The sequence below is a fragment of the Nitrosophilus labii genome, from assembly GCF_014466985.1.
Taxonomy (GTDB): domain Bacteria; phylum Campylobacterota; class Campylobacteria; order Campylobacterales; family Nitratiruptoraceae; genus Nitrosophilus_A; species Nitrosophilus_A labii.
Genome location: NZ_AP022826.1, coordinates 1,499,458 through 1,557,128 on the forward strand (window position 1 = coordinate 1,499,458; position 57,671 = coordinate 1,557,128).

General features: G+C 35.0%; 49 protein-coding genes, 2 tRNA genes, 3 rRNA genes and 7 pseudogenes (2 of these 61 only partly in view). 18 read left to right on the forward strand and 43 right to left on the reverse strand.

Translation table 11 applies throughout. From position 1 onward, the window contains the following. Positions 1 to 508 (forward strand): annotated as a pseudogene (locus tag NIL_RS07485) (IS3 family transposase) (it extends 665 nt beyond the left edge of the window). Between the two features lie 278 nt (positions 509 to 786). Here the strand turns inward: NIL_RS07485 and NIL_RS07490 are convergent. Further along, complete coding sequence (locus tag NIL_RS07490) at positions 787 to 1,953, reverse strand: IS256 family transposase (protein WP_187647175.1); 1,167 nt, start codon at positions 1,951 to 1,953, stop codon at positions 787 to 789. Positions 1,954 to 2,223: 270 nt separating this feature from the next. Between NIL_RS07490 and nspC the strand changes: the two genes are divergently transcribed. The 4 genes from nspC (at position 2,224) to NIL_RS07510 (ending at position 4,973) form a co-directional block, all read left to right on the forward strand. Further along, positions 2,224 to 3,384, forward strand: coding sequence for a carboxynorspermidine decarboxylase (nspC, locus tag NIL_RS07495; RefSeq protein WP_246434423.1), 1,161 nt, complete (start codon positions 2,224 to 2,226; stop codon positions 3,382 to 3,384). A 9-nt stretch (positions 3,385 to 3,393) separates the two neighbouring features. Then, positions 3,394 to 4,179: an alpha/beta hydrolase gene (locus NIL_RS07500; protein WP_187647176.1), complete on the forward strand. Its 786-nt coding sequence runs from the start codon at positions 3,394 to 3,396 to the stop codon at positions 4,177 to 4,179. Then, complete coding sequence (locus tag NIL_RS07505) at positions 4,176 to 4,487, forward strand: hypothetical protein (protein ID WP_187647177.1); 312 nt, start codon at positions 4,176 to 4,178, stop codon at positions 4,485 to 4,487. The genes NIL_RS07500 and NIL_RS07505 overlap by 4 nt, the downstream gene beginning before the upstream one ends. A 123-nt stretch (positions 4,488 to 4,610) precedes the next feature. Then, a complete protein-coding gene (locus tag NIL_RS07510) occupies positions 4,611 to 4,973 on the forward strand; it encodes a hypothetical protein (RefSeq protein ID WP_187647178.1) in 363 nt (120 codons plus the stop codon). Between the two features lie 55 nt (positions 4,974 to 5,028). On the opposite strand, the gene NIL_RS07515 is transcribed toward NIL_RS07510, so the two are convergent. Genes NIL_RS07515 through NIL_RS07525 form a run of 3 tightly spaced genes read right to left on the reverse strand, consistent with a single transcriptional unit; the run spans position 5,029 to position 8,383 of the window. Further along, entirely contained in the window at positions 5,029 to 6,357 is a 1,329-nt protein-coding gene (locus tag NIL_RS07515) for a sodium ion-translocating decarboxylase subunit beta (RefSeq protein ID WP_216629255.1), read from the reverse strand. Between the two features lie 4 nt (positions 6,358 to 6,361). After that, a complete protein-coding gene (locus tag NIL_RS07520) occupies positions 6,362 to 8,158 on the reverse strand; it encodes a biotin/lipoyl-containing protein (protein ID WP_187647179.1) in 1,797 nt (598 codons plus the stop codon). A gap of 12 nt (positions 8,159 to 8,170) precedes the next feature. Next, positions 8,171 to 8,383: an OadG family protein gene (locus tag NIL_RS07525; protein WP_187647180.1), complete on the reverse strand. Its 213-nt coding sequence runs from the start codon at positions 8,381 to 8,383 to the stop codon at positions 8,171 to 8,173. 135 nt (positions 8,384 to 8,518) lie between these two features. On the opposite strand from NIL_RS07525, the gene NIL_RS07530 reads away from it, so the two are divergent. Beyond that, positions 8,519 to 8,749 carry a hypothetical protein gene (locus tag NIL_RS07530; protein WP_187647181.1) on the forward strand — a complete coding sequence of 77 codons (231 nt, stop codon included), beginning with the start codon at positions 8,519 to 8,521 and terminating at the stop codon, positions 8,747 to 8,749. Between the two features lie 82 nt (positions 8,750 to 8,831). After that, positions 8,832 to 10,577 carry a putative bifunctional diguanylate cyclase/phosphodiesterase gene (locus tag NIL_RS07535; RefSeq protein ID WP_187647182.1) on the forward strand — a complete coding sequence of 582 codons (1,746 nt, stop codon included), beginning with the start codon at positions 8,832 to 8,834 and terminating at the stop codon, positions 10,575 to 10,577. A 19-nt stretch (positions 10,578 to 10,596) separates the two neighbouring features. Here the strand turns inward: NIL_RS07535 and serB are convergent, their stop codons facing one another. Continuing rightward, a complete protein-coding gene (serB, locus tag NIL_RS07540; RefSeq protein ID WP_187647183.1) occupies positions 10,597 to 11,217 on the reverse strand; it encodes a phosphoserine phosphatase SerB in 621 nt (206 codons plus the stop codon). A gap of 405 nt (positions 11,218 to 11,622) precedes the next feature. Between serB and NIL_RS07545 the strand changes: the two genes are divergently transcribed. Continuing rightward, the gene (locus tag NIL_RS07545) at positions 11,623 to 12,534 is read left to right on the forward strand and encodes a methylenetetrahydrofolate reductase (RefSeq protein ID WP_187647184.1); all 912 of its coding nucleotides are present in this window, start codon (positions 11,623 to 11,625) and stop codon (positions 12,532 to 12,534) included. On the opposite strand, the gene NIL_RS07550 is transcribed toward NIL_RS07545, so the two are convergent. Continuing rightward, a complete protein-coding gene (locus tag NIL_RS07550) occupies positions 12,526 to 12,699 on the reverse strand; it encodes a hypothetical protein (protein ID WP_187647185.1) in 174 nt (57 codons plus the stop codon). The genes NIL_RS07545 and NIL_RS07550 overlap by 9 nt on opposite strands. 112 nt (positions 12,700 to 12,811) lie before the next feature. Continuing rightward, positions 12,812 to 14,436: pseudogene (locus NIL_RS11210) on the reverse strand (IS1634 family transposase). Between the two features lie 119 nt (positions 14,437 to 14,555). On the opposite strand from NIL_RS11210, the pseudogene NIL_RS07565 reads away from it, so the two are divergent. Further along, positions 14,556 to 14,837: pseudogene (locus NIL_RS07565) on the forward strand (prephenate dehydrogenase dimerization domain-containing protein); the annotation flags it as partial. On the opposite strand, the pseudogene NIL_RS07570 reads toward NIL_RS07565, so the two are convergent. The 7 genes and pseudogenes from NIL_RS07570 to NIL_RS07600 form a co-directional block, all read right to left on the reverse strand. Beyond that, positions 14,832 to 16,065 (reverse strand): annotated as a pseudogene (locus tag NIL_RS07570) (IS256 family transposase). The pseudogenes NIL_RS07565 and NIL_RS07570 overlap by 6 nt on opposite strands. Positions 16,066 to 16,150: 85 nt before the next feature. Continuing rightward, the gene (locus NIL_RS07575; protein ID WP_187647187.1) at positions 16,151 to 17,341 is read right to left on the reverse strand and encodes a BatD family protein; all 1,191 of its coding nucleotides are present in this window, start codon (positions 17,339 to 17,341) and stop codon (positions 16,151 to 16,153) included. Next, positions 17,325 to 18,980 carry a VWA domain-containing protein gene (locus NIL_RS07580; RefSeq protein WP_187647188.1) on the reverse strand — a complete coding sequence of 552 codons (1,656 nt, stop codon included), beginning with the start codon at positions 18,978 to 18,980 and terminating at the stop codon, positions 17,325 to 17,327. Before NIL_RS07580 ends, NIL_RS07575 begins: the two co-directional genes overlap by 17 nt. After that, a complete protein-coding gene (locus NIL_RS07585) occupies positions 18,981 to 19,898 on the reverse strand; it encodes a vWA domain-containing protein (RefSeq protein ID WP_187647189.1) in 918 nt (305 codons plus the stop codon). Next, on the reverse strand, positions 19,891 to 20,271 hold the full coding sequence (locus tag NIL_RS07590; protein WP_187647190.1) for a hypothetical protein: 381 nt from the start codon (positions 20,269 to 20,271) through the stop codon (positions 19,891 to 19,893). Before NIL_RS07590 ends, NIL_RS07585 begins: the two co-directional genes overlap by 8 nt. Then, complete coding sequence (locus NIL_RS07595) at positions 20,264 to 21,100, reverse strand: DUF58 domain-containing protein (protein WP_197972067.1); 837 nt, start codon at positions 21,098 to 21,100, stop codon at positions 20,264 to 20,266. The genes NIL_RS07590 and NIL_RS07595 overlap by 8 nt, the downstream gene beginning before the upstream one ends. Before the next feature lie 160 nt (positions 21,101 to 21,260). Further along, positions 21,261 to 22,208, reverse strand: coding sequence for an AAA family ATPase (locus tag NIL_RS07600; RefSeq protein WP_187647192.1), 948 nt, complete (start codon positions 22,206 to 22,208; stop codon positions 21,261 to 21,263). Positions 22,209 to 22,600: 392 nt separating this feature from the next. On the opposite strand from NIL_RS07600, the pseudogene NIL_RS07605 reads away from it, so the two are divergent. From NIL_RS07605 to NIL_RS07625, 5 genes and pseudogenes are all read left to right on the forward strand, one after another. Next, positions 22,601 to 23,773 (forward strand): annotated as a pseudogene (locus tag NIL_RS07605) (IS3 family transposase). A gap of 152 nt (positions 23,774 to 23,925) precedes the next feature. Continuing rightward, positions 23,926 to 24,246, forward strand: coding sequence for a transposase (locus NIL_RS07610; RefSeq protein ID WP_187647193.1), 321 nt, complete (start codon positions 23,926 to 23,928; stop codon positions 24,244 to 24,246). After that, positions 24,243 to 24,542, forward strand: a complete 300-nt coding sequence (locus tag NIL_RS07615; protein ID WP_187647194.1) for a hypothetical protein — start codon at positions 24,243 to 24,245, stop codon at positions 24,540 to 24,542. Before NIL_RS07610 ends, NIL_RS07615 begins: the two co-directional genes overlap by 4 nt. Further along, on the forward strand, positions 24,539 to 25,060 hold the full coding sequence (locus tag NIL_RS07620; RefSeq protein ID WP_187647195.1) for an integrase core domain-containing protein: 522 nt from the start codon (positions 24,539 to 24,541) through the stop codon (positions 25,058 to 25,060). The genes NIL_RS07615 and NIL_RS07620 overlap by 4 nt, the downstream gene beginning before the upstream one ends. Before the next feature lie 174 nt (positions 25,061 to 25,234). After that, positions 25,235 to 26,287: pseudogene (locus NIL_RS07625) on the forward strand (DDE-type integrase/transposase/recombinase). Here the strand turns inward: NIL_RS07625 and istB are convergent. The 14 genes from istB to metK all read right to left on the reverse strand — a co-directional run bounded on the left by istB (position 26,284) and on the right by metK (position 40,056). After that, positions 26,284 to 27,099, reverse strand: a complete 816-nt coding sequence (gene istB, locus NIL_RS07630; RefSeq protein ID WP_246434416.1) for an IS21-like element helper ATPase IstB — start codon at positions 27,097 to 27,099, stop codon at positions 26,284 to 26,286. The pseudogene NIL_RS07625 and the gene istB overlap by 4 nt on opposite strands. Beyond that, positions 27,092 to 28,228 carry an IS21 family transposase gene (istA, locus tag NIL_RS07635; protein WP_246434482.1) on the reverse strand — a complete coding sequence of 379 codons (1,137 nt, stop codon included), beginning with the start codon at positions 28,226 to 28,228 and terminating at the stop codon, positions 27,092 to 27,094. Before istA ends, istB begins: the two co-directional genes overlap by 8 nt. Positions 28,229 to 28,696: 468 nt before the next feature. Then, positions 28,697 to 28,812: ribosomal RNA gene (gene rrf / locus NIL_RS07640) — 5S ribosomal RNA — on the reverse strand. A gap of 206 nt (positions 28,813 to 29,018) precedes the next feature. Beyond that, positions 29,019 to 31,994: ribosomal RNA gene (locus NIL_RS07645) — 23S ribosomal RNA — on the reverse strand. A 600-nt stretch (positions 31,995 to 32,594) separates the two neighbouring features. After that, positions 32,595 to 32,670: transfer RNA gene (locus NIL_RS07650), tRNA-Ala, on the reverse strand. Between the two features lie 99 nt (positions 32,671 to 32,769). Next, a tRNA-Ile gene (locus tag NIL_RS07655) sits at positions 32,770 to 32,846 on the reverse strand. A gap of 284 nt (positions 32,847 to 33,130) precedes the next feature. Continuing rightward, positions 33,131 to 34,936: ribosomal RNA gene (locus NIL_RS07660) — 16S ribosomal RNA — on the reverse strand. Together the 16S, 23S and 5S rRNA genes with 2 tRNA genes alongside form the textbook arrangement of a ribosomal RNA operon. Positions 34,937 to 35,457: 521 nt before the next feature. Then, positions 35,458 to 36,453 (reverse strand): beta-ketoacyl-ACP synthase III, encoded by a 996-nt coding sequence (locus tag NIL_RS07665; RefSeq protein ID WP_187647196.1) that lies wholly within the window; start codon positions 36,451 to 36,453, stop codon positions 35,458 to 35,460. Between the two features lie 10 nt (positions 36,454 to 36,463). Continuing rightward, positions 36,464 to 37,450, reverse strand: a complete 987-nt coding sequence (gene plsX, locus NIL_RS07670) for a phosphate acyltransferase PlsX (protein ID WP_187647197.1) — start codon at positions 37,448 to 37,450, stop codon at positions 36,464 to 36,466. Positions 37,451 to 37,452: 2 nt separating this feature from the next. Next, positions 37,453 to 37,605: a 50S ribosomal protein L32 gene (gene rpmF / locus NIL_RS07675; RefSeq protein ID WP_187647198.1), complete on the reverse strand. Its 153-nt coding sequence runs from the start codon at positions 37,603 to 37,605 to the stop codon at positions 37,453 to 37,455. A 20-nt stretch (positions 37,606 to 37,625) separates the two neighbouring features. Further along, complete coding sequence (locus NIL_RS07680; RefSeq protein ID WP_187647199.1) at positions 37,626 to 37,997, reverse strand: DUF177 domain-containing protein; 372 nt, start codon at positions 37,995 to 37,997, stop codon at positions 37,626 to 37,628. Continuing rightward, positions 37,998 to 38,411, reverse strand: coding sequence for a nucleoside-diphosphate kinase (gene ndk / locus NIL_RS07685; RefSeq protein WP_187647200.1), 414 nt, complete (start codon positions 38,409 to 38,411; stop codon positions 37,998 to 38,000). Positions 38,412 to 38,533: 122 nt separating this feature from the next. Next, positions 38,534 to 38,818: a 4Fe-4S dicluster domain-containing protein gene (locus tag NIL_RS07690; protein WP_187647201.1), complete on the reverse strand. Its 285-nt coding sequence runs from the start codon at positions 38,816 to 38,818 to the stop codon at positions 38,534 to 38,536. Positions 38,819 to 38,898: 80 nt separating this feature from the next. Continuing rightward, positions 38,899 to 40,056, reverse strand: coding sequence for a methionine adenosyltransferase (gene metK / locus NIL_RS07695; protein WP_187647202.1), 1,158 nt, complete (start codon positions 40,054 to 40,056; stop codon positions 38,899 to 38,901). Positions 40,057 to 40,231: 175 nt separating this feature from the next. Here metK and NIL_RS07700 point away from each other — a divergent pair, with 175 nt between their 5' ends. Further along, entirely contained in the window at positions 40,232 to 40,831 is a 600-nt protein-coding gene (locus NIL_RS07700; RefSeq protein ID WP_187647203.1) for a peroxiredoxin, read from the forward strand. A 15-nt stretch (positions 40,832 to 40,846) separates the two neighbouring features. Here the strand turns inward: NIL_RS07700 and NIL_RS07705 are convergent, their stop codons facing one another. The 14 genes and pseudogenes from NIL_RS07705 to clpS all read right to left on the reverse strand — a co-directional run bounded on the left by NIL_RS07705 (position 40,847) and on the right by clpS (position 54,954). Continuing rightward, a complete protein-coding gene (locus NIL_RS07705) occupies positions 40,847 to 41,257 on the reverse strand; it encodes a Fur family transcriptional regulator (RefSeq protein ID WP_187647204.1) in 411 nt (136 codons plus the stop codon). 2 nt (positions 41,258 to 41,259) lie between these two features. After that, positions 41,260 to 43,080: a 1-deoxy-D-xylulose-5-phosphate synthase gene (gene dxs / locus NIL_RS07710; RefSeq protein WP_187647205.1), complete on the reverse strand. Its 1,821-nt coding sequence runs from the start codon at positions 43,078 to 43,080 to the stop codon at positions 41,260 to 41,262. Then, positions 43,070 to 44,170, reverse strand: coding sequence for a histidinol-phosphate transaminase (hisC, locus tag NIL_RS07715; RefSeq protein WP_187647206.1), 1,101 nt, complete (start codon positions 44,168 to 44,170; stop codon positions 43,070 to 43,072). Before hisC ends, dxs begins: the two co-directional genes overlap by 11 nt. Before the next feature lies 1 nt (position 44,171). Continuing rightward, entirely contained in the window at positions 44,172 to 45,242 is a 1,071-nt protein-coding gene (pheA, locus tag NIL_RS07720; protein ID WP_187647207.1) for a prephenate dehydratase, read from the reverse strand. Further along, entirely contained in the window at positions 45,239 to 46,030 is a 792-nt protein-coding gene (locus NIL_RS07725) for an HAD-IIA family hydrolase (RefSeq protein ID WP_197972070.1), read from the reverse strand. The genes pheA and NIL_RS07725 overlap by 4 nt, the downstream gene beginning before the upstream one ends. Continuing rightward, positions 46,027 to 47,238: pseudogene (gene lysA / locus NIL_RS07730) on the reverse strand (diaminopimelate decarboxylase); the annotation flags it as partial. The pseudogene lysA and the gene NIL_RS07725, both read right to left, overlap by 4 nt. Positions 47,239 to 47,324: 86 nt before the next feature. Then, positions 47,325 to 48,368, reverse strand: a complete 1,044-nt coding sequence (locus NIL_RS07735; RefSeq protein ID WP_187647209.1) for an LptF/LptG family permease — start codon at positions 48,366 to 48,368, stop codon at positions 47,325 to 47,327. After that, a complete protein-coding gene (pth, locus tag NIL_RS07740) occupies positions 48,362 to 48,940 on the reverse strand; it encodes an aminoacyl-tRNA hydrolase (protein WP_187647210.1) in 579 nt (192 codons plus the stop codon). The genes NIL_RS07735 and pth overlap by 7 nt, the downstream gene beginning before the upstream one ends. After that, the gene (locus NIL_RS07745; protein ID WP_187647211.1) at positions 48,940 to 49,476 is read right to left on the reverse strand and encodes a 50S ribosomal protein L25/general stress protein Ctc; all 537 of its coding nucleotides are present in this window, start codon (positions 49,474 to 49,476) and stop codon (positions 48,940 to 48,942) included. The genes pth and NIL_RS07745 overlap by 1 nt, the downstream gene beginning before the upstream one ends. A gap of 59 nt (positions 49,477 to 49,535) precedes the next feature. Beyond that, complete coding sequence (locus NIL_RS07750) at positions 49,536 to 50,708, reverse strand: type IV pilus twitching motility protein PilT (RefSeq protein WP_187647212.1); 1,173 nt, start codon at positions 50,706 to 50,708, stop codon at positions 49,536 to 49,538. A gap of 2 nt (positions 50,709 to 50,710) precedes the next feature. Then, positions 50,711 to 51,694, reverse strand: a complete 984-nt coding sequence (locus NIL_RS07755) for a transaldolase (protein WP_187647213.1) — start codon at positions 51,692 to 51,694, stop codon at positions 50,711 to 50,713. 70 nt (positions 51,695 to 51,764) lie between these two features. Beyond that, entirely contained in the window at positions 51,765 to 52,469 is a 705-nt protein-coding gene (gene aat, locus NIL_RS07760; protein WP_187647214.1) for a leucyl/phenylalanyl-tRNA--protein transferase, read from the reverse strand. Then, positions 52,466 to 54,655: an ATP-dependent Clp protease ATP-binding subunit ClpA gene (clpA, locus tag NIL_RS07765; RefSeq protein ID WP_187648624.1), complete on the reverse strand. Its 2,190-nt coding sequence runs from the start codon at positions 54,653 to 54,655 to the stop codon at positions 52,466 to 52,468. Before clpA ends, aat begins: the two co-directional genes overlap by 4 nt. Beyond that, positions 54,655 to 54,954 carry an ATP-dependent Clp protease adapter ClpS gene (gene clpS / locus NIL_RS07770; protein WP_187647215.1) on the reverse strand — a complete coding sequence of 100 codons (300 nt, stop codon included), beginning with the start codon at positions 54,952 to 54,954 and terminating at the stop codon, positions 54,655 to 54,657. The genes clpA and clpS overlap by 1 nt, the downstream gene beginning before the upstream one ends. 138 nt (positions 54,955 to 55,092) lie before the next feature. Here clpS and bioD point away from each other — a divergent pair, with 138 nt between their 5' ends. Continuing rightward, positions 55,093 to 55,737 (forward strand): dethiobiotin synthase, encoded by a 645-nt coding sequence (gene bioD, locus NIL_RS07775; RefSeq protein WP_187647216.1) that lies wholly within the window; start codon positions 55,093 to 55,095, stop codon positions 55,735 to 55,737. Between the two features lie 26 nt (positions 55,738 to 55,763). On the opposite strand, the gene NIL_RS07780 is transcribed toward bioD, so the two are convergent. Next, the gene (locus NIL_RS07780; protein WP_187647217.1) at positions 55,764 to 56,255 is read right to left on the reverse strand and encodes a glycine zipper 2TM domain-containing protein; all 492 of its coding nucleotides are present in this window, start codon (positions 56,253 to 56,255) and stop codon (positions 55,764 to 55,766) included. A gap of 113 nt (positions 56,256 to 56,368) precedes the next feature. Here NIL_RS07780 and NIL_RS07785 point away from each other — a divergent pair, with 113 nt between their 5' ends. Beyond that, positions 56,369 to 57,247, forward strand: coding sequence for an aspartate carbamoyltransferase catalytic subunit (locus tag NIL_RS07785; RefSeq protein WP_187648625.1), 879 nt, complete (start codon positions 56,369 to 56,371; stop codon positions 57,245 to 57,247). Next, positions 57,240 to 57,671: the 5' portion of an aminodeoxychorismate synthase component I gene (locus NIL_RS07790; protein ID WP_187647218.1), read on the forward strand. The gene runs 525 nt beyond the window's last position; 432 of the gene's 957 nt are visible here — the first part of the coding sequence; it begins with the start codon at positions 57,240 to 57,242; its stop codon lies beyond the right edge, outside the window. Before NIL_RS07785 ends, NIL_RS07790 begins: the two co-directional genes overlap by 8 nt.

The window sequence follows — 57,671 nt, forward strand, 5'->3', positions numbered from 1 at the left end:
GGTCAAGTAGTTGTGGATAGACCAAATAGAGTGTGGAGTGGTATATTACCTATATCCCAGTCAAGGGTGGCTTTATGTATCTATGCGCCATTATCGATTGGCACTCTAAAGCCTTGCTATCGTGGAGGCTTTCCAACACACTATAGATGTATCATTAGTGACACAGACACTTCAAGATGCTATCGATATACATGGAGTACCCCAAATCTTCAATTCAGATTAAGGAAGTCAATATACAAGTGATAATCATACCAAACTTTTAAAAAAGTATGGCATCACAATCTCTATGAACTCTAAAGGAAGAAGTATCGATAACATTGCAATAGAGCGCTTCTTTAGAACACTCAAATATGAAGAGATCTATCTCAGGGAATATAGCAACGTTAAGGAACTCAGAACAGGCATACGAAACTACATCAAATTTTACAATTTCAATCGAATGCATTCATCTTTAAACTATAACAGACCGATGAATGTCTATCAGACATCAAAAGAAAAAGCAGCTTGAAAAGCTGAAAGATGAATGCTAAAAAAGTTGTCTTGACAAATGGGACAGTTTAAGATTTAGAACAAATTATCTATTTTTTAAGAACTCATACTAAAAAACAGTTAGGTTTTATGTGCGAAAGTTGAGTTATTAAATTGTAACTGTTTAAATTAAAGAAGAATTATGTTAAATACTCGATATATTATCTTAATTGAAATTTTATTAATAAATTGAGTGTTGCGATACTGTCAAGTTTTGTTCGCAATTTTACTTTCCAGCAAGTTGTATTTCATTGGATATCAAGCAGCTTTAAGCTGCACCTCATAGATTTCCATCACCTCTTGAAGCTTTTGTGGATGAATATAGCTTCTCTCAATCTCCCAGTCTTCAGTGTACTCCATCAAGTATGTGGTAATGAGTCTAATATAGGACTCTCTTGATGGAAAAACAGATACTACTTTAGAGCGTCTTCTAATCTCCTTGTTGATTCTTTCTAACACATTTGTCGAACTTATCCTCCTTTTATCAATTTGCGGGAAGTGATAAAACTGCAAAGAGTCTTCCAATCCATTTTGAAGCACTTGGGTAGCTTCAGGGAATTTTTTGCCATATTCATCGATAATAGCTTGGGCTATAAGATAAGCTTCCTTTTTGCTGTTTTGCAGCCAGATTTGTTTGAGTTTGGCTGCAAATTTCTCTTTTGCTTTAGGTGGAACATGAGCCAGGATATTACGCATAAAATGGACTTTACACCGTTGCCATGATGCGCCAATAAAACTCTCTTTGAAAGCCTTTTGAATCCCTAAATGTGCATCACTGACAAGAAGGGCAATCTTTTCTATGCCTCTTTGTTTGAGTTTATCAAAAAAACTCTTCCAGCTCTCTACGCTTTCATTGACAAAAGGCTCGATCGCCAATACTTCTCTTTTTCCTTCCAATGTCACACCATAGGCTATCATAATAGCGGTAGATACCACTCTTCCTTCATAGTCTCTCACTTTCTCATACAAAGCATCAACCCTTGCGTTGGGATACTCTTTTTGCAGTGGTCTGTTTCGAAACTCTTCTACTTGTTCATCTAGCCCTTTGTTGATTTGTGATACCTGTGATGCACTGATATTCTCGATTCCAAGCTCTTTTGCCAAACGTTCTATCTTTCTTGTTGATATTCCATTGACGTATGCCTCTTTCACCATCGAAATCAGAGCCTGTTCACTTCTTCTCTTTTCGGTGATGAAAAAGGGAATGTAGCCACCTTTTCTTATCTTTGGAATCATAAGATAAACTGTCCCTAGTCTCGTATCGAACCTTCTTGGTCTATAACCACTGAAATAGCTTTTTCTCTCACTATTATGCTCACCTTTTTTAGCTCCAACTTTCATCTCGGACTCTATCTTCATCAACTGTTCCATCATCCATTTCATCATTGATAAAAGTGGATCTTCATCAACTACAAACTGTGTCATTATCTCTTTGAATATTTTTGTTTCATCTATTTTTTTGCTATTATTTCTTTTAGATTGGTTTCCTCCTGCTTGCTTTATTCCTCACTGGGAAGTCTATCCAACTCTTTTGAAGATTTCAAAATCTAAAAAAGAGTCTTCAAGTGAAATTGCGAACTTTAGTGTACACTATCAGTGTTGCTTAAAGTTCTTGTAGTTTATTCTGTTAAAGATATTTTTTTTCTATACTACTTAAATTTTATGATAACATTTCCAAAAAAATTGGAGTTTTTAGTGCAGATTAAAAGAGTAAGTAAAATAGAGGCATTTTTGGATAAAATTGATACGCCATGCTATATATGTGAAGAACATCTGTTAGAAGAGAATCTAAAATTATTGCGTTATATAAAAGAGCAAAGCGGAGCCAAAATACTTTTGGCTCTTAAAGGCTTTGCTATGTGGAGCACTTTTGATCTTGTAAAAAAATATCTTGACGGAGCAACTGCCAGCGGACTTTGGGAAGCAAAACTCTCTTATGAAGAACTAGGTAAAGAGACTCATACCTATTCGCCTGCTTTTAAAGATGACGAAATTGAAGAGATTGCTAAAATCTCGAACCATATAGTTTTTAACTCATTTAACCAACTAAAAAGATATAAAAAGATAGTCAAAAAGATAAACCCCAATATTTCAATAGGCATAAGAGTAAATCCAGAATTTTCTGCAGCCCCGGTTGATCTTTATAATCCATGTGGAGTTTTTAGCCGGCTTGGAGTTGTAAAAAGCGAATTTGAGAAAGAGAAGTTTGAAGAGATCGAAGGGCTTCATTTTCACGCATTATGCGAGGAGAGTGCCGAAGCTTTAGAAGGAGTTTTAAACGCTTTTGAGGAGAGATTTGGTAAATACATTCCAAAATGCAAATGGGTAAATTTCGGAGGTGGACACCATATCACAAAAGATGGATATGATGTTGAAAAACTGATATATCTGATAAAAGATTTCAAAACAAGATATGGAGTGGAAGTATATCTAGAACCAGGAGAGGCTGTAGGCTGGCAAACAGGTCCTTTGGTAGCAAGTGTAGTTGATATAGTACATAATGAAATGGATATAGCCATATTAGATACCTCCGCTGAAGCTCATATGCCAGATGTGCTTGCAATGCCATATCGTCCCGAAGTAAGAGGAGCGGCAAAAGCTTTTAAAAAGCCATATACTTACAGATTCGGCGGCAATAGTTGTCTAGCCGGCGATATCATCGGAGATTATAGTTTTGATGAGCCATTAGAAATTGGACAAAAGATAATCTTTGAAGATATGATCCACTACACCTTTGTAAAAAACAGTACATTCAACGGTATCAGGCTCCCATCTTTGGCAGTTTTAAAAAAGAGCGGAGAACTTAAAGTTGTCAGACGTTTTACCTATGAAGATTTTAAATATCGACTCTCTTAAGGAACAGTTTTGGAATATCTAGCAGCAACGATTTTTATTTTATATATAGCGATAGTATTAAAACTATATTATGAACAAGATAAAAAGATTTTCCATCCTGAAAAAGCGCCTAAAAATATATTTTTGGATGTAGAGAATCTAGAAAATATAACTTTTACCACATCAGACAGTGTTTCTTTGGAAGGAGCATTTGTAAACAATGCCGAATATAATCCCTTAGTTATATATTTTGGTGGAAATTCAAACAACGCTTTATACTTTTTAAATCTCGTAAAAGAGTTTAATGATTATAACTTTTTGGTATTTAACTATAGAGGATTTGCAAATTCTAAAGGTAAACCCTCTCAAGAAACACTTTTTTTAGATGCTTTGGAGATTTATGATAATTTTGCAAAAGAAAAAGATGTCTATTTAGTAGGTAGAAGTCTTGGAAGCTCCGTAGCAACATACCTTGGAAGCAAAAGAGATATAAAGGGTCTTGTTTTGATAACACCTTTTGATTCCATCTTGGAAATAGCAAAGAAAAAACACAAATATTTACCTATTTCTTCTATATTAAAACATAGATTTGAAACTATAGAGTATATAAAAAAAGTTCATGTGCCCGTAGCTTTAATAGAGGTTGAAAATGAGGAAGTGATACCAAAAGAAAACATTCATAATCTTAAAAAAGAGATAAAAAACCTTCAATTTAAAGAGGTTTTAAAAGGAACAACACATATGGCAGTTTTTATGCATCCAGATTTCAAACCTATATTAAAGAAAGCTTTAGATACGTTAAGGGGCTTAGCTTGAACAAAATATTTTTTATCGTAATATTTTTAACCATTGCTTCTTACGCATACAAAAAACAATCTAATATTTTAATAGACTTATACTCTGACTTAAAACCTTTTTTACATAAACTTGAAAAAGTCGAGGATTTAAAAGCTTTAAAAACTCTTTTAAATGGAGGTTATACATACAAAAAGAGTGTTGAAAAAGATTTGAAAAAATTGCTAAAAATAAATGAAAAAGAGAAGATTTTCACTGAAGATGAATTAAAAAATCTCTTTGATATTATACAAAGATTGCAACTTTACCAAAAAACTCCTATAGGATAGATATAAATCATCACTCTTTCATTATTTATTCAATTACATTTTTCAAAACTGACTTATAATATCTATCAAAAGTTACAATCAATTTTGATAAAATATAACAAATTATATGTGTAAAGGATTTAGTTGAAAAGTGAGAAGAGACAGGAAAAATATGAAAGAGCCAAATATATAAGAGAATTGGAAAAGTTTACCAATAGAGTGGTAAATTTTTTAAATAAAGAAGGTATAACAAAAGAAGAGTTTGAGAAGTACATAGATAAAATTTTTAAAAATTTGGAAGATATAAAAAAGGTTCTTCTAAAGAGCGAGTATCTCTCTTCACTTGAAAATTTTGTTGAAAAAACAGCCAATCTACCTAGTTCTGATAAAAAAATAGAGGAGATAAAACAAGAAACTCTATATGAGGCAAATAGACTTCGAAAACTAAAAAGAGTTAAAAGCTATCAAAAAGATAAACATAAAAGTAGAGTTATCGGTGAGGAGTAATCAGTAATAAGTGACGAGTTGTAAAAACCCGTCACTACTTATATATTAAATATTGTTAAAATATTGACAAAAGCACACCCGCAGCAACTGCAGAACCTATAACTCCAGCCACATTAGGTCCCATAGCATGCATCAATAAAACATTTGAAGGATCTTCTCTCATACCCTCTTTATTGGCGACTCTTGCCGCCATAGGAACTGCACTAACTCCTGCTGCTCCGATAAGAGGATTGATAGGCTCGCTTGATAGTTTATTCATTATTTTACCCATTATTACACCAGCAGCAGTTCCTACAGCAAACGCTACCAAACCTAGCGCTAATATACCCAAAGTTTCCGGAACAAGGAATTTTTCAGCTGCAAGTTTTGAACCAACCGCTAAACCTAAGAAAATCGTAACTATATTGATAAGCTCATTTTGCATTGTTTTAGAAAGTCTCTCTACAACTCCTGATTCTCTAACAAAGTTACCAAATGTCAGAGCACCTATAAGTGGAGAAGACTCCGGTAGTATCAGTATTGTTAAAACCAATACCGTTAACGGAAATAGTATCTTTTCGATTTTTCTAACTTTTCTTCCCGTTTTCATCTTGATCTTTCTCTCTTCAGGAGTAGTCAAAGCCCTCATAATAGGAGGCTGAATAACGGGAACTAACGCCATATAACTATACGCTGCAACAGCGATTGCTCCAAGCAAGTCAGGAGCAAGTTTGCTTGCAATAAATATAGAGGTAGGTCCATCAGCACCACCTATGATTGAGATAGCGGCAGCATCTTGTAAACTAAAATCAAATAAACCGATCTGACTTAAAACTACCGCGCCTACCAACGTTCCAAAGATTCCAAACTGTGCGGCAGCTCCAAGAAGTGCTAGTTTTGGGTTAGCAAGAAGCGGCCCGAAGTCCGTCATCGCTCCTACACCCATAAATATTAACAGAGGAAAAAGCTCATTTGCAATACCCGCTTTATATAGTTCTCCGATAAATCCGTGATCGCCTATTATATTTGCTAACGGGATATTTGCTAAAAGACCACCAAAACCTATAGGGATAAGTAAAAGTGGCTCAAAACCTTTTGCAATAGCCAGATAAAAGAGTAAAAAGGCTATACCTATCATTATGATACGGCCAAAGCTTTGGTGAAATTTACTCATCTCTTCACCAAGTGCGTTCTTTGCTCCTTCTTCCGGATTAAAGATAGCGTAAATACCGGTCTGTTTGTAAAATCCCGCAAACAGTTCGGTTATGCTTTTCGAGTGCGTCTCTTCATTTTTTTCTACATGAGTGTTGTCTTGAGTGTTTATATGTTTGACCGTTGCTATAGCCCCTATAGGGATAATCACTACTAATAGTGCTAAGAAAAAACCTAATAATCTTTTTTTCATCTGCTTACTCCATTGTAGCTAATACTTGACCTTCTTGTACCGAGTCATTTACTCTTACTGCTATATGAGCTATAACACCGTCTTTTGGAGCCGGAATATCAATCTCCATTTTCATTGCCTCAAGTATCATTATTTTATCTCCGGCTTTTACTTTATCACCCGGATTAACTAAAATTTTCCAAACATTACCAGGAACTGCTGCTTTGATTTCAGTCATTCCAGGAGCCGATTCAGCCATTGCTTTAGGCTCTTCATTTTTAGTAGTTTTAACTTCTGCTTCAGCTTGAGGTTTTACTTCAACATTACCCTCTGCAACCTCAACCGTAAACTTCTCTCCGTCTACTATTACTGTATAGATTCCGTTAGTTTTTCCCATACTCTTTTTCTCCTCATCTTCTTTTTTTCTAATCATAAGCGGACTTTCGCCTTTTAAGAAAGCTATTCCTTTATCTCCGCAAGAGGCGGCTATAAAAATATTCTCTTCTGTAGTTTCAATATTTTCATCTTCTAGTTTCTTTTTCCAGTAAGCAATAGATTTCGTTTCATCTCTATCGGCAATATCTAGAGGATTCTCTTTAGTTGGAGGTAGATTTAACTGCTCGCTTGCAAGTTTTACCACTTCAGCGTCAGGCTCTACAGGGGTTTTTCCAAAATATCCAAGAACCATTTTCCCATATCCAGGTGCAATCTTTTTCCAAGGACCGAACATTACGTTGTTGAAAGCCTGCTGCCAGTAAAACTGACTTACAGGTGTTACAGACGTTCCATATCCGCCCTTTTCGACTACCTCTCTCATAGCTTTAATTACTTCAGGATATTTATGAAGTATATTGTTATCCCTCATCATCTGCGTATTTGCAGTAAGCGCTCCTCCAGGCATAGGAGAAAAAGGTATAAGCGGACTCACTTGCGTAGCCTCAGGCGGTATAAAATACTCTTCTAGACACTTTTTCAGCGTCTCTTCATACTCCAAAACCTTCTCCATATCTAAACCGCCTAAATCATAAGGTTTTCCCTTTACGGCATGGAGCATCGTTATGATATCTGGCTGGCTAGTTCCTCCGCTTACTGGACTGGCTGCAAGGTCAATACCGTCAGCACCTGCTTCTAGTGCGGCAAGATAGCAAGCAACACTAACACCGGCAGTTTCATGTGTATGGAGTCTTATATGAACATCTTTGCCTAGAATTTTTCTAGCCATTTTGATAGTCTCATAAATTTTTTGAGGGTTAGAAGTACCACTGGCATCTTTAAAAGCTAAGGAGTCAAAATGTATCCCGCGATCCAATATCTCTCTTAAAGTCTTTTCATAAAACTCTGGGGTATGGGCTCCTTCGCAACCAGGAGGTAGATCCATTATAGTTATGACTACCTCATGCTTCATTCCGTATTTAGCGATACACTGTGCGCTATACTCTAAGTTATCAACATCGTTTAACGCATCAAAGTTTCTAACGGTTGTAGTGCCGTGTTTTGCAAAAAGTTTGGCAAAAAGATCGATCATTTCACGACTACCGGTATCTAGCATAACTGTATTGATACCTCTTGCAAGAATCTGCAAATTAGCCTCAGGTCCTACTTTTTCCCTAAAAGCATCCATCATATCGAAGGCATTTTCTCTCAAATAGAAAAAGAGGCTCTGAAATCTAGCTCCACCTCCAAACTCAAAATGGGTTATACCAGCCTCTTTTGCAGCATCTAAAGCAGGTAAGAAATCTTTCATCAATACTCTTCCGCCGAAAACCGACTGAAAACCGTCGCGGAAGGTGGTATCCATAACATCTATGTACTTTTTCTTCATATCCACCTCTTTTTAAGAATTTTTCGTATGATGAATAGCCGCAGTAATAGCTGCAACTTTTTTAAGCCTATCTTTTCTAGAAGAAGTTTTAGGTCCTTCTTCAGTTTCAGGAAAATATTTTTCCACCAGTTTGTGCTGCCAATTAAGCACTACCACCATAAGGTATAGAAAGATAAAAACTATACCCATACCTAAAATCATATACTTGATTGATTCTAGTATCATTGAGCGCTCCATTTGAGTAAAATTAATAATTGCAATATTTTATGTCAATTTTGCTTATAATATGTTTTGATTTATAAGTTTATTGACAAAAATATTTTTTTTTATAAAATTTCACTCAAAAACAAAGGAGAAGTTGTGGATAAAGATGCGGCAATAAAAGAGTTTAAAAAATATGAAGAGATGAGAATGCAAATGTATGACTTTTTTGATAGATTTATTCCAAAAAAAAGCGATGGAACTTACGATTTTGAAAATGGTGGGCAAATAGATGCAAAAGAGGCGTTTGATATGTTTTTTAAACTAGACTATCAAGCTAGAAAGATTAGGGGGATCGCAATAAATTGTTTAGGAATTAAACCGGAGTAATAGTAGTACATTAAAAAATTGTTAACATATAGTTAACACTTAACTATTATAATATAAAAAAATAAACGGAATTGGAGCGTTGTTGACAAATATATATATGATAGAAATTATTCTTATTTTTACTGTAATTTCCATTCTCATATACATTATTTTTTTTACTTTTAAAAGAAGCTCATTAAAAATTGATGAACTTTTTAATTTTGTGACAAATGAATTAAACAATATCTTGATAATAACCGATAAAAACGGAAATCAACTCTTTTATAATGATGAGTTTAACAAACTTATTAAAAATAACCACTCCACAAATTTAAACAACTTTTTAAAAATTGAGAGCAAAAAAGGTATAAAAGAGCCATTTTTTGACTTTGTTTTAAAAGAGTTGCCAGAAAACAAAATTTTAAAAACAGTTTTATACTATAATGGAGATTCTCTTTCAGTAGAAATAAAATATAAAATATATAAAAATAGATTCTATATATTTTTTATAAAAGAATTGAGCTTAGAAGAAAGATATATAAAAAATTTAAAAAATAGTCTATATAGAGATTCGGTTACTAATCTACCTAATAATGAACTTTTTTTGGAAACACTTCATACTACTATAATAAAAAGTAAACTACATAATAAAAGTTTTATGCTTATGTTTATAGAGATAAATAATTATCAAAATATTTTAAATTTTTTAGGTATAGAGTATGCAAATAAAGTTTTGGATAAACTTGGGAAAATTTTAAAACAAAATTTAAACTCTGATACTTTTATAGCTAGGATTTCGGATTCAAAATTTGCACTTATTGTCAACAATATAAAAACTTTAAAAAACTTTAGACTTTCTCTAAAAAACGTTATCCAAAAGCTTGACTCCTTTAAGATTGACGAACATGAGGTTTTTTTGTCTATTAATATCGGTGCGACGTTTTTCCCATATTTAGCTCAAGACCAAGAAACTTTGATCAAATATACAAACTTTGCTCTTTTAGAGGCAAAAAATAAAAATTTACCTTTAGTAATTTTTTCCGACATATTGAAAGAAAAAGTGGAAAAAATAGAATATATAAAAAGTTATCTACCAAAAGCGATCAAAAATAGAGAATTTGAAATATATTTTCAACCAAAATTAAATATTGAAACTGATACGATTAATTCCGCGGAAGTATTGATAAGATGGAAACAGTCTAATTCAAAAAATATACCCCCTTCGCTTTTTATACCGATAGCTGAAAAAACAGGAGACATTATAAAAATAGGAGAATTTACGATAGAAGCCGCTATGAAGTTTCTTTACAAAAGAAAAATCGAGAATAAGCCTTTAATAAAACTAGCAATTAATATTTCACAAAAACAGATAAAAGATTATAAAATTATTGAGCTTTTTTCAAAACTTATAGAAAAATATGATATTGACCCGAAATACTTAGAAGTTGAAATCACCGAATCAGCTATTGCGGAAGATGAAAAGCATGTATTAAATATTTTAAATAGTTTTCATAAATTGGGAATTTGTATCTCTTTAGATGACTTTGGAACAGGTTATTCATCTTTACACTATTTATCAAAATTACCTATAGATAAGATAAAAATAGACAAGGCATTTATAGATAATTATGAAAATATAAAAAGCAGATTGATTTTAAAAAATATTTTTATGATAGCGCATCAGCTGAAGTTTAAAACAGTAATGGAGGGTATTGAAAATAAAGAGCAACTAAATCTTATTAGAAAGTTAAAATGCACTCAAGCTCAAGGATATTATATATTAAAACCTTTAAGTGAAAAAGAGCTTGATATGTTTTTACATCTCTCTACAAAAACATGCATTGTATAACTTTTTGATAATTGCATTATTATATATATGTTAATATCTCGCTTAAATCCTTTTTATCGATAATTATATTTGCCTCTTTTTTCAATATATCCTTAGCACAAAAAGCCACTCTTTTATCGGCGTATTTAAACATACTTCTATCATTGGCTCCATCTCCTACGACTACGGTATCTTCTTTATAGATACCTAGTAAGTGCTGCAATCTTTGAAGCATATCTCCTTTTGAAAAATCAAACATCATATCTCCACCTACTAGGCCGGTTAGACATCCATCTTTTGAGTGCAAAACATTTGAAAAATCCGCATCAAAACCAAGAATTTTTTTTGCATGACTTGTAGCGTTTCTAAATCCTCCGCTAAAAACCACAACTTTATAATCTCTTTTTTTCAATTCTTTTATTGTCTCTTTGGCTCCTGGCATAAAAGGAAGATTATGGCAAATCTCATTTACTTTTTCAACTTCTAATCCCTCAAGAAGTCTGACTCTTGTTGTTAAAGATTCGAAGAAGTCGAGTTCCCCTTTCATAGCCATCTCTGTTATGGCTGCAACCTTCTCTTTAAGCCCCAAAGCCTCCGCCAAAAAATCAATAGTTTCTCCATCCATTAAAGTAGAATCAAAATCAAAAACACAAAGTTTCATTAAACTCCTTTAGTGCCTGTTAAATAGTTAAATGTTAATTATTTAGCCATTAAGCGATAAAAAAACATATAAATTTTCATCATTGATAAATAAATGAACCCTCTGAAAAATTATAAATTGAGCGAAAGCTTTGCAATTTTAGCTTGAAAATTTTATGCTAGCCTTTAGGCTAAAAAAGTGCGTTCAACCCTAAAGGGGCGCTTGCGTTCGCACTTTTTAATAAAATTTTCATGCGTTACTAAAAGTAAAAATTGCAACTTGTTTGAGCGAAATTTAGTAATTTTTCGGAACATTCAATTTAATATTTAATAATGTTTAACAAAAACCATTTAGTTAGTCAACAAGTCAACTAATCAATAATTTAACTATGCTATAATACCCCAAAAATCATAACAAGAGGATAAAATGTTTGATTTTTTCATTGAAAAACTTAGAAACAAAAGATTTATAACTTTGGAAACGACCCCCGCACATTTGCCAACTTTTGAACCTATAATTAAAAAGATAGAAGAAAATTCACTTCATAAACTAATAGACGGTTTTACAACAACCGATAATCCTTTGGCAAGACTTAAATACAACTCTATTATGGCAGCCATCAAACTCCAGCAAAAATTCAACAAACCTGTAATTGCCACTATGAGTATGAGAGATAGAAACAAACTTTCACTCCAATCAGATCTTTTAGGCGCTAACGATTTTGATGTAAGAGCTATTTTGGCGTTGACGGGAGATAGTGCTAAAATAAGCGATCAGCCAAATACAAAAGGGGTTTTCGAAGGAGATAGCACTCTATTATTAGACATTATCAAATGTTTTAACGCAGGCATAGATTACAGTGGAAAACCTTTTAAGATAAAACCAAAAAGGATATACTCTTTTGCAGTTAGCAATGCATATGCAAAAAACCCAAAAACTCTAATCAAAAAATTTCAAAAAAAGATAGAACATGGTGCTTTAGGGATTATTACTCAACCTGTTTTTTCACTAGATAATGCAAAAATGTTAGTAGAGCTTTTTTACGAAACTAGAGAAACATTTAGCAACGAAAAAGCAAAGTCTGAACTTATTTTAGGTTTTTTTCCTATAACCAGACTTAGAACTGCCCAGTTTCTCCACTCCCACGTTCCGGGTATAAACGTCCCTAAGGAGTGGATAGATAGACTATATAAAGCCAACAAAATAAGTGAAGAGGAGGAGTTTAAAGTTGGATTTGAGATGAGTAAAAAACTTTTTAACGAAATTTTGGACTTTCATCCTAAAATACACATAATGACGGCAAACAAATTTGATCTGGCAAGAAAAATTCTAGAGTGACTTTATAACAATCTTCCCTTCTTTAAAAACACCATATTTTCCTCCGCAAATAAAGGAGGGAAGGTTAATATATCTTAAATTATCAAAGACTAATTCTACATTTTGATGGAAATGCCCCTCGATAACCATATCTACATCTTTATAATTTTTTTTATAATTTTTCACTCTCTCTTTTATAATATTTTCAAAATTTTCTATTTTTTTGCATAGATTCTTAGAATAGTTATACTCTTGAATCTTTTCCTGACTTTCTCGATAAGGCACACAAATAAGATTTTTATGAATCAGAGCAAATTGCATCGAAAATTTGCTGTTGAATTTTGGATAGATTCAAAGGGATTGTTTCATCATCAAGTTCAATAGCAAAGATATGTTTGATCATATCCCTTAAAATTTTTCTTGAAAAAGGTAGAGTAACATTATTTTGTTTGAGCTTTCTTTCAAACTCCATATAGATTGCATAGGCAACAAATGATATAAGGATATGAGCTTTTATTCTATGAGCTATTGAATGGTAGATTGGTCTGATTTTAAGATCTGTTTTAGAGATACGAAACGCTTTTTCAATATGCCAAAGGTTTTTATAATGTTCTATAATTTCTTGATGTTTGAGTGAAAAATTATTAGTAATGAATCCTTTGATTCCATCAAGTTTTTCATCTTGAGTTACTTTCTCAAGATTAAGTTTAAACTCGATTTTACAATTTTCATCCAAATCTAAAAACTTTGCATAATGGGAGAGTTTTAAATCGGACTTTGTGATATTATTTGACTTTTCTATCTTCTCTTTTAGTTTTTTAAAGGCTTTTTCTCTTAAATATCTATCTTTTTTTACTCTTTGTGTAGAGTATGAAAGAATTAATCTTTGTTTTATAGTCTCTTTATCTTTTATTTTATTCTTTTCTTTACAAATAAGTTCTTTATCCAATAAAATCTCTTTTGTGTCCATATCTGAAAGAAAAACAAGATTTGTAATTTTCTCTTTGAGTGAATCTTTTAAACTCTTTATTCGTGCAGCAATAATATATTGGTATCCAGCTTTGGAGAGTTCTATAAGATTGCAATTACTCAACATCCCTCTATCAGCAACAACTATAGGCTTATGGGATAATAGAAACTTTTTTTGAAATTTCTCCAATACATCTATAATTGTATGTCCTTCAAATTTGTTCCATTCATATACTTCATAAGCTAATGGATATCCTTCAATTGTTGTTAGAAGTCCAAGCTGTATTGGGGACGGTTAAGTTTTCCCTCTTTAGAAAAACCAATTCGTCTTAAATCATCTTCACTTTCACTCTCAAAGTGCAAAGTAGTAACATCATAAAAACTCACTATAAGCTGATTTTTAACTACTTTAAGAGTATGTTCAAACACACACCGCTCTATTTCCAGTTTTATCTCTTCACTATAGAGATTGTCTAAAAAACGATATATCCTATCCTTTTCTATCTCTTGTCGTTTGAAGTAGTACAAATAATCTATCAAATAGAGTTTACTTCCTGGATAAAGTAGTCTTGAGATTACAAGTGATTTGAATAAAAAGAGTTTTTGTTGTTTGTTTCTAATATTTTTTAGTTTATCAAATATCTTATTACATCCAATCTGCTTAAAAAGTTTCCCATATATAAGTTCATCACCTATTGGTATAAAACTCTCATTAGTAATTTGTGCAAGAAGAGTCTTTAGTTGCTCTTTTTTTCTATCTTCTATTGTTGTAAATAGATTTTGCTCTAATTCATCAATTCTTTGGAGTGCCTGTTGATATAACTGCTCTATCTTATTTTCATCTTTACTGCATCCTATAGTTTCAACAACCTTATACCCTCTATTAGTCCTATCAACAATAACGATACTAACACTTCCGCTTCTATTTTTCTTCTTTCTTACTCTTAAGCCCATATAGAAATTTTAGCCTATTTCTCTTTGAGGCACACATTTTTTATTTTTTTGTCCCATGAAAGCCCCTATTTTAGGGCATTTGCTAATTTGAATCTTGACGTTTCTGAGATAACGCGAAAGTCAGGAAGCAAGAAGATCCAAAAAGTATCTTGATTCTTGCTGCAGGCGGTTTTAGAGATATGAGCCGCCTTGCAAAAAGTTCCCCAAACATGTGGACGGATATTTTCAAACAAAATAGAGAAAATCTTCTACTATCCATTGAGGTTTTCAAAAAAGAGCTCAAATATGCACAAAAACTTATAGAAGAAGAGAGTTGGGAAGAGCTTAAAGAGTGGATGAAAACAGCCACCGAGACCGTTCATAATTTTGTGTCACCGATAGTTCATAGGATTATATCATAGCTCGAGAGCTTTCTCGAGTCTTCCTTCAAAAAATATAGCCAATTGGGAGAGAGTAAGACTCCAGTTTCTAATTGGCATTGTCCACTTTTTTTGAGCATTCTGAATACCAAGATAGAGCAGCTTTAAAAGGCTGTTTTCATTGGGAAACGCTCCTTTTGTTTTAGTAAGTTTTCGAAACTGTCGATGGACAGATTCTATGATATTTGTAGTATAGACGATACGACGGATATCTTCAGGGTATTTGAAATAATAAGAGAGATTTTCCCATTTATTCCTCCACGAGTTGATAACAATGGGGTATTTTTTGCCCCATTTCTCTTCAAGCCGATCCAATTCCGTTTCGGCAGCCTCTTTGGATATTGCCTGATACACTTTTTTAAGGTCTTTCATGAACTCTTTGGAGTCTTTAGAAGCTACATATTTAAGGGAATTTCTTATTGTCCTCGGCTTCGCCTGCGGGGTTGTCGCTTCGCTCGGACGATGAATAATGCAAAGTTGCACTTCGGTCTTAGGAAATATTGCATTGATAGCCTCTGAAAACCCTTTGAGTCCATCCACTGATAATAAGTATATCTTCGACTCCTCTATTGTTTAAATCTGTTAAAATAGATAGCCAGAAATTGGCACCTTCAGACTCTGATAGATAAAGTCCCAATATCTCTTTTTTGCCTTCCAAATTTACTCCAAGAATAGTATAAACAGCTTTATTAACATATTTACCATTATCTTTGATTTTATAGTGTATTGCATCAAGCCAAATGAAAGGATATACTGCCTCTAATGGTCTTTGCTGCCACTCTTTTAACATTGGAATAATCTTATCTGTAACAGCACTAATAGTGGCTTTGGAAAATTCAATACCATAAAGTTCTTTAATATGCTGGGCTATCTGGCTATAGGAGTTTCCAAGAGCATAGAGTAATAGTATTTTCTGCTCTATTTGATCGCTCATATAAGTTTGATACTTTTTAACGATTTGAGGTTCGAATGTCCCTTTTCTATCTCTTGGAACCACTAGTTCAAACTCGCCAACTGAACTCTTCATTGTTTTTGAAGATTTGCCATTTTTGCGGTTTTTTATCTCTTTAGCTAGATGTGATTCAAGTTCTGCTTCTAAAGCAGCCTCTGTGAGTTGTTTAATAAGTGGTGCAAGTACTCCATCTTTGCCATCTATTTTTGCTCCAGCCTTGATAGCCTCAAGAGCTTCATTCAAATCGAAGTTTTCCATATTGTGTCTCTCCTTTAGATTATTTTATTCTATCGGATTGACACAAAATTTCTAACGCTCCCCAGCCACCACTTTGCATAAGATTTTATAATTTATCCCCTTTTTCTTCCCTCTTTTTTTCAATAACATTTAAAAGCTTATTTAATCTTTTTTTGTCTATCTTATGTTTTTTACCTTCATAAATATTTTCATAAAGCTCTTTTGCAAAAAGTTCAAGCTCATAATTTTGCGAGATATATGGTAATACTCTGTTTAAAAGCTCTTTTTCACTACTTGAAAATCTAATTTTTATTGATCTTTTTTTAAAAATTATGTATGCAAAAAATATCATAGCTGTCAATAAAATCCCTGCTATAAAACCTAATAGAAAATATTTTGTATCAAACTCACTTTTTGTCTGTTTTACAATTTTGTTATTGTTATATTTTTTTTCATTTTTTAGGCCATTTATGATATCTATCTTTATCTTTTTGCTTTTTAATACTTTTACTGTTTTACTATCTAAATCAAAATACTCTACTTCAACAGAAGGTATTATAAAATCTTTATCTGAAACAATGGAAAATTTTTGTATAAATTTAACCTCTAATTTTTTATTTTTAAACTTTTCCATTTTTTTTGGAATATCACTAAATACGGTGGCTCCTGGGATATTTAGTTCTATTTTGTCAAAATTTTCAATATTACCTTCTCCAAAAATCTCAATAGTAAAATTTATGGGCTCGTTTATTTTTGCCTCTTTTTTATCTACGTAAGTTTTGATATCAAAATTTCCAACCAAGTTCACATCTTTTGGCAAAGGTTTAACCACAATATTTACCAAATTTGATTTGACACTTCTCCATTTTGGAACCGTAACAACAACACCAAAAAGATCTTGAGTGGTATCGGGAGTTGCTATTTTTATAATTGCATGTCCTATTTTCAAAACACCGTTTTTTTGCGGGAAAACCACATATTTTAACTCTTTTACTAAATATTTTGGCGTATCTAAAAGATATTTTCCTGAACTGTCTTCATCAACTCTTTTTACCCAAAAATCATTAAAAACAGGAGGAGAAAATCTATAGTCAACTATCTCTAGGCTCTTTTTTATTTTCAATCTTAAAGTCACAGTTATAGGTTCTCCTATAAAAGCCTCTTTCTTATCCGAAAAAATTTTAAACTCAATATCACTCTCTTTTTTCTTGACTTTTTCAATCTTTATTCCATCCCCAGCAAAAGAGAAATAGGTAGATATCATAAATATCAAAAAAATTCTACCAAGGTTTTTCACTAAAATCTCCTCTATTTTTTGTTTCATTTTTATAAATTAAAGTTTTTTGCGGGATATTTTGTATCATTTTCAACCACTTTTTCTCTTCTCTTTGGCTTATTGGTTCATCTTTCTTACTTTTATTGCCTTTAATTTTCTTTTTCTCTTTTGATTTATCACCTCCCTTTTTACTTCTTTTTCCCTCTTTATCGCTCTTTTTATTATCTCTACCTTCTTTATTCTCATTATTCTTTTTTTTGTTTTTGTTCTCTTTTTTAGAGCCCTTTTGGTTACTCTTTTTTAACATCTTTTTTGCAAGTTCCAAATTATGCTCTGTATCTTTATCATACTCTATAGCTAAAGCTTTTTTATAAAATTCAATAGCTTTTTTATAATCTTTAAGCATAAAATATGAATTTCCCAAATTATGAAACACATATCTTCTAAGTCTTTTATTGGGGGTTTGAACAAGATTATAGTATTTGATTGCTTTTTCATATTTTCCAGATTTATAGTAAGCATTGGCTAAATCGTAAAAACTTTGTGAACTCTTTTTACTTTTTGCTACTTTTTCAAAATACTCTATAGCTTTTTCATATTTCTCTTTATCATAGTGCTCTTTTGCTTTTTTTATATTTTTAAAATCAAATATATCCGCTTTCGTATCTGTAGTTAAAACAAATGAAACTAACAAAATATAAGTTATTTTTTTCCTCGAAGGAATCGAAAAAAAGACGATAAACAGCAAAAAAAGCGCTACTGCAAGAAAATAGGGATATAGCTCTATCTGCTGCGTAACTTTTTGTTTCGCAATCTTTTTTTTATAATTTTTTAGTGAATTTAACAGTTTTGTAATATCTTGTACCCCACTAGAAGCAACAATAAACTCTCCATCTGTTTCTAAAGCAAGACTCTCTACATTTTTGTTCAATTTTGTTATCACTATATTTTGATTTTTATCTTTTATATATCTGCCATCTTCTGGAATTGGGGCTCCTTTTTCACTACCAAAAGCCAACATAAAAATCTTTAAACCACTTTTTTTTGCATAATTTATCTCTCTTGAAAAATCCTCTTTATCGCCTCCATCTGTGAAAATAATCATATTTTTAATACTCTCTTTTCCTAAAAGCATAGAGGCCGTTTCCAACGCAGAAAGAAAATTTGTCCCTTGTAGAGTGATAGATGTTGTATCTATATTTTTCAGTAAAAACAAAATAGCCTCTTTATCGCTGCTTAACGGAGAGACTATAAACGCATCTTTCGCAAAGGCTATGAGCGAAATCTCCAAATCTTTTGATTTTTTAATAAACTCTTCCATTTTACGTTTTGCAAACTCCAATCTGTTTGGAAACAGATCTTCAGCCAACATTGACTTGGATATATCAAGTGCAAGTACTACAGGAGTTTTTTTACTCTCTATCTCAACAACTCCTTTTTGAATAACAGGCCTGCTAAGTGCAAATATCATCAAAAATAGAGCTAAAAAAAGCAAAAAAAGTCTAGTATTTTTATCCATTCCCATATCTATTTTTAATCTATTCAAAACTTCTTTATCGAAAATCCTATCCAATTCGCTTTTGTTAGTAATGATCAAATAGAGCAAAACTAAAGAAGGAATCAGCATGAGATAAATAAATTCAATACTTAAAATCTTCATCTAAACTCCACGCCTTCCATAAAAATAGATATATACAAGAAGCATTAAAACAGACAAAAACAAGGTATAGATATATAGTTGATCCTTTTTGACAAATTGAGCACCCTTTATTTCTGATTTCTCCAGACTCTCTATCTTATTGTATACCTCTTTCAAAGCAGAAGCATTTTTTGCAAAAAAGAAATCTCCCTTTGTCTCTTTTGCAATTTTTTTCAAAAGAGGTATATTTATATTTTCCTTATCTCCTATACCTATCGTATAAATTTTTATTTTATGTTTTTTAGCCATTTTTAAAATTACATCTAACGGAATTTTACTTGCCGTATCGATGCCGTCAGTCAATAAGATCAATATTTTCGATTTTGCCTCTGCTTTTTTTAAAAGAGAGATCCCTTGAGCTATCGCATCCAAAATAGCCGTTTTTTGACCGACTATCCCTATTTGAAGATAGTCTATTATCTTTTTTAGGACATCTTTATCAAAAGTAAGAGGAGAAGCGGTATATGCAAATGTTCCAAAAACTACTAAAGCGATATTATCACGCTCTCTTTTTGAAATAAAATCTTTTAAGAGCTCTTTCACGACTGTAAATTTATCCTTTAAAAAATCCTCTTCGTCAAACCCTCTCTCTTTCATAGAGCCACTAGCATCAACCGCCAAAGCAATATCGTATCCAATATTTTTAACGCTAACGCTGCTATCAAATCTAATCGGTCCTGCAAGTGAGACAACAAGCAAAAAAATAGAAGAGTATTTTAAAAACTCCACTAAAAAACTCTTTTTACTCCCTGCTTTTTTTAAAAGTTTAAGATGAGGAAAAATCAGCGCACTCTCTTTCGCTTTACATTTGAGGGCACAAAAAATTATAATAGGAATCAAAATCAAAATCCAAGGATATTCAAATCCGAAACTACTCATCTACCGTCTCTAAAAAAAGTTTTAAATATCTTTTAACTTCATCATCAAGTTTTGAAACCTCTTTTTTATATTTATATCTTTGCAATCTTCTTAAAAGCTCTTCAAATATCTTAAAACTTCTATCATCCCAAACAAGTTCTCTACCCAGTTTAGTTATGGTATATGCGGCTCTTTTTGAATCTTCTAGATCTATATTTTTTAAAATTGCTATCATCTCTTTTCTTTTATCTACTCTCTTTTTTGTAAAAATTTTTATTAACTTATAAAAAAGTATAAAAAACATAAGAAAAGATAAAAAGATAACAATAATATAAGCATAAAAAGAGAAATCAGAAATCTCAACAAGAGGCTTAATATCTTTTAATCTATCCATATCTTTGTCCAAAAAGTTTCATAAGTTTTACAAAAGGCTCTTCATCTGTATAAATTTTTATAAATCTGATTCTATTTTTCCTAAAATGCTCATACATAAAATGATCTTTTCTCTTAATCTCTTTCATATACTCTTTTTTAGTTCCTCTATCAAGATCTAACACTGCACTACTTTTCTCTTCCGGGTCTATCAGATTTATAAAACCTGCTTCCAAAGGCTCCTCTTCCAATCTATCTCTAAGGATAATCGCAACCACCTCATGCTTTTTAGATAAAACTCTAAAATCAAAGTCGCTCAAAAAATCGCTGATTATAAAAACAAGTGATTTTCTCCTTATCTTATAGAGTCTGTTAGTCAGAACATTAAAATCAGCCTTTTTTCCTAAAGGATCAAACCTCTCAATCTCTTCGCACATCCTACTAACGGCATGAATATTTTTTGTAGGTTTTATAAAGTTGTAAATTCTATCTGCAAATATAAAATAACTAAAACTATCTTGATTTTTTATAGCTGAAAATCCTAAGATTGCTGCTATCTCTGCTGCCAAATCCTTTTTAAATCTTTTAGAACCAAAAAAGAAACTACCATTTAGCATTAAACCCAGTACTACATTTAGTTCGCGCTCCTGCTTAAAAACCTTAACGTAAGGCTTTTGAAGTTTGGCCGTTATAAGCCAATCAATCTTTTTTACATCATCGCCTTGATTGTACTCTCTAAGTTCTACAAAATCAAACCCCTCTCCCTTAAAAATAGAGGGATTGTTGCCGGCAACTTCGCTAAATACTTGACGTCTAGCTTTTATTAAAATCTTTTTTATCTTTTTCTCCAAAAAATTCCTTTCAGTAACAGACATTGGACATTGGACATTGGCCGCTTCGCCCTTCTCACTCTCTCACTTTCTTACTTACCCCTTCACTCTTCATCCTTCCTCATTAAAACTTGAAATTTCAAACTTACCACCTTACTTACTCACCCACTCACCTAATAAACTATGGAATAGGAACTTTTTCTAAAATCTTCTCGATAATAAAATCTGCACTTATCTCTTCTGCCTCAGCTTCATAACTCAAAATTATTCTATGTCTTAATACCTCTTTTGCAATATATGCTATCTCAAGCGGAGAAACATAGTCTTTTCCTCTTAGATATGCCAAAGCTCTACAAGCCTTATACATATCTATAGTTGCCCTAGGACTTGCACCAAACTCGATATAATCTTTAATAGACTCCAACGAATAATTTTCAGGTTTTCTAGTTGCGAAAATCAGATCTACTATGTACTCTTCTATCTCTTTATCTATATGAATATTTTTTACCTCTTTTTTTAAATTCTCTAAATCCTCTTTAGTAGCAACCTTCTCTATATTTTCAAAAGTATTGTTTGCAACTCTTCTTGCTATTTCAAGTTCCTCTTCTTTAGTGTTATATCCTACTACAAGTTTTAGCATAAACCTATCAAGCTGCGCTTCTGGAAGATTATAAGCTCCTTCTGATTCAACAGGGTTTTGGGTAGCCATAACCAAAAAAGGCCCATCTATAAAAAAAGTATTTTCACCTATAGTTACTTGTCTTTCTTGCATAACTTCCAATAAAGCAGACTGCACCTTTGCGGGAGCTCTGTTAATCTCATCCGCCAACAGCAGATTTGTAAACACCGGACCTTTTTTAATCTTAAACTCGTTTTTAACAGGATCATATATCTCAGTACCTATTATGTCATTTGGCAAAAGATCCGGAGTAAACTGTACTCTTTTAAATTCAAGTCCCAAAGTCTTTGAAAGAGCATTTATAGTAGTTGTCTTGGCAAGTCCTGGAACACCCTCTAAAAGAATATGCCCATCACATAAAAGACCGATCAACAGTCCATCTATCATCTTTTCCTGACCAACTACTATTTTTTTGATCTCTTTTTTGATTCTATCTATAATCTTTCTCATATCAATTTCCTAACAATTTTATTTCGATTATAAAGTAAATCTATTTATAAACAAATTTACTACAATTATTAAAGTTGTGCGTAATTAAGTTTAATTATTTTTTATTTTGATATAGTTATAACTCAAAGAAAAAACTGGATAAAAAATGAACGTTCATAACACCGTTTGTAAAAATGTTGACGAGTTAAAAAAGTTTATCCAAGACAGAAGCCTTCAAGATTCTGAAAAACTTTTTATATAAGTATATAGCGGTATTTTAAATAAATCACATATACAAAAAATTTTAGACTATTTATCTTCTACTATAATGCCCTAAAATTTTAGACAACAAAATCTAATAAGGAGCTTCAAATTAGCTAAAATGATAAGAGGGAAAAAGAAAGGGGCTAAAGATGAGCAAAAAGAAAAAAAGCTATAGCGCAGAGTTTAAGACCAAAGTAGTATTGGAGCTATGAAAAGATGAGGAGCCTGCTGCAAAGATAGCAAGTAAATATGGTATCAGCGTTCAAACACTCAACCAATGGAAGAAGAAGTTTTTAGAAAACGCTTCTTTGGCATTCGATATCGCAGAGGCTACAAAAGAGTATAGAGAAAAGATAAAAGAGCTAGAAATTGAGAATGAAGTTTTAGCGAAAACTTTAGGAAAGACCACAATAGAAAGAGACTGGGCAGTGGGAAAACTAAAAAGCTTGGACTTATCAAGTAAGAAAAGTCTCGTCGAGTCCAAGCTTAAAACCATCTCTTTGACGAGACAATGTGAACTTTTGGGTCTCAATCGCTCCACACTTTACTATAAACCAAAAGGAATAAGCGAATACGATTTGAAGATTATGCGCCGTATCGATGAGATATATACCGATGTTGCAACCTATGGCTATCGTAGAATCCACGCTAGGCTCAAAGAGGAAGGTTGGCATATAGGTCATAATAAAGTACATAGATTGATGCAACTTTTAGGAATTGCTGCAATTTATCCTAAAAGAAAGAAACAAACCAGCACCAAAGCCAAAGAGCACACAATCTATCCTTACTCTTTGAAAGCCTTTAAAACGATAAAGGTCAAGTAGTTGTGGATAGACCAAATAGAGTGTGGAGTGGTATATTACCTATATCCCAGTCAAGGGTGGCTTTATGTATCTATGCGCCATTATCGATTGGCACTCTAAAGCCTTGCTATCGTGGAGGCTTTCCAACACACTATAGATGTATCATTAGTGACACAGACACTTCAAGATGCTATCGATATACATGGAGTACCCCAAATCTTCAATTCAGATTAAGGAAGTCAATATACAAGTGATAATCATACCAAACTTTTAAAAAAGTATGGCATCACAATCTCTATGAACTCTAAAGGAAGAAGTATCGATAACATTGCAATAGAGCGCTTCTTTAGAACACTCAAATATGAAGAGATCTATCTCAGGGAATATAGCAACGTTAAGGAACTCAGAACAGGCATACGAAACTACATCAAATTTTACAATTTCAATCGAATGCATTCATCTTTAAACTATAACAGACCGATGAATGTCTATCAGACATCAAAAGAAAAAGCAGCTTGAAAAGCTGAAAGATGAATGCTAAAAAAGTTGTCTTGACAAATGGGACAGTTTACTAGCTTTGGTATTAGCGATAAAAGAGAACATTATCCTAACCCCACCCAACTGCACAGGATATAATACATAAAGAGTAAGAAACAAAAGGGTCAACAAAAATGGAGAAATTAAATAAAAATCAAGAAGAGATAAAGCGTTTTACAGCAAAAAAGAAAGCTTCCATCGTTATGGATATTTTTCAAGGAAAAACAACAGTAACTGAAGTTGCGAGAAAGTATGATTTGACGCCTGGGGAAATAGAGGAGTGGATGGAAGATGCACGCAGAGATATGGAGAATCAGCTTCGTGCCAGACCTAAAGATATTGCTGCTATATATGAAGAGAAGATAAAAGATATGAAGGCAGTCATCGGTGAATTGACATTGGAGAATATCGCATTAAAAAAGTACGACGCTCTGTTCGGAAAAGAGAAGAAGTGATGCAAGTTCAGAGCGAGATGAGAAGTGAAGGTTACTCAATCAGCATCACAAAGCTTTGTTCTCTTTTTGAACTTCCATGCAGGAGCTTTTATTATAAACCAATTAAAAGAATGCAAAAACTAGATGAAGGGCGTGTTAAAAAAGTCAAAGAGATGATTGAAAAGTTTCCAACGTATGGCTATCGTCGTTTAGCTTTGCTGCTTGGAATGAACAAAAAAGCAGTGCAGCGCATTCTGCAACTAAAAAGTTGGCAGGTAAGAAAGCGTTCAAAGGGCATAGGCCAAGAGCCAAAATGATGCCTTCACGTTCACACTATCCCAATCAAAGATGGGCAATCGATATGACCCGCATCTACAGTATCAATGATGGCTGGAGTACTTTAGCTTGCATGATTGATACTTGTACCTGTGAAATCGTTGGATGGAGACTCTCAAAAAGCGGTAAAGCAAACACAGCAGAGGCAGCTTTGCAAGAAGATCTAATCTACCGTTTCGGAAGACTCCAGCGATTGAAAGAGCCCATTGTATTACGAAGCGACAATGATCTAGTTTTTAGCAGCAAATCATTCACCAAAACAATCAAAGATTATAATTTTACTCAGGAATTTATTACTCCCTACACTCCTGAACAAAATGGTATGATTGAAAGGTTCTTCCGAACCATCAAGGAAGAGTGTATCTGGCACTATAACTTCAAATCACTCAAGGAGGCTAATAAAATTATTGGAGAATGGATCAATTTTTACAATCAAAAACGAAAGCATTCAGCGCTGCAGTACAAAACGCCCGCAGAAGTGTTTCGTTTAGTAGCTTAGGTGTGCAGGAAAAAGGGGTTATTACAACATGATAATATTAACAATATTATTGAAAGAGCAGATCAAGCACTTTATATATCAAAAAGAAACGGAAAAAATAGAGTTACAGTACTATAAAATAGATGGCCTGCACAGATTCAAAAAGATATGGCACTCCTATAAGGAGGGAAGGGAGTGCAAATCAGATACACGTTGCTAGGGGTCAAAGGGTATAAAAGATTAGAAAGGATATACTACAATTCGCTTATGATAAGCGAGGAGGCAAGAAGAAGAAAAAAGATTTTAGATTTTTGGCAAAAGTATGGATTGGAAGCTACAATAGATGCTTTTGGAGTAAGTAGAAGAACACTATATCGCTGGAAAAGAGCTTTAAAAGAGGCAAAAGGAGATGTTGTCTTACTTAATCCAAAATCTACAAGACCTAAAAAAGTCAGAAAATCGAAAGTCTCTTTGGAAATAGTGCAAGAGATAAAAAGATTGAGAGAAAAATATCCCAATATAGGCAGGGCGAAACTCTATCATCTTTTAAAACCTTTTTGTGAAAAAAAAGGAATAAAAACTCCTTCAGAATCAACAATAGGAAGAATAATAGCAAAAGCTCCTGATAAAATGAGATTATTCCCATATCGTATAGACACTAAAGGTAGAGTTAAACCCAAAAAAAGAGAAAGGAAAAATCGTAAACCAAAAAATCTTAAAACTAAACCTATGCAGCTTTGGGGAATTGATACAATACAAAAAGTATCAAATGGCATAAAACGATATATTATGACAATGATAGATCCTGTAAGCCGTATAGCCTTCGCAGTCGCAATTCCATCCAAACATGCTAAACATACGGCAAAAGCTCTTGAAGCTCTCATAGATGGCATATCTTCAATTAAACTCTATCAAAAAAGCTCTTTAGCAATCCTTTCTGACAATGGTAGTGAATTCAAAAAAGAGTTTGACGCTTTAATAGAACAAAAAGATCTCACACATTATTGAACATATCCTAAAAGCCCTAAAATGAACGCACATAATGAACGCTTCAATAGAACCATTCAAGAACAATTTATTGACTATTATAAAGACCTACTCTTTACAGATATTAACGAATTTAACAAAAAACTTGCCCACTGGCTCATCGATTACAATACCAAAATACCACACTATTGTCAACAGCAACCCAAAAATGTACCACTTCGGCAATGTAAAAATGCACCACCTGTTACATTGAGAAACTAACTGTTTAACCCTGTAAAAATACCTGCTTTTCTTTTTTGCTTAAGCCTATAGCTTTCACCCTGAATGTTTAAGATATGACTGTGATGAATAAGTCTATCAAGTATTGCAGTAGTCAATGCTTCATCATTGTTAAGTACCTCCTTGAATTTGGTAAAGTTAAGATTGGATGTGATTATGATCGAGCCGCTCTCGTATCTTTTGTTGATTACCTGGAAAAAGAGGTTGGCCTGATTTTCATTTAGTTTTATATATCCAAATTCATCTATTATCAAGAGTTTTGGGATATTTATCACTTTTTTAAAATAGTCGTTCAATCTGCCTGCCTGCTGGGCTATTTCAAGCTGCAATAGCAGATCTGCAGCGGTAATAAACCTGGTCTTTATTCTATTTTGTGTTGCTATATATCCCAAGGCTATGGCAAGATGGGTTTTTCCTACACCGCTTGGACCAATAAGCAGGATATTTTCGGCATTATCTATAAACCTTAGAGTAGATAGTTCATTTATCATATTTTTATCTACAGATGAGCTTTTAAAGTCAAACATCTCTAAAGTTTTAACCTTTGGAAATCCCGCCAATCTAAGAGTGGTTTCTTTGGACCTTTGAATCTTTTTTTCATACTCATACTCAAATAGTTTCAATAAAAACCGGGTATATGAGAGATTCTCTTTCATAGACTGTTCTGCGATATATGAGTAGCTCTCTTGTATTGCCGGTAATCTGAAAATTAGGGCATACTCTTTTATTCTTTCATCTATAGAGGCTGCTTCATATGATATGCTCTTTTTTTGTATTGATTTATTGCTACTCATTTACAGCCTCCTGTAACAAATCCTCATAATCTTTCAAAGAGGTTTGTGGTTCTATTTTTACTTTATCATCCAATATTTTTAAATAAAGTTTATTATCCTCTTTTGAATATTCGGTTTTTCTAAAAAAGTTGTTGTTTTTATCTATTGACACAAAAACCTTTTTGTTTGTAGAATTACTTTTCGTATGTATCATTAATGAACTCCTCGGCTCTGCTGTTTTTACAAGTGGCAGCAGAGCCTTCTTTTCTATTTCAAACAGTTCTCTCGGTTTTTGCTTCAGTGTAGAATGTACTCTATTACTTGTAATCTCAAGCCAGCTAAATATTTGTGAATTTAAAAGCTTACAATCGATGACAAGAGAAGAATTTTTCAGCTTTGCTTTTAAGGGTATATAGAAGTTTCTTTTCAAATATCCTATATATCTTTCAACTTTCCCTTTCGTTTTAGCTCTATATGGTTTGCATAGAAGTGGATTGAAACCGTAGTCTCGTGAAAAATCAAGAAACTTTTCATTAAATTTGTGTTTTCCTGCTCCATATGCGTTTCTTTTTATTACAACACTTTTTAGGTTATCATAAAGTATATTTTTAGGTATTCCGCCAAAGTAAGAATATGCTTTTTTATGGCAATCTTCAAATGTCTCATATCTCATATTGTCCGTAAAACAGACGTATGTATATCTGCTGTATCCAAGTATCATTATAAATGCATATATTGGATTTTTGCCGCCTTTTATAACTGTCCAGTCAACTTGAGCTTGCTCACCAGGCAAAGTCTCAAATCTTACAATACTCTCCTCTTTTAAAGGCATAAACTTTTTATATAAATCACTTACAAAGCTTTGAACAACTCTTCCTTTTCCTTCATATCCCATATCCAAAATCTCCCTGTAAATAACAGTGGAAGGGATTTTATCTGGCAAAGCCTCTTTTACTCTTTTTTCAATATACGATTTAAAAGTATCGAGCTTCGATTTGTAAACAACTTTTTTCCTTGGTTTCAAACTCTCTTCCTTGAGTCTTTTTGAAATTGTTCTTCTATCTAAACCGGTAATTCTCGATATCCCCCTTATGCTGTACCCCTGCTTTTTTAAAGTGTGTATCATTACAAACTCCTCATAGCTTATCATTTCATCCAATCTCCCTCTTTAAAACTAAAGAAGAAGATTTTACAAAATCTTCTATTTTTTAACTTCGCAGGTGGTACATTTTCACTTTGCCGTTATGGTGTATTTTAGCATTGCCGATGACAACTATTCACTTAATTTTAAATCTCCGGTAAAATACCTTCTTGAAAATCATAATGAGTGCCATATGTATTGGACTTATACATGAACTCAAAATAGATACAAATTTAGTGTATAATAACATGGGTCAGGTGATAATAATAACTTCAAATTGACATTGGACATTAGGAATTTGAATTAGAATAAAGAAGTTTTTGGTAATTGGTATATTGGTGTATTAGTTACTGATATTTTTAATTTTTATTTATTTTTTATTGAAATTGAAGAAGAGAACTTGTAGTAAAAAGAACTTGTAAATTTTTAAATCTTAACACTTAGCCTTAGCAATTAAATCTTAAAACTTTAATTCTGGCCTGGCGCCGACTTACTTTTCCACACCCGGAGGGTGCAGTATCATCAGCGATGCGGAGCTTAGCTTCTAGGTTCGAAATGGGTCTAGGCGTTTCCTCCGCTCTATAGGCACCAGGACAGAAATACTCAATCTTCCTTGGAAGACTCAGTATTTCTGTAATTTGGAATTAGGAATTTGGAATTTGGAATTGGAGAAATTTTTTTCTAATTTCTAGTTCCTAATTCCCAATTACTAATTACTAATTACTATTTTTTAAAGAACAAATCCATTGTTTATAGTCTAAGGTTAGAAGTATCTCAGTAAGGCGGCAGTGCATTGTAATTAGTTAAGCCAAACGGACTATTAGTACTGGTCAGCTAAACCCCTTGCAGGGCTTACACACCCAGCCTATCAAGGTGGTAGTCTTCCACCGTCCTTCAGGGAAGGCTCATCTTGGAGTCGGCTTCCCGCTTAGATGCTTTCAGCGGTTATCCGTTCCGTGCATAGCTACCCAGCGGTGCCCTTGGCAGGACAACTGGTACACCAGTGGCACGTCCAACCCGGTCCTCTCGTACTAGGGTCAGCTCTCCTCAGCCTTCCTACGCCCACGGAAGATAGGGACCGAACTGTCTCACGACGTTCTGAACCCAGCTCGCGTACCGCTTTAAATGGCGAACAGCCATACCCTTGGGACCTGCTCCAGCCCCAGGATGCGATGAGCCGACATCGAGGTGCCAAACCTCCCCGTCGATGTGAGCTCTTGGGGGAGATCAGCCTGTTATCCCCGGGGTACCTTTTATCCTTTGAGCGATGGCCCTTCCACTCAGAACCACCGGATCACTAAGACCGAGTTTCCTCTCTGCTCGAGTTGTCTCTCTCACAGTCAGGCTGGCTTATGCCTTTATACTCTACAGACGATTTCCAACCGTCTTGAGCCAACCTTTGTAAGCCTCCGTTACACTTTAGGAGGCGACCGCCCCAGTCAAACTACCCGCCAGACATTGTCCTCCCGGTGGATAACACCGGCAAGTTAGCCATCAGAATAAGGAAGGGTGGTATCTCAAGGACGGCTCCACCTAGGCTGGCGCCTAGGCTTCACAGCCTCCCACCTATCCTGCACATCCCTATCCCAATGGCAGTGTCAAGCTGTAGTAAAGGTCCACGGGGTCTTTCCGTCTTTCCGCGGGTAGGAGGAATTTTCACCTCCACTACAATTTCACTGGATCCCTGGTCGAGACAGCCCCCATCTCGTTACGCCATTCATGCAGGTCGGTATTTAACCGACAAGGAATTTCGCTACCTTAGGACCGTTATAGTTACGGCCGCCGTTTACCGGGGCTTCGGTTCATGGCTTCGCCCTAAAGCTAACCAATCCCCTTAACCTTCCGGCACCGGGCAGGCGTCACACCCTATACATCCTCTTACGAGTTAGCAGAGTGCTGTGTTTTTGATAAACAGTCGGATGGAGCGCTTCGCTGCGACCCGCCTCGGCTCCACTGGCAAGCAGCTTCACCTACTACGGGCACACCTTATACCGAAGATACGGTGCCAGCTTGCAGAGTTCCTTAACCAGGGTTCTTCCACGCGCCTTAGAATACTCATCTCACCCACCTGTGTCGGTTTACGGTACGGGCTACCTTACACTCAAATGGCTTAGAGGCTTTTCTCGGCTCGACGGCATCACCGATTCCCTCGCCCTCCCGAAGGAGTTTGAGAGCCTGTCAGGTCTCGGGTACACGTCAGGCGGATTTTCCTACCTAACACCCTACACCCTTCGAGCCAGTAATCCATCACTGACCTCGGCTAGCCCTAAGCGTCCCCCCTTCGCCTTGTGTAAAGTAGGTATCGGAATATTAACCGATTTCCCATCGCCTACCCCTCTCGGACTCGGCTTAGGACCCGACTAACCCTACGTTGACGAGCATCGCGTAGGAAACCTTGGGTTTTCGGCGAACAGGATTCTCACCTGTTTTATCGCTACTCATGCCTGCATGCTCACTTCCAGCCGCTCCACTACTCCTCGCCGGTACAGCTTCAACGCAGACTGGAACGCTCTCCTACCGCTCACTCTCCAGAGTGAACCTACGACTTCGGTGTCTGACTTAGCCCCGTTATATTTTCCGCGCAGGGCCGCTAGACCAGTGAGCTGTTACGCTTTCTTTAAAGGATGGCTGCTTCTAAGCCAACCTCCTGGTTGTCTAAGCAGCCCCACATCGTTTTCCACTTAGTCAGAACTTCGGGACCTTAGTCGGTAGTCTGGGTTGTTCCCCTCTCGACATAGGATTTTATCACCCTACGCCTGACTCCCAGGATTACACTACAGGTATTCGGAGTTTGACAGGGTTTGGTACCGCGGTGAGCAGCCCTAGCCCTATCAGTGCTCTACCCCCTGTAGCTACGACCTGAGGCTATACCTAAATATATTTCGGAGAGAACCAGCTATCACCAAGTTTGTTTGGCCTTTCACCCCTATCCACAGCTCATCCGAAGAGTTTTCAACCTCCACCGGTTCGGTCCTCCACGGGGTCTTACTCCCGCTTCAACCTGGCCATGGATAGATCACTTGGCTTCGGGTCTGCAGCCAGTGACTAGTCGCGGGTCCCCACAAAGTCCAGAGACTTTGTGGGATGCCCACATCGCCCTATTCAGACTCGCTTTCGCTACGGCTACGCGTTCGCTTAACCTCGCCACTGACCACAACTCGCAGGCTCATTATGCAAAAGGCAGTCCGTCACCCTGAGCAAAGCTCATAGGGCTCCGAATGATTGTAGGCATACGGTTTCAGGTTCTATTTCACTCCCCTCACTGGGGTTCTTTTCACCTTTCCCTCACGGTACTGGTTCGCTATCGGTGTGACAGGAGTATTTAGGGTTGGAAGGTGGTCCTCCCAGCTTCAGTCAGGATAACACGTGTCCCGACCTACTCAGGGACATCCCTGGCCCACTTAGGTTTTCGCTTACGGGACTATCACCCTCTATGGTCTGCCTTTCCAGACAGTTCTGCTAACCTTCGTGGTGCCGTTATGGGAGCCCTACAACCCCGAGTGCAAGCACCCGGTTTGCCCTAATCCCATTTCGCTCGCCGCTACTTTGGGAATCTCGTTTGATTTCTTCTCCTCTGGGTACTGAGATGTTTCACTTCCCCAGGTTCGCCCCGGACTATGTCCGGTGACCAGCCTCTCGACTGGCCGGGTTGCCCCATTCGGAAATCCCCGGATCAACGCTTCTTGGCAGCTCCCCGAGGCTTTTCGCAGCCTAGCACGTCCTTCATCGCCTCTGTCACCCTAGGCATCCACCGTACGCCCTTTGTAGCTTAACTTACGGGTGCCTCTATAGAATATTTATATCTCATAAAAAGAGAGTAATTGTAAGATTTAGTAATAAATTTATGTTTATGCAGGCTTATTTAATATAAGTCAAATAAATTTTTTCTTATTTAATATAAGTCAAATAAATTTTTTGCTAAAGATTGCTGTTAATCTCTTTTCCCTATGGGCTTTAAAATTTATATCAATCTATTTCGTTATTACTCCTCGTTTATGCTTACATAAACTTCGTCGTAATGCCTCATATCTAAATGAAATTTTAAAGCTATGAGGTATAAATACTCTATAGAGGCACCCGTGGCGCGCACTGCCGCCTTACTCAGATACTTTTTCGTAATTCGTTGCTCGTAACTCGTAATTTGAATTACTTTTACGAATCATATCTTACACTATTGAGTAAGGCTGAAATTGTTTCTTTACCTTAGACTTTAAACAATGGATTGTCAAATAACTCTTTAGACTATTAAAGTCTAAACCAAATCTTCCTTTGAAGACTTGATTTAAACTTTGGAATTGGGAATTTGGAATTTGGAATTGGGCTGTTTTTGTTTCTTTTTCACTAATTCCTAATTACTAATTCCCAATTACTATAATGGTGGAGAATAGCGGGATCGAACCGCTGACCTCCTGCGTGCAAAGCAGGCGCTCTCCCAGCTGAGCTAATTCCCCTTCCTGGTTGATAGTTGATGGTTTATGGTTTATAGTTCTTATCCTCTTTACTATCAACTATCTACTATTAACTATCAACTGCAAAGCTTTGCTTTACAATGGTGGGCCTGAGAGGACTTGAACCTCTGACCTCACCCTTATCAGGGGTGCGCTCTAACCACCTGAGCTACAGGCCCTTATTTGGTGAATGGTTGATGGTGAATGGTTGATGGTTGACAGCAATGTACTATCAACTATCAACTATCAACTATTCACTATCAACTAATCTAGCTCACCCCTGATAAGGACATAAGAATTAGCTCACACTATTCCCTCTATCTACTTTTGTCATGTTAAAGAACAAATAATCTCTCAAAACTGGACAAGCTAAAAGTACTCTTCCTTTAAGCCCACAAGAGCTAGAGTGTGAGACTCTAACTCTTAACCTAAAGAAATGAATCTTTAGGATCGTACTCTCTAGAAAGGAGGTGATCCAACCGCAGGTTCTCCTACGGTTACCTTGTTACGACTTCACCCCAGTCGCTGAGCCCACCGTGGACGGTAGCCCCCAATTACAATAACTGGTTGGCCTCCCGGCTTCGGGTGAGCTCAACTCCCATGGTGTGACGGGCGGTGAGTACAAGACCCGGGAACGTATTCACCGCGGCATGGCTGATCCGCGATTACTAGCGATTCCGGCTTCATGCAGTCGAGTTGCAGACTGCAATCCGAACTGGGACGCGCTTTAGAGATTTGCTCCACCTCACGGTATCGCGTCTCTCTGTACGCGCCATTGTAGCACGTGTGTCGCCCTGGACATAAGGGCCATGATGACTTGACGTCGTCCTCACCTTCCTCCCGGTTACCCGGGCAGTCTCCTTAGAGTGCCCACCCTATCGTGCTGGCAACTAAGGACGAGGGTTGCGCTCGTTGCGGGACTTAACCCAACATCTCACGACACGAGCTGACGACAGCCGTGCAGCACCTGTCACCGAGCTCCCTCATAAGAGGGCACCCCCGTATCTCTACAGGGTTCTCGGGATGTCAAGCCCAGGTAAGGTTCTTCGCGTATCTTCGAATTAAACCACATGCTCCACCGCTTGTGCGGGTCCCCGTCTATTCCTTTGAGTTTTAGCCTTGCGGCCGTACTCCCCAGGCGGGATGCTTATTGCGTTAGCTGCATCACTGAGGTGACTAGCACCCCAACGACTAGCATCCATCGTTTAGGGCGTGGACTACCAGGGTATCTAATCCTGTTTGCTCCCCACGCTTTCGCGCCTCAGCGTCAGTATCGTCCCAGCAGGTCGCCTTCGCAATGGGTATTCCTGGTGATCTCTACGGATTTTACCCCTACACCACCAATTCCACCTGCCTCTTCCGAACTCTAGTCTAGCAGTTTCGGATGCAGTTCCACAGTTGAGCTGTGGGCTTTCACACCCGACTTACTAAACCGCCTACGCGCCCTTTACGCCCAGTGATTCCGAGTAACGCTTGCACCCTCCGTATTACCGCGGCTGCTGGCACGGAGTTAGCCGGTGCTTATTCCTGAGGTACCGTCACCATCTTCCCTCAGAAAAGGAGTTTACAACCCGAAGGCCTTCATCCTCCACGCGGCGTTGCTGCGTCAGGGTTGCCCCCATTGCGCAATATTCCCCACTGCTGCCTCCCGTAGGAGTCTGGACCGTGTCTCAGTTCCAGTGTGGCTGATCATCCTCTCAGACCAGCTACCCGTCATAGCCTTGGTAAGCCGTTACCCCACCAACTAGCTGATAGGCCGCAGCCCCATCCTATAGCGCATCACTACCAGCTACCTACTATTTACACTTGTTAGAACATAAAGAAAACTAAAGACCTAAGACAGATTTTTGCAGCCTTAGTCATCTAAGGCAAAAAAATCTAACGCAAAAGATTTAGTTTTATTTGTGTTCCCTTTGGGCATAAAGCTAATTACTCATCTATTTCGTCGCAATTTCTCGATAATCTTTTGATTTATCTTTAAAATTGCTCCTCGTATCTAAACAATTAGCTTTATGCTAACAAATGCAAATAGTAGGTAGCTGGTAGTGAAACTTTCCACAACTCTACTTATGTAGAGAAGGAGTATAGGGTATTAGCAGGCCTTTCGGCCTGTTATCCCCCGCTATAGGGCAGGTTAGCTACGTATTACTCACCCGTGCGCCACTTAGCTGACACCCAAACCCGAAGGTTTGAGCCGTTCTCGTTCGACTTGCATGTGTTAGGCACGCCGCCAGCGTTCACTCTGAGCCAGGATCAAACTCTCCATAAATAATTTATAGAAAAGTCTTATCCATAAAACTTAATTACTCAAAGGCTTAAAAGAATTTCCTTTTAGCTTATCCAGTTTTCAAAGATCATTATCATTGTCTATAAAAAAGAACTCTCTAACACTTATAAACTCTATAAGTGTTATTTGAACTCTTTTTTTCTAAAACTCTAAGCTTCCCCAATCAAGGGTCGAAATTATATTAAAATTTTAAAATCTTGTCAAGAGCAACTAAATAAAGCTAATAGTCTATAGACAATAGACTATAGTAAATAACCTATAGTCGGTAGTCGCTAAATCGCAATCAAATATATTAAGCTACAAACCTTATTTAAAAATCTATAATCTAAAATCAGACGATATACAATAGACTTTAAACTTCAAACTTTAGACTTTAGACTTTAGACTTTAAGCTTGAAACTTTAAGCTCTTAACTTGAAACCCAACAATCTCAAACTATTTAAAGAACTCGCCGCCAAAAGCGGATGGAAGTATAAAAAATAATCGCTTAAAACTAGATTAAATTAATTACTAGGTGAAAAAGGAACTATCGCACTACCCCAAGTAAACCCGCCGCCGAAAGCATCTAAAAGCATCAAATCACCGACTTTAAGTTTCCCTTCTTCATATAAATCATTCATCGCCATTGGAATTGAGGCAGAAGAGGTATTGCCATACTTTGATACAGTTATAACTACTTGTGACTCTTTTAGTTTTAAAGCCTGCGCAACTGCATTTAAGATTCTATAGTTTGCCTGATGTGGAATAAAATGATCGATTTTTTCGCTTTCTATACCATTTTTTTCTAATATTTCAATAACATCATTAGTTAGTGTCTTAACGGCAACTTTAAAAGTCTCGTTGCCTTTCATTTTCATAAAACAAGCATGCTCTTCGAGAGTTTCTTCGCTACAAGGTTTGTTTGAGCCACAACCTGGAGTTATAAGATAATCATAATAATTACCGTCAGAAGAGATATTAATATCTACAATAGCTTCCTCTTTATTTTTGGTAGCTCCAATTACTGCAGCCCCCGCACCGTCACCAAAAAGGACGCATGTTGTTCTATCACTATAATCTACTATTGCACTTAATTTTTCTGCACCTATTATAAGAATATTTTTAGACATATTAGATTCTATAAAGGACCTAGCCATTGCTAATGCATATATAAATCCACTGCATGCAGCACTTATATCAAATGCTGGTATATTTGAAACTCCTAGTTTTTTTGCAATCATACATGCTGTCGAAGGCATACAGAAATAGTCAGGAGAAATAGTTGCACAAATAATCATGTTAATATCTTCAGCCCTCAAGGAGGCTCTTTTTAAGGCAACTTTTGCTGCTTCTACACCCAAATCACTTGTTGACTCTTCTTTATCTGCTATATATCTTGTTTTGATTCCAGTTCTTTTAGTAATCCATTCATCAGAAGTATCAACAATTTTTTCTAAATCCTCATTTGTTAAAACATTTTTAGGTACATAAGAGCCGACAGACCTAAAAGCAGCATACACATTTGATCCTTTAAAGTACTTCTTGAAGTCTATTTTCTATAGATTCATTAACACCTGATTCCACATAACGTATTGCTTGAAAAATTGCATTTTTTATAGCTTTAGGGGTACTTTTGCCATGGCTAATAATAGTACATCCATTTATACCAATCAAAGGTGCACCACCATATTCTGAATAATCTATCTCTTTTTTCAATGCTCTAAAAACTTTTTTCATCAAGAGTGCACCAGCCATTCTAATAGGCGATTTTTTAATATTATATTTCATAAAACTTCCAATAGTTTGTGCCACTCCTTCAGCAGTTTTTAAAACTATATTTCCTGTAAAACCATCACAAACTACTACATCAACAGTTCCGTCAAAAATGTTGTTTCCTTCAACATTTCCGACAAAACTAGGAAGTTTTTGCATCAGTTTAAATGTCTGCTTTGTTAGTTCATTTCCCTTGGTCTTTTCTTCTCCGTTTGAAAGAAGTCCTACTTTCGGATTTGTGTTTTTTAAAATAGCTTTTGCATAAGCTTCGCCCATTACTGCAAATTCAAAAAGATGCTCCGGTTTACAATCCACATTAGCCCCAACATCCAAAACTAAACTTTTTTTATTTTTAGAAGTTGGCATAAGTGTAGCTATTGCTGGTCTACTTACATTCTTGAGTCTACCTATTCTAAGTGTAGCAAGGCTCATTGTCGCACCACTATGACCTGCAGACACAACTGCATCCGCCTCTTTATTTCTTACCAAATCGACAGCTTTATAGATAGAGCTATCTTTTCTTTTAAAAGCATCCGTTGCTGGATCACTCATATCAATTACATCATGAGCCTCAACAATATATACTCTATCTCTAAAAATGTCTGGCATTAGAGGCAAGATTCTATCTTTATCCCCAACCAAAATAGCTTTGAAGTCTTTCTCTTTTAGAGCTAATATAGTTCCCTCTATGATAGGATAGGGGCCAAAGTCCCCTCCCATCGCGTCAATAGCTATCGTTATCATTTTTAGCTTTTATATTCTCCGGTGAATTTATTTATATGATGAGGCATTTTCCATGTTCCATCTTTATCTTTTACCGGTCTTGGCAAGCTTAGCTTGTAATGTGTTCTTCTCTTTGCAGCTCTTGTTTTACTAACACGTCTTTTTGGTACTGCCATCTTTTCTCCTTAGATTTTAGTTAAAACTCTTTTTCAAATTCATCTTCTTTTTTACACTCGTCACACAAATGATAATCAAGCTTTATAGACTCGATTTCACTATTTAAAATCTCATCGAAATCCACATAACCATCATAAAATTCAACAACATCAGTATCTTCTAGGTTACCTTTAAATATACCCTCGCAAGCTTTCAAGTGAATCTTTTCATCTAATTTTATCATAAACTCTTTACTACATCTATCACATATAACTTCAATTTCGTTTTTAAGCTTACCATCAATATCGACTAAATCTCTATCTTTTTTAAATACACCACTAAATACCACTCCATCTTTTTCCAAAATAAAAGATTTGGCTTTAGCTGTAATCTTTTTAAAATCGACTTTCAATTATAAAATTTCCCTCTCAGCAAAAAAAAATCTTATCTCTTTTTCAGCGTTTTCCAAACTATCACTTCCATGAACAGCGTTTGCTTCTATGCTTTCCGCGAAATCCGCTCTTATTGTTCCAGGAGCTGCCTCTTTTGGATCTGTAGCACCCATAAGCTCTCTATTCTTAGCTACTGCATTTTCACCCTCAAGCACCATAACAACTACTGGCCCACTTACCATATACTCAACCAAATCATTAAAAAAAGGTCTCTCTTTATGAACTTCATAAAATTTAGCAGCATCATTTTTAGTAAGTTGTATCTTTTTCATTGCAGCAATTTTCAAACCGTTGCTTTCAAATCTATCAATAATTTTACCGATAACATTTTTAGCCACAGCATCCGGCTTAATTATAGAAAGCGTTCTTTCCATTACTTTTCTCCTGATTTAATATAAAAATAGTGCGGAATTTTACTGTAAGGTTTCCTAAAAGAAGTTTAAATTTTAAGAATAAATGAGAAGAGCTTATGCTCTTCTCAAGAAGATAGTTTACATTACTCTATTACTGGTTGATGGTTTTCTCTTGCTTCTGCAGGAATATCATCTCTACAAGTAGCACCTTCAGCGCAAGCATCCCAAACTATACAACCTTCAGTTGGACAAGCTTCAGCGCAAGCAGGAGTATCATGATATCCTACACACTCTACACATTTATCAGGATATACATAATAAATCTCTTCACCAGTTGGATTATCCTCATCGTCAACTATCGCTTCAACAGGACACTCATCAATACAAGCACCACAGTTGATACAAATGTCTGTAATTTTTACTGCCATATTGTCTCCTTTAATGGTTTAAATCGCTTTTGGACAAGATAACTATATCAAAATAATTTTAAATGTTTCTTGAAATGAAATCATAATTTCAAATACTCTTTTATTTCTTCAACTTTATCCGTTTTTTCCCACGTGAACTCTGGTAATTCTCTTCCAAAGTGCCCATAAACAGCAGTTTTTCTATATATTGGTCTAAACAAGTCTAGACTTTCAATAATTCCTTTTGGAGTTAAATCAAATATCTCTTTTATGCACGACTCTATCTTTTTTTCATCTACTTTTGCAGTTCCATGAGTATCTACCATAATAGATACGGGTTCAACCACACCTATTGCATATGCTATTTGAATAGTTGCCTTTTCGCACACTCCGCTTGCTACCAAATTTTTAGCAACATATCTTGCCGCATATGCACCACTTCTATCAACTTTTGTAGGATCTTTTCCGCTAAAGGCTCCTCCTCCGTGAGGACAACTTCCTCCATAAGTATCTACGATTATCTTTCTTCCCGTAAGACCCGCATCTCCTTGCGGTCCACCTATAACAAATCTTCCTGTTGGATTTATATGATACTCTATATCATCTGCTATCAATTCTTTCGGAATCGCGCTATATATAATCTCTTCTATAACAGCATCTTTTAATCTATTATAATTCACATCAGGATCATGTTGAGTTGAAACAACTACTGTTTTAACCTCTTTTGGTTTTCCATCAACATATTTTACAGTAACTTGCGCCTTACCATCTGGTCTTAAAAATGGTAAAGTTCCGTCTTTTCTAGCTTTTGCAAGCCCCATTGTCAACTTATGTGCTAGATATATAGGCAGTGGCATCAAAGAAGGCGTCTCTTTACAAGCATAACCGAACATTAAGCCCTGATCTCCAGCACCTATCTCACCACTTTCTTTATCTACTCCAATATTAATATCAGGTGATTGTTCTCCAACAGCATTTAATACACCTGCACTTCTATAATCAAAACCATACAGTGCATCAGTATAACCAATCTCTCTTATCACTTCTCTAACAATCTCTTGCATAGGCGCATAAGTTGTGGTTTTCAACTCTCCAGCAATTATACAAAAACCGTTACTAAGAAGTGTTTCACATGCTACTCTTGCTTTTTTATCTCTTTCAATAATATAGTCTAGTATGGCATCACTGATCTGATCAGCCATTTTATCCGGATGTCCTTCTGTAACTGATTCTGATGTAAAAAGAAATTCTCTGCTCATTCCTTTCCTTTTTTATGTTAAATTTTAAAAGAATTATATCTAAAATGTCTATTTTTTTCTTCTTAATATATTGAGTGTCAAAACTCTTAAAGTTACTATCTTATATTAGTTTTAGTTAAATAGTGATAAAATTATAATGTTTTTCAAATGATAAAAATTTTCCAAAGGAGACAAAATGTTGGTAACAAAAAAAGCGCCAGATTTTACAGCACCTGCTGTAATGCCTGACAATACTATAGTTGAAGATTTCAATCTTTATGAAAATATTGGTGAAAAAGGAGCAGTTCTTTTCTTCTATCCATTAGATTTTACTTTCGTATGCCCTACAGAACTTCTAGCATTCGACCACAGACTTGAAGAGTTCAAAAAAAGAGGCATAAACGTTATTGGATGTTCAGTTGATTCACAATATTCACATTTAGCTTGGAAAAACACACCTGTAGAAAAAGGTGGGATAGGAAACGTAGGATATCCTCTTGTAGCAGATTTGACTAAAAAAATTGCTAAAGACTATGATGTTTTACTTGAAGATGCTGGAGTTGCTTTAAGAGGTAGTTTTTTAATAGATAAAGATGGAACTGTAAGACATGCAGTTATCAACGATCTTCCTCTTGGAAGAAATATCGATGAAATGATCAGAATGGTAGATGCTATGGAGTTCGCCAACGAATATGGCGAAGTATGTCCAGCTGAGTGGGAAAAAGGTAAAGAGGCAATGAAGCCAACCCCAGAAGGTGTTGCCGAATTTTTAGCAAAACACGCAGACGAGCTTTAAAAGTGTGCCAAAGCTTTACGCTTTGGCACACTTCTCACAAACCATCGATAAAGTAATGTTCAATCTATCTATATTTTTATTCATACTCTTTTTTAACTTATCTTTACAAGCTTTAATTACATCTTCATCATAAAAGTCTTCAATATTGCCGCATTTTTCACAAACTCCATGAAAGTGTGGATTGATATTTATATCATACTTCAGTTTCCCTCCGGGGTTTAGTTCCATCACAATACCCACATCTTTTAAGGTATTGATATTTTTATAGATTGTTGCTAATGATATTGAAGGAAAACTCTTTCTAATCTCTTCAAAAATCTCCTCGATAGTCGGATGTGTTTTGTGATTTAAGTAGTTTAAAATAGCTAATCTTTGAGGAGTAGCTTTAAGTTTTTTTTCCTTTAATAATTCTATAATCTCTCCCATTTTTATCCTTGTATCTCTTCTTTGATCTTATTTGCAATTTGCTCAGGCCTTATACCAAGATATCTCTCTACATCTTCTGTTTTTCCATGAGGAAGAAATCTATCTTCAAACTCAAAAGATGTCAAATCTACATCATTTATTCCATGTTCAAATAAAAATTCACTTATCGCGCTAGCAACTCCACCCATTTTTACACTATCGCTAAATACAAACCATTTTTTGTATTTTCTAGTTAACTCAGTAAGCTTTTCTTCATCCAAAGGCTTTACAAATCTTAGATCTATCAAAGAGATTTTAAAATCAAGTAGCTTAATTGTCTCATAAGCTCTTCCTACACCATTGCCGTATCCTATAAACAGCACTTCACCTTCATCTTCTATTAGCATTTGAGATTTTCCAAGTTCAAAAGGAGTGTCTTCAAAAATAGCATCTAGTATAAAACTGCCTCTTGGATATCTAAACGCACATGGAGTTTTAAAACTATATGCAAATTCCACGGCTCTTTTCATACTTTTTGTATCTCTTGGAGCAAACAGAGTAATATTCGGTATGGCTCTTAAATAGCTTATATCAAACGCACCCTGATGAGTCTCGCCATCCTCACCAACTATACCAGCTCTATCAATTGCAAAAACAACCGGAACATTCATCAAAGCTATATCGTGAATTACTTGATCGTATCCTCTTTGTAAAAATGTAGAGTAAATGGCAACAAATGGTTTGAAGCCCTCCTTGGCTAAAGGTCCCATAGAGGTTACAGCGTGCTGTTCAGCAATACCTACATCCCAAAATCTATCAGGAAACTCTTCAATTAACGGTTTTAATCCTGTTCCACTAGGCATAGCTGCAGTTACACCTACAACTTTTTCATCTTTTTTTGCGATATCCATCAACGCATTACTAAAAAGTAGAGTCGCACTTGGCTTGTTACTCTTTTTTAAAGGCTTTCCTGTTTTTATATCAAATGGGCCAACACCATGCCAATGCTCATAATATCCTTCAGCTATCTTATAACCTTTACCCTTTAATGTTTGAGCATGAATAATAACAGGCTTATTTAAATCTTTTGCAATTTTATAAGTTTCAATTAATCCCTCTAAATCGTGACCATCAATTGGGCCAATGTATTCAATTCCCAACTCCTCAAATAAAATCCCAGGAGTTATGAGTCTTAAAGACTCTTCAAATCTTTTAGCAAGATATGTTGCAGAATCAGGCAAATGTGAAAGAAGTTTTTCAGTTCTTTTTTTTATATTTTGATAAAAAGGGCTTGCCATCTTTTGGCTAAGATATTTACTAATAGCTCCAATTGGTTTTGAGATACTCATCTCGTTATCATTTAAAATAATTACAACTGGATACTTTTTATCTCCAAGCTCATTCATTGCTTCATATACCATTCCCGCGCTCATAGCACCATCACCTATTAAAACAACCGGTATTCTATCTTCATTTTTAAGTTTTATAGACTTTGCAGCTCCAACTGCCAAAGATAAAGATGTGGAACTGTGGCCGGCAACATAGTAGTCATATTGAGATTCAGAAGGTTTCGTATAACCGCTTATACCTCCAAACTGTCTTAAAGTATCAAACTTATCCCATCTATCTGTCAAAAGTTTATGAGCATAGGCTTGATGACTAACATCAAAAATAAAAGGATCTCTCTTTGAATCAAAAACGTAATGCATAGCTACTATAAGTTCCACAGCACCAAGCGTTGAACTAAGATGTCCGCCATTTTTGCTTACAACTTCTAAAATTCTTTTTCTAATCTGTGAGCAGAGCTCTTCAAGCTCTTGTATGGAGTAGTTTTTAATATCCATTTAAAACCTCTTTGAACTTTTCAAAAAATTTGTCGTTTTGTTCTTTCGTTCCTATAGTTATACGAAGAGCATTCATTCCATATCCGGTCAAATCTCTTACAATGATCCCTCTTTGCAAAAGCCGGTTTGAAAGCTCTTTTGATGAGACCTCTTTTGGAAAAATATAAGTTATAAAATTTGTATAACTATCTATATATTCAAATCCTCTTTGGATTGCAAAATTTACATATCTCTCCATCTGTGTAAAGTTTCTCTTAACACTATCATTTACAAAATCTTCATCTTTTAAGGCTTCAACTGCTGCTTTTAGACTCAACGTAGTAATATTAAAAGGCGGTCTTAGTTTATATAGATTTTTAATTATTTCTTCATTTGCGATCCCATATCCAACTCTCAAACCTCCAAGACCGTACGCCTTAGAAAAAGTTCCAAGATATAAAACATTTTCAAATTTATCAATCAAATCTTTAGGTTCGACTCTCTTCTTTTCATCCTTATATCCTGCATACTCCATATAAGCACCATCTACTATCACCAAAGGCTCTTTTACTTTCTCCAAAAAAGTGTAAATATACTCTTTACCTAAAGCATCACCGGTAGGATTATTGGGACTACAGATAAAAACAATATCCGGACTCGCTTTTTTATAAATATCATAAAACTCATCCAAATCATGTCTATAACATCTGGTTTTTAATACCTTTGCCCCTTGCTGTAAAGCATATATTTCGTACATAGCAAATGTAATTTTATTCATCAAAACTTTCGTATTATCATTTAATACAGCTCTGCAAGCAAATTCCAAAATCTGATCACTTCCGGCACCTATAATTATATTTTCACTCTTAACTTTAAACTTATTTGAAAGCCCTTTTTTTAGTTCAAACATACTATCATCCGGATATAGACTCATCTTGTCTACAACCAATTTAACAGCTTCTACAACTTTTGGACTAGTACCGTAAGGATTTTCGTTGGAAGCAAGTTTAACAATATCTTTTTCATCTATTCCAAACTCTCTCACGACCAACTCTATAGGTTTTCCCGCCTCATATATTTTTATATTTTTCAACTCTTTATTAAATCTCATCTTAATCCTCACTTGTTGAAGCTTTAACGTAACTTCCCAACCATTTTATCTCTGATTCATGTTGTTTTAAAACTTTTTTTACATTCTCATCATCTATATGACCTTCAAAATCTATATAAAACCAGTATGTAAATTCTTTATCGGCTGCAGGCCTACTCTCTATCTTAGTTAAGTTTATTTTTTCTTTATCGAAATCTTTCAAAAATCTTACCAATGCTCCGGGTCTATCTTTTAGTTTTGCTAATATAGAAGTTTTATCGTTACCACTTTTTTCATTTTTAAAATCGCTTATAACAATGAATCTTGTCTTGTTTGTATGAAGATCTTCAATATTTTCAAAAAGCATAGGTAGATTGTAAAGCTTTGCTGCAATATGCGAACATATAGCCGCGCTTCCTCTCTCTTTTGCAGCCATTTTAGCCGCTTTTGCGGTAGATTCTACTGGGATAAGTTCCATTTCCTCAAAACCGTGCTCATTTAAGAAATTTCTACACTGTCCAAATGCAACATCTTTTGAATAGATCTTTTTAATTTTGCTAATATCATCTTCCAAAGAAGCAAAAGTATGATGTATTGGCATATAAAGTTCAGAAACTATTAGCAAAGGACTTCTGCCAAGAAGATCCAAAGTCTCACCTACTACACCATCAATAGAGTTTTCGATAGGAACCACTCCATACTTAGCCCTTTTTGTCTCTACTGCTTTAAAAACTGAACTTATTGAATTCATAGAGAGATAGTCGCTCATAGCACCAAACCTGCTCTCAGCAGCTTGATGGCTAAAACTCCCTATAGGTCCAAGATAGGCTACTCTTTCAGGTCTCTCTAAATTTCTTGAAACTGCAAAAATCTCTAAAAATATAGCTTCAATAGCAGCTTCGTTTAGATGGCCAATGTTTTTACTTTTTAGCCTATTTAAAATTTCTTGCTCTCTTTCCGGTCGGTAAATAGGTGCCCTAGTTTTATTTTTAAGTTCACCCACTTCTTTTACAATCTTCATTCTCTCATTGAGTAGTTCCAGTAGTTTGTCATCTATCTCATCTATTCTTTTTCTTAGTTCTTCTAGTTTCATATTACCCCCAATTTTCTACCAGCTTCGCCTATATCTTTAAAAATAAGGTCAGGTTTCTCATCATCTTCTAAAAACGGTATTATCTCTTTTTCATCCTTTATTTTACCGCTTAAAACCAATACCGTTTTCATACCGAGTCTTTTTGCTCCTACCAAATCTCCTTTTGCATCATCACTTATTATAGTAATATCCTTAAAAGAGAACTCTTTGTTTGAAATATTTCTCAGTTTTGATAGCGCTTTTTTATAAAAGTTTACACTCGGTTTTCCTGCCACTTCATAATCTTTATTTGTGGCAAATTTAAGCATCTCCAAAATAGCGCCAACTCCGGGATATCTTTTTGAATCTTTCGCATATATAGAAATAGCATGCATTCCGTAAAGTCCGGCACCTTTTAATAAAAATTCAATCATTTGCGCAAAATCTTCGTTATTATAATCTTTTTTCACACTTACCAAAACAGTCTCGGGATTTTTAAAATCTAACACATACCCCAAACTTTTCACAATTTCTAAAAACTTCTCAACTCCATACGCTGCTACTCTTTTAGTTTTGAGTATATCTTTTAAAACCATTAAAGGATCTATGTAATTCTTCTCATCGATATCTAAACCTATTTTGTTTAAAAAGTATATAAAGTCCTGAGAATAATCTTTGGTATTATTTGTAATAACAATATAAGCAATATCCTTTTTGTTCAATCTGTCTATAAACTCTATTGCGCCTTCGATCGGTTTTTTATATTTATCGTCAATCAAAGTTCCTTGAACATCAATAAAGAAAATCATATATACTTTCTCTCTTTAGCTATCAAATCCTCAAAACTCTCTCTGTCTCTAATAATTCTATCTTTTGAGTTTTCTACAGCCACTTCCGCCGCTCTTGCTCTTGTGTTATAGTTGCTGCTCATTACAAATCCATAAGCACCGGCACTATGAACTAAAATAATATCGTTATGCTCAGTTTTTGGAAGTTCCACATCTCTAGCCAAAAAATCACCGCTTTCGCAAACAGGACCTACCACGTCCGTCCTTGAAACATCACTGGTTCTATCTAAAACTTCAACTTTGTGATAGGCTTTGTACAAAGATGGCCTTAGCAAATCGTTCATTCCTCCATCAACAATTATAAACCTCTTATCTCCATTTACTTTTTCGTATAGAACTTTTGTAAGAAAATAACCCGCATTTCCTACAATAAATCTTCCCGGCTCACAAATGACAGTTAGATCAAGGCCTTTTAAAGTTGAAAAAATAGCCTGAGCGTAATCGTAAGGTTTTATAGTCTTTTCATCTTTATACTCTATTCCGAGTCCGCCTCCAACATCGAAAAATTTGATATCTATTCCGATTTTTATGAGACTTCTTGTTAGATCCGCAACTATTTGGCTCGCCTCTTTTATAGGTTCTAGTTCTGTTAATTGACTGCCAATATGGAAATGGATTCCTACAGGTTCCAAAAATGAACTATTGTTAGCTTTGAGATACATCTTTTTTGCCGTATCTATGTCAACGCCAAATTTGTTTTCATGAAGCCCCGTAGAGATATAAGGATGGGTTTTTGGATCAATGTTGGGGTTGACTCTTATGCTAATTCTTGCTTTTTTCCCCAAGCCCATTGCAATCTCTTCAACTCTTTGCATCTCGGCTTCGCTTTCTAGATTTATAAACAAAATATCTAGTTTTAAAGCCTCCTCAATCTCCTCATCTCTTTTACCCACACCGCTGAAAACTATTTTATATTTTGGGATTCCTGCAAGCAAAGCTCTTTTTATTTCGCCAATCGATACACAATCTGCTCCTGAACCTAGTTCTGAGAGTTTCTTCAAAACGGATAAATTTGAATTGGCTTTTACTGCATAGGCTATTAAAGATTTTCTTGCTTTAAAAGCATTTTTAAACTCTAAAAAATCTTTTTCGATTTTATCAAAATCATAAATATAAAGTGGTGTATCATATTTTTTTGCAAGCTCTTTAAAATTGATCATATCTATCCTTAAAACTACTTTTTTATACTAAAATGCTTATATATAAGGGGCTATTTTACCAAAATATGACAAAAAATAAATTTAACTAATATAGATTAAAATTTTTTATAAAACAGCAGTGCGATAAGAGCCAAAATAGCTATTGGAACCAATGTAGTTATTTCAGGCGCTAAAACTGCTGCAAAGGAGAGTCGAACCAGAGTAAAAAGCAATCCCCACACGATTAAAGAGGATATGATTGCAGTAAAACTAAAAAAAGTTATACTAGAGAGTCTTTGCGTTATTGGTACGAAATAAAATATTATAACCATTAAAAAAGGCGCAAAAAACGGATAAATCATCTGTGCAAAAAGAACAGCTTTTATCTTTTGAATATTGACATCTTGTTCTTTTAAAAGTTTTATAGCATAGAATGCGTCGATTATACTAAAACTTGTCTTTCCCTCATACACAGAATCTAAAATTTTAGGTTTAAAGCCCTCAAGCAGATCTATATTTTTGTTTTTGTAAATCCTAATTTTTTTTTCACCGTTATATCTGTTTTCTACCAAATCGGCTTTTTTTATTTTCCATCTATTATCTTCAAAATACGCCGATCTTGCTTTTATAAGTTCTTTTAGTTTCCCGTTGTCAAGTTTGAAAATCCCTACATCTTCAGCTTTTTTTTGAAAAGGATAAAGTCTTTTGAAATATATATAATAGTCAAAATATTTAAAAAATAGATTAGATGTAGAACTAGCGCTTAAACTATGTTTTCTTATATTGTCCGCATTCTCGTTTGCATAGGCAAAAGATGTAGTATGAAGTGCCATAAAAAGAGTTATTATAAAAAAAGAAGCCCAAAAAAAAGGTTTTATTACACTTTTTTTGTCATATCCTATCGAATATATAGCTACAAGTTCATTTGAACGAATTAGATAAATTTTTGTAGCGAGCATCCCAAAAATAGTCGCTATAGGAAGCAAAACATCTATCGCGTAAAAGGATTTATAAACTACATAAAGTATCTGTAAGTTAGCGGAGTTTGGAAGAGATTTTGCATTTTGTATATAATCTAGTCCTACAAAGAAAAAAACAAGAGCAATAAAAATTAATGAGAAATATTTTAAATAGAGCAAAACCAGATATCTAGTTAACATCTATCCTCTTTTAATAGAACACCCTTTTGACTAAAACGGCTTCTAACCTCATCAAGACTCTTTTTTGTCAACTCAAAAACAGCTTCAGCCGCTTTTTTAATAATATCGTTAAGATACTTTTTCTCCTCTTCCCTAAAATCGCTGAGAACATAAGTGGTAACTTTTGACTTATCAGCAGGTCTTCCTATTCCTATTCTAACTCTGATATAATCGTTTCCTATACAATTATCAATAGATTTTAAACCGTTATGCCCACCGTTTCCACCGCCTCTTTTAAATCTTATAGCACCAAAAGAAAGATCTAAGTCGTCATGAATCACAACGATTTTATCATTATCTATCTTATAAAAGTTTTTAACAGCTTTTACGCTTTCTCCTGATAGATTCATAAAGGTTAGGGGTTTTAGAAAGAGAGTATTTTTGTATTTATAAAGCTCGCCCTTGAACTCTTTTTTGTTGATTGCATTTGGCATTAGGCTGCCGATGAGTTCATCGACAACCATAAAACCTATATTGTGTCTGTTATTTGCATATTTTGGTCCGGGATTGCCAAGACCTACTATCAAAAACATTATTTAGCTTTAACAACACCTACTACTGCAACTCTATCAGGTGTCATATGAGCAACACCTTCCGGAAGCTCTATATCTCTTATTAGTATTGCATCACCAACATCTAAGTCTGTCACATCCAAAGTTATACTATCAGGAATATTCTCGATAGCACCTTTAACTTTGATTCTTCTTTTAGAAACAACCAAAACACCTTTGTTTTTAAGCCCTTTTGGAGTTCCAACTGTTTTAATAGGCACCATATAGTATGTTACAACACCAGGTTGAGCCACCATTAAATCAACATGTTTTAGTTCATATGTTACAGGATCTTTTTGATACTCTTGAACTACAACATTTAATTCTTTATCGCCAAGTTTTACTGGGAATGCAAGTTTTTCTTTATTTCTTACGGCTCTTATGAAATCGCCTTTTTTGAAAGCCGCATGTATATTTTCAAAACCCTTCCCGTAAATATTGGCAATTAGATAACCATCTCGGCGTAGCTTTTTTGCTTCACTTTTGCCGGTACTCTCTCTAATAATGCCTTCTAACATCTGCTCTTCCTTTTTTTTAAATTGGAGGCGTATTATACTGAAATTTTTTTTAAGTTAAATTAAATTTTCAAATCTATAACATCGCTATCGTCTCTACTAATCGTTGCTCCTCTAATATCAGAAGTTTTATCGACAAAACCTTCTATTTTGAGTCTCATATCGGATCTACTAGTAGCGTTATTGAGCGCTTCTTCCTCATCGATAAAGCCTCTTTTAAATAGGTCCAAAAGTGCTTGATCGAATGTTTGCATACCGTAGATAGTTCCCTCTTCTATAGCACTTGTTATCTCTATTTCGCGACCTGTTTCTATCAAAGTTTCGATTCTTTTTGTTCTAAACATCATCTCTACTGCCGCTATTCGCCCTCCATCTTTTTTCTTAACAAGTCTTTGTGAAACTACAGCTTCCAAAACAGATGCTAAAACAACTCTGATTCTATTTTGCTCTTCAGCGGGAAACATACTTATAATTCTGTTTACAGTCTCTTTAACGTCTAAAGTATGGAGAGTTGAAAAGACTAAATGTCCGGTTTCAGCGGCATGTAAAGCCATTTCTATAGTTTCTAAATCTCTCATCTCACCAACAAGAATAATATCAGGGTCTTCTCTCAGTGCGGCTCTTAGCGCTCTAGAAAAGCCAATAGTATCTTGTCCTAAACTTCTTTGATTTATTACACAGTTTTTATCTTTGTGTACGAATTCAACAGGATCTTCGATAGTTATAATATGTTCTCTTCTACTATTGTTAATCTCATCTATTATTGCAGCCAAAGTAGTAGATTTACCGCTTCCCGTAACACCGGTCACCAAAACTAGACCTCTCGGAATTTGGGAGAGTTTATGTATGGCTTTTGGTAATTGAAGCTCCTCAATATTCTTAATTTTTACGGGAATAGTCCTAAAAACGGCAGATACCCCATCTATCTGAAAAAAGATATTAACCCTAAATCTTATATTGTCATCATAAACATAAACCAGATCAACATCTTTGTTTTCAACAAGCTCTTTAAACCTACTTCTTAGAAGCTCTTTAGCTAAAGTAAGTGCATCCTCTTTAGAAATAACCTCACCAGAAAAGGGAACTATATCCCCATGAACTCTCGCCCTAATGATAGAGTTTGCTTTTATATGCAAGTCACTTCCACCAACTTCTATCAGTTTTTTTAGATACTTTCTTATTTTTTTAATATTTTCAAAAGTCAAAGACTTTATATCGAACTCATAACTTTGCATAACTACTCCAGCTCTTCAATTATCTCTTTAAAAGCATCTACAAAAGCTAACAATCCTTCTTCTAAAAGCTCATTATAAACATTTTGCATATCTACACCAGCTTTTTCCACTCTATCAAAAAACTCATCAATAATCTCATCTTCTATAGGAAGTTTTTGCTCCTTAAAACCATCGTTTACAAACGACTTTATAGTATTAATCGGAGTAGTATTGATACTATGTGGGGCTATAAGTTCGGATATATAATAAAATGGCGGATAGTCGTCTCCTTTGACGCCTGTACTCGCAAAAAGAGCTCGAATATTTGGCAACTCTCTTTTTTGAATCGTATTGTAGATTTTTGCAGCGTTTAAAATCCCCGCTTTTCCTTTTTCCAGACCTTTTTGGACTAAAGTATTATCTAGTTTTCTATCAAATCTGCTTACAAATATACTTAGTACTCCATAAGGCTTTTTATCACTATTTTTAATGCCTTCTTCAAAAGCATCAAGACACTTTTTGGCATACTTTGGATCAAAAATCAGTGTAGCATTTATGTTTATACCTTCAGAGACTAGTTCTTTTATTGCTCTACATCCCTCATCTGTTACTGGTATCTTGATCATAAGATTTTCTCTATCAATCTCTTTCCACAACCTCTTAGCCTCTTCAATAGTTTTCTCGGCATTATTTGCAAGATTAGGATCTACCTCTATACTTACAAATCCGTCATCACCCTTTTCATAAAGAGGCTTTAAAATATCTGCAGCCTTTTTTATGTCATAAATCGCCAAAGCTTCATATTTCTCTTTTGCTGAAAGATTTTTTAACTCTTTTAGCTGCTCTTTATAAGCTATCGAATTTAAAATAGCATTTTTAAAAATTGCCGGGTTGCTTGTAGCTCCGTTAACAATACCATTTTCAATAAGTTCTTTAAACTCTTTATTCAAAAAATCTCTTTCTATAAAATCAGCCCATAGCGAAAAACTAAGATCTTTTAAATACATAACGCTCCTTTAGGAAGTGGGAAATAGGAATTGGGAATTGGAAAAAATAAATTTTTTTTAAAATCATTCTCTAATTCCTAATTCCCAATTCCCATTTCCCAATCTTACTCGGCTTTTGCATAGCAATTTCAAGTTCATCCAAAAATCTCTCTCTACTTATCTCTTCCGCCCCCATTTTTTTTAGATGATCGCTTGAAATTTGGCAATCTATAAAATTAAAACCGAGTTTTGTTGAAATCTCAACAAGTTTAACTAAAGCTACTTTACTTGTATCACTTACTTTGCTAAACATAGACTCTCCAAAAAATGCAGCTCCCAGACTAAGTCCGTAAAGCCCTCCGACCAATTCACCATCTTTGTAAACTTCTATAGAATGGGCAAATCCCATGTGATGGAGTTTAGTAAAAACTTCAACTATTTCAGGGAGAATCCATGTTCCTTCTTGTTCTCTTCTTTTTACAGTTTGACAACTTTTAATCACTTCATAAAAAGCTGTATCCACTTTCACTTCAAAAATATTTTTTTTCAAAATCTTCTTTAGTGAACGAGAAATTTTCAATTTATGAGGATAAAGAACAAGTCTTGGATCTGGAGACCACCAAAGTATAGGATCTCCTTCATTGTACCATGGAAAGATACCTTTTTTGTAAGCACTCAAAACCCTGTTTGGATCCAGATCTCCTCCGAAGGCGACAAGTCCTTCTTTTGAGGAGTTTCTAGGATCTGGAAATATAAAACTATATGGGCTGATTCTAGGTATCAATATCTCTTTCATTTTATATTAAACTCAAGTTTCTCTTTTTTATAATCTATACTTACCTCTCCTCCGTTTTTCAATCTTCCAAACAGAATCTCATTGGTAAGAGGGGTTTTTATCTCATCACTGATAACTCTTGATAAAGGTCTTGCGCCTAACTCTTCGCTGTATCCTTTTTGGGCAAGATATTTTTTTGCTCTTTTAGTCAGTTTAACAGTTATATTTTTAGATCTTAACTGCTCGTTAAGCTCTTTTATAAACTTATCAACAATTCCTTCCACTATATCCATACTTAAAGGTTTAAACCTTATTATCGCATCCAGTCTATTTCTAAATTCCGGAGTAAAGAACTGTTTTAGAGCCTCGTCAAATTTGCTAACAGACTCTTTTTTAAATCCCATAACATTAGCTTCAGTAGCACCTACATTTGATGTCATGATCAAAATCACATGTTTAAAATCAGCAACATTACCGTAATTATCAGTTAATGTGGCATTATCCATAACTTGTAAAAGAATATTTATAAGATCAGGATGTGCTTTTTCTATCTCATCCAAAAGTAAAACAGTATGGGGATGTTTTCTTATAGTTTCAGTTAAAAGTCCACCCTCTTCGTAGCCCACATAACCAGGAGGTGCACCGATAAGTCTTGATACAGCATGTTTTTCCATATACTCGCTCATATCAAATCTCTCAAAATGTACACCAAGCGTTCTTGCTAACTCTTTTGCAAGTTCTGTTTTTCCAACTCCGGTAGGTCCTACAAACAAAAATGAACCGATAGGTTTATTAGGCGGATTGAGTCCAGCTCTGCTCCTTTTTATAGCCATTGAGATCTGCTCGATTGCCTCTTTTTGGCCAAGAACACTTTGTTCGAGTCTGTTTTCTAGATCTTCAAGTATAGATATATCGTCTTGGGTTACCCTTGCTGGCGGAAGATTTAGCATTTTTGAGATAACATCCTCCACATCATTTGCGGTTACCACACTTCTTTTTTTCTTTCTTAGATGAAAGGAGGCACCAACTTCATCAATTAGATCAATCGCTTTATCAGGAAGCTGTCTATCATTTATATACTTATCAGAAAGTTCCACTGCACTTTTTAGAGCGTTTATGGTATATCTTACTCTGTGATGTTTTTCATACTTTTCTTTAAGCCCTTTTAAGATCTTCAAAGATGTTTCAAGGTCTGGCTCTTTCACATCCACTTTAGCAAATCTTCGGCTAAGAGCCCTATCTTTTTCCAAAAAGTTTCTAAACTCCGAATATGTAGTGGCACCTATACATTTAATAGCACCGCTAGCTAGTGCTGGTTTTAAAAGATTGGAAGCATCCATACTTCCGCCTTGAGTCGCTCCCGCGCCTACTAAAGTATGTATCTCATCTATAAAAACTATAGCGTTTTTTTTCTGTTTAAGTTCTTCTATAACACCTTTTAGTCTCTTTTCGAAATCTCCCCTATATTTGGTTCCTGCAAGCAGTGAACCCATATCTAAAGAGTATAACGAAGCTCCTTCTAAAACTTCAGGTATCTCTTTGTCTGCTATTTTGATAGCGATCCCTTCTGCAATAGCAGTTTTTCCTACTCCAGGTTCGCCTACAAGCAAAGGATTGTTTTTCTTTCTTCTACAAAGTATCTGTATTACCCTTTCAATCTCTTTATCTCTTCCTATTACGGGATCTATCTTGCCTTTTTTAGCCTCTTTTACCAAGTTTACAGTAAACTTTCCAAGATATGTCTCTTTATCGTCTTCATCCTCTTTTACTTCTGTATAATCTGCTTCTGGATGAGAGATAGCTTCTAGGATATCAACCTTTTTGACACCTTGCTCTTTCAATAAATATACACTATATGAGTGTTCTTCATCAAACAGAGCAGCTAAAAGATCCCCCACTGTAGCCTCTTTTTTTTCAGCATTTTGGATATGTCTTATCATATTTTCAATAACTCTTGAAAGCGCTACCGTTTCAAACGGTTCTCTTACCACATCTGCCGGCAGAGGTTTTAGGGTGTTTTTTAGATGCTGTTCAAGTTTTTCTCTTAACATCTCTATATCGGCACCTACGATATTTAGTATGCGTATGCCCTCTTTGTTTGACAAAAGCGCCAAAAATATATGCTCAACCGTTAAATATTCGTGTCTGTTTTTTTTAGCTAGTCTAACGGCCTCTTTAAAAATAGTATTTAGTTCATTACTTATCATCATAATTCCTCCATTACAGCCTTAAGCGGAAACTCGTTGGCGCGGGCACGTCTATAAACTTCATCTATTTTAGTTTCCGCTATCTCATAGGTATAAATACCACAAAGCCCTTTACCGTTTTTATGAACAAGCATCATTATCTGAACAGCCTCTTCATAACTTTTGTGAAAAACATCGCACAAGATTTCCACAACAAAGTCCATTGTCGTATAGTCATCATTCAGTAAAAATACTTTGTATAGTTTAGGCTCTTTGGTTTTTGTAAAATCTTTTGTCTCTATCTCTCTTCTTACTGCCAATTCAATCCTCTACTCTAATCTTTTTAAACTTTGAAATATTTTTATCTATTTATAATAGCACACTTTTATACAATTTACCACTATATAAATCTCTTTTACGCTAAAATAACTCTCAAAAAAAAAGTTGTGAGAATTATTATGATAAAAAGAGTTTTTATAACGGCTACAAATACAGGTATAGGCAAAACTTTTTCCACTCTAACCCTATTAAATGAGTGTGAAAAAGCCGGTATAAAAGCCGGAGTATTTAAACCAATAGAGACGGGGATAACTGATAATCCCGAAGATGGTACCAAACTTTTAAAAAAATGTCAAGAGTTTAATAATTGTTTTAGGAAATTTATGGTAGAGGATGTGGTTCCATATAGGTTCTCCCTTCCCGCGGCTCCTTATGTAGCAAAAAAAGATAATAAAATCGATATCGATCTTTTATTGGAAAAAGCAAATATTTTGGAAAAAGAGTGCGATATTTTGTTTATCGAAGGGGCAGGTGGATTGATGGTTCCAGTTGGAAAAGATATTTTTATGATAGATTTCATAAATATTTTTGAAGCTAAACCTCTTTTGGTGACACCAAGCCGTCTTGGCTGTATAAACGATACGCTCCTTTCAATGCAAGCACTAGCAAACAAAAACTTAGATTTTGATTGGTGCGTAAATCTTTACGAAGACAAAGATAGTTTTTTCGATATAACTTTTCCGTTTTATAAAGACTATTTTAGTGAGATTCTGATATTGCAAAAAGATGCTAAGAAGATTTTGAAAAGATTGATAAATGAATAATTTCAGGCGGAAAGGCCGCCTTTTAATCAATACTCTACAGTCACTCTAACTTTTATCTGTTTTAAGGGCGTTGAACTATATTTTATTATCTCTTGTCCATCTAATCTAGCATAATTTTTATACTCTATGATTCTTTCATGGGTCTCTTGATATCTTGTTCTACATCTTTTAACTATCTTATATCCTGGAGCAGGTTTTTCATCAGCAAGATTTTTGCCTACTATAGTTCCTACTATGGCTCCTCCGATAGTCGCTGCTGTTTTACCTGAGCCTTCTCCTACTTGATGCCCCAAAATTCCTCCCGCCACTCCGCCAATAAGCGCTCCAACCGTTCCTGAATCGCCATTTTGAGAAACCGGAACTTCCTCTTCCCAACACTCTTGATAAGGAACTCTTTTTGTTATAACTCTAAAAAGTTTTTCAGATTTATATACCGGTATATACTCCATATAGGTAAAGCTCTCCGCAAAAAGCGACGAAGTAAGCAAAGCAGCTATCAAAACTCCTACTTTTTTCATTTTTTAACTCCTTATTAACTGATATTTGTCACAAAAATTAGTTATTAAATCTTTCTTTACATATTTTAGTATAAAATAAGACAATTTACAATTTGGAGATTTGTGTGAAAAAAATTAAACATCTAATCGATACAAAAGATTTGTCAATACAAGAAATTGAAGAGATTTTTGAAGATGCTAAACACTTTTTAGAGGAGACTCCTAGAAGTCTTTTAAAAAACAGATTGATTATAACAATTTTTTTCGAAAACTCTACAAGAACAAGAAGCTCTTTTGAAGTTGCGGCAAAAAAACTAGGCGCTCAAGTGGTGAGTTTAGATGTTTCAAGAAGCTCCACAAAAAAAGGGGAAACCCTATTTGATACGGCAGCAAATCTCGATGCAATGGGGCCAAATGCCATAATAGTAAGACACAAACATGCAGGTGTTCCAAAAATACTGTCCAACTATGTAAACTGTTCCTTGATTAACGGAGGAGACGGGGCTCATGCCCATCCATCTCAAGCTCTTTTGGATCTTTTTACGATTAAAAGATATATACCCGACGTTAAAGGAAAAAAAATAGCAATAGTGGGCGATATCAAAAACTCTCGAGTCGCAAACTCCAACATAGAGCTTTTAAACCGTTTTGGAATGGAAGTTATACTAGTAGCCCCTCCTCACTTTTTGCCAAGAAGAGATCTAAAATATACTCATAACATAAAAGATGTAATAGACGAAGTAGATGTCATAATGAGTCTTAGAACCCAGACAGAAAGACATAAACTTCCTATTTATGCTAGTTTGAGAGACTATGCAAGCGATTTTTGCATAACCAAAGAGTTGATAGGAGATAGAGACATCATACTTCTTCACCCAGGTCCGGTTCACAGAAATATAGATATAGATGATGAAATGCTAAAAGATCCAAGATGTAAAGTTTTAGAACAGGTTAAAAACGGTGTTGCAGTAAGGATGGCAATACTGAAAAAACTCATAATGCCAAATGGATAAGATAAGTTCTCTAGCAAGAAAAGGGATCCCCTTTCTTTTTGTTATAGATTTCGAGGCAAAAAAAATATTTGCCCAGAGTCTAGAAACTCTTGAAAATATATATTTTCAGATAGATGGTTACAAAAATTACAAATACGACCAAAAAAATTGCAAAAATGCTTTTATAAAACAGAAGTTTCCTGTTTCTTTTGAAAGATATCAGAAAGCCTTTTTTGAAGTCCAAGAAGAGATCAAAAAAGGAAATACATATCTGCTCAATCTAACATTTCCTACAAAAATCGAAACAGACCTATCTTTAAAGGAGATATTTTTCTGCTCAAAAGCAAAATTTAAACTCTTTTTTAAAAACAAGTTTGTCTGCTTCTCACCCGAGCGGTTTATAAAAATAGAAAATAACACTATCAAAACATATCCTATGAAAGGA

Bases quoted from the DNA above. Each gene is read 5' to 3' on its own strand.
- NIL_RS07590 (WP_187647190.1), bottom strand. From the start codon at position 20,271: ATGGATAGATTAAAAGATATTAAGCCTCTTGTTGAGATTTCTGATTTC.
- hisC (WP_187647206.1), bottom strand. From the start codon at position 44,170: ATGAGATTTAATAAAGAGTTGAAAAATATAAAAATATATGAGGCGGGA.
- NIL_RS07705 (WP_187647204.1), bottom strand. From the start codon at position 41,257: ATGGGAGAGATTATAGAATTATTAAAGGAAAAAAAACTTAAAGCTACT.
- serB (WP_187647183.1), bottom strand. From the start codon at position 11,217: ATGAAACTTTGTGTTTTTGATTTTGATTCTACTTTAATGGATGGAGAA.
- pth (WP_187647210.1), bottom strand. From the start codon at position 48,940: ATGTTTTTGATAGTAGGTCTTGGCAATCCCGGACCAAAATATGCAAAT.
- NIL_RS07515 (WP_216629255.1), bottom strand. From the start codon at position 6,357: ATGAAAAAAAGATTATTAGGTTTTTTCTTAGCACTATTAGTAGTGATT.
- NIL_RS07755 (WP_187647213.1), bottom strand. From the start codon at position 51,694: ATGTATTTAAAAGATCTTAGTTTTTCGCTATGGGCTGATTTTATAGAA.
- NIL_RS07690 (WP_187647201.1), bottom strand. From the start codon at position 38,818: ATGGCAGTAAAAATTACAGACATTTGTATCAACTGTGGTGCTTGTATT.
- clpA (WP_187648624.1), bottom strand. From the start codon at position 54,655: ATGATAAGTAATGAACTAAATACTATTTTTAAAGAGGCCGTTAGACTA.
- NIL_RS07585 (WP_187647189.1), bottom strand. From the start codon at position 19,898: ATGAGTAGTTTCGGATTTGAATATCCTTGGATTTTGATTTTGATTCCT.
- bioD (WP_187647216.1), top strand. From the start codon at position 55,093: ATGATAAAAAGAGTTTTTATAACGGCTACAAATACAGGTATAGGCAAA.
- istA (WP_246434482.1), bottom strand. From the start codon at position 28,228: ATGATAAGCTATGAGGAGTTTGTAATGATACACACTTTAAAAAAGCAG.
- aat (WP_187647214.1), bottom strand. From the start codon at position 52,469: ATGAAAGAGATATTGATACCTAGAATCAGCCCATATAGTTTTATATTT.
- NIL_RS07735 (WP_187647209.1), bottom strand. From the start codon at position 48,368: ATGTTAACTAGATATCTGGTTTTGCTCTATTTAAAATATTTCTCATTA.
- NIL_RS07700 (WP_187647203.1), top strand. From the start codon at position 40,232: ATGTTGGTAACAAAAAAAGCGCCAGATTTTACAGCACCTGCTGTAATG.
- plsX (WP_187647197.1), bottom strand. From the start codon at position 37,450: ATGATAACGATAGCTATTGACGCGATGGGAGGGGACTTTGGCCCCTAT.
- metK (WP_187647202.1), bottom strand. From the start codon at position 40,056: ATGAGCAGAGAATTTCTTTTTACATCAGAATCAGTTACAGAAGGACAT.
- ndk (WP_187647200.1), bottom strand. From the start codon at position 38,411: ATGGAAAGAACGCTTTCTATAATTAAGCCGGATGCTGTGGCTAAAAAT.
- NIL_RS07780 (WP_187647217.1), bottom strand. From the start codon at position 56,255: ATGAAAAAAGTAGGAGTTTTGATAGCTGCTTTGCTTACTTCGTCGCTT.
- NIL_RS07620 (WP_187647195.1), top strand. From the start codon at position 24,539: ATGATGCCTTCACGTTCACACTATCCCAATCAAAGATGGGCAATCGAT.
- pheA (WP_187647207.1), bottom strand. From the start codon at position 45,242: ATGAAACTAGAAGAACTAAGAAAAAGAATAGATGAGATAGATGACAAA.
- istB (WP_246434416.1), bottom strand. From the start codon at position 27,099: ATGAGTAGCAATAAATCAATACAAAAAAAGAGCATATCATATGAAGCA.
- NIL_RS07600 (WP_187647192.1), bottom strand. From the start codon at position 22,208: ATGAGAAAGATTATAGATAGAATCAAAAAAGAGATCAAAAAAATAGTA.
- rpmF (WP_187647198.1), bottom strand. From the start codon at position 37,605: ATGGCAGTACCAAAAAGACGTGTTAGTAAAACAAGAGCTGCAAAGAGA.
- NIL_RS07580 (WP_187647188.1), bottom strand. From the start codon at position 18,980: ATGAAGATTTTAAGTATTGAATTTATTTATCTCATGCTGATTCCTTCT.
- NIL_RS07525 (WP_187647180.1), bottom strand. From the start codon at position 8,383: ATGATACTAGAATCAATCAAGTATATGATTTTAGGTATGGGTATAGTT.
- NIL_RS07490 (WP_187647175.1), bottom strand. From the start codon at position 1,953: ATGACACAGTTTGTAGTTGATGAAGATCCACTTTTATCAATGATGAAA.
- NIL_RS07545 (WP_187647184.1), top strand. From the start codon at position 11,623: ATGTTTGATTTTTTCATTGAAAAACTTAGAAACAAAAGATTTATAACT.
- NIL_RS07725 (WP_197972070.1), bottom strand. From the start codon at position 46,030: ATGATTTTCTTTATTGATGTTCAAGGAACTTTGATTGACGATAAATAT.
- NIL_RS07520 (WP_187647179.1), bottom strand. From the start codon at position 8,158: ATGAAGAAAAAGTACATAGATGTTATGGATACCACCTTCCGCGACGGT.
- dxs (WP_187647205.1), bottom strand. From the start codon at position 43,080: ATGGATATTAAAAACTACTCCATACAAGAGCTTGAAGAGCTCTGCTCA.
- NIL_RS07750 (WP_187647212.1), bottom strand. From the start codon at position 50,708: ATGCAAAGTTATGAGTTCGATATAAAGTCTTTGACTTTTGAAAATATT.
- NIL_RS07745 (WP_187647211.1), bottom strand. From the start codon at position 49,476: ATGTTAGAAGGCATTATTAGAGAGAGTACCGGCAAAAGTGAAGCAAAA.
- NIL_RS07610 (WP_187647193.1), top strand. From the start codon at position 23,926: ATGGAGAAATTAAATAAAAATCAAGAAGAGATAAAGCGTTTTACAGCA.